The sequence below is a fragment of the Tissierella pigra genome (genome assembly GCF_009695605.1).
GTDB classification, from domain to species: domain Bacteria; phylum Bacillota; class Clostridia; order Tissierellales; family Tissierellaceae; genus Tissierella; species Tissierella pigra.
On the sequence record NZ_VUNQ01000020.1, the window covers coordinates 1 to 57,671 of the forward strand.

General features: G+C 30.6%; 69 protein-coding genes (1 of these 69 running past the window's edge). 68 read left to right on the top strand and 1 reads right to left on the bottom strand.

Annotation, left to right across the window (positions count from 1 at the left end; all coding sequences use genetic code 11):
- From FYJ83_RS10165 to FYJ83_RS10395, 47 genes are all read left to right on the top strand, one after another.
- Positions 1–196: EF-Tu C-terminal domain-related protein (locus FYJ83_RS10165; protein ID WP_459443307.1), on the top strand; the 196-nt coding region annotated here is incomplete at its 5' end.
- 336 nt (positions 197–532) lie between these two features.
- Complete coding sequence (gene rpsJ, locus FYJ83_RS10170) at positions 533–850, top strand: 30S ribosomal protein S10 (protein ID WP_072976851.1); 318 nt, start codon at positions 533–535, stop codon at positions 848–850.
- 53 nt (positions 851–903) lie between these two features.
- Entirely contained in the window at positions 904–1,530 is a 627-nt protein-coding gene (gene rplC / locus FYJ83_RS10175) for a 50S ribosomal protein L3 (protein ID WP_154440249.1), read from the top strand.
- 27 nt (positions 1,531–1,557) lie between these two features.
- A complete protein-coding gene (gene rplD, locus FYJ83_RS10180) occupies positions 1,558–2,181 on the top strand; it encodes a 50S ribosomal protein L4 (protein ID WP_154440251.1) in 624 nt (207 codons plus the stop codon).
- Positions 2,181–2,474 carry a 50S ribosomal protein L23 gene (gene rplW / locus FYJ83_RS10185; protein ID WP_154440253.1) on the top strand — a complete coding sequence of 98 codons (294 nt, stop codon included), beginning with the start codon at positions 2,181–2,183 and terminating at the stop codon, positions 2,472–2,474. The genes rplD and rplW overlap by 1 nt, the downstream gene beginning before the upstream one ends.
- Before the next feature lie 25 nt (positions 2,475–2,499).
- Positions 2,500–3,330, top strand: coding sequence for a 50S ribosomal protein L2 (gene rplB, locus FYJ83_RS10190; protein ID WP_154440255.1), 831 nt, complete (start codon positions 2,500–2,502; stop codon positions 3,328–3,330).
- Positions 3,331–3,356: 26 nt separating this feature from the next.
- On the top strand, positions 3,357–3,641 hold the full coding sequence (rpsS, locus tag FYJ83_RS10195; protein ID WP_154440257.1) for a 30S ribosomal protein S19: 285 nt from the start codon (positions 3,357–3,359) through the stop codon (positions 3,639–3,641).
- Positions 3,642–3,661: 20 nt separating this feature from the next.
- Positions 3,662–3,997: a 50S ribosomal protein L22 gene (rplV, locus tag FYJ83_RS10200; RefSeq protein ID WP_216584924.1), complete on the top strand. Its 336-nt coding sequence runs from the start codon at positions 3,662–3,664 to the stop codon at positions 3,995–3,997.
- A gap of 17 nt (positions 3,998–4,014) precedes the next feature.
- Positions 4,015–4,683, top strand: coding sequence for a 30S ribosomal protein S3 (gene rpsC, locus FYJ83_RS10205; protein WP_154440259.1), 669 nt, complete (start codon positions 4,015–4,017; stop codon positions 4,681–4,683).
- Between the two features lie 30 nt (positions 4,684–4,713).
- On the top strand, positions 4,714–5,157 hold the full coding sequence (gene rplP, locus FYJ83_RS10210) for a 50S ribosomal protein L16 (protein ID WP_154440261.1): 444 nt from the start codon (positions 4,714–4,716) through the stop codon (positions 5,155–5,157).
- Complete coding sequence (rpmC, locus tag FYJ83_RS10215; RefSeq protein ID WP_154440263.1) at positions 5,147–5,353, top strand: 50S ribosomal protein L29; 207 nt, start codon at positions 5,147–5,149, stop codon at positions 5,351–5,353. Before rplP ends, rpmC begins: the two co-directional genes overlap by 11 nt.
- Before the next feature lie 6 nt (positions 5,354–5,359).
- Positions 5,360–5,614: a 30S ribosomal protein S17 gene (gene rpsQ, locus FYJ83_RS10220; protein ID WP_154440265.1), complete on the top strand. Its 255-nt coding sequence runs from the start codon at positions 5,360–5,362 to the stop codon at positions 5,612–5,614.
- A gap of 29 nt (positions 5,615–5,643) precedes the next feature.
- Positions 5,644–6,012 carry a 50S ribosomal protein L14 gene (rplN, locus tag FYJ83_RS10225; RefSeq protein ID WP_154440267.1) on the top strand — a complete coding sequence of 123 codons (369 nt, stop codon included), beginning with the start codon at positions 5,644–5,646 and terminating at the stop codon, positions 6,010–6,012.
- 15 nt (positions 6,013–6,027) lie between these two features.
- A complete protein-coding gene (gene rplX / locus FYJ83_RS10230) occupies positions 6,028–6,342 on the top strand; it encodes a 50S ribosomal protein L24 (protein WP_154440269.1) in 315 nt (104 codons plus the stop codon).
- A gap of 26 nt (positions 6,343–6,368) precedes the next feature.
- Positions 6,369–6,911 (top strand): 50S ribosomal protein L5, encoded by a 543-nt coding sequence (gene rplE / locus FYJ83_RS10235; protein ID WP_154440270.1) that lies wholly within the window; start codon positions 6,369–6,371, stop codon positions 6,909–6,911.
- 17 nt (positions 6,912–6,928) lie between these two features.
- Positions 6,929–7,114 (top strand): type Z 30S ribosomal protein S14, encoded by a 186-nt coding sequence (locus FYJ83_RS10240; protein WP_154440272.1) that lies wholly within the window; start codon positions 6,929–6,931, stop codon positions 7,112–7,114.
- A gap of 31 nt (positions 7,115–7,145) precedes the next feature.
- Positions 7,146–7,541 (top strand): 30S ribosomal protein S8, encoded by a 396-nt coding sequence (gene rpsH / locus FYJ83_RS10245; RefSeq protein ID WP_154440274.1) that lies wholly within the window; start codon positions 7,146–7,148, stop codon positions 7,539–7,541.
- A gap of 33 nt (positions 7,542–7,574) precedes the next feature.
- A complete protein-coding gene (gene rplF / locus FYJ83_RS10250) occupies positions 7,575–8,114 on the top strand; it encodes a 50S ribosomal protein L6 (protein ID WP_154440276.1) in 540 nt (179 codons plus the stop codon).
- A 16-nt stretch (positions 8,115–8,130) separates the two neighbouring features.
- Positions 8,131–8,493, top strand: a complete 363-nt coding sequence (gene rplR / locus FYJ83_RS10255; protein WP_216584925.1) for a 50S ribosomal protein L18 — start codon at positions 8,131–8,133, stop codon at positions 8,491–8,493.
- Positions 8,494–8,510: 17 nt separating this feature from the next.
- Positions 8,511–9,017, top strand: a complete 507-nt coding sequence (rpsE, locus tag FYJ83_RS10260) for a 30S ribosomal protein S5 (protein ID WP_154440278.1) — start codon at positions 8,511–8,513, stop codon at positions 9,015–9,017.
- A 12-nt stretch (positions 9,018–9,029) separates the two neighbouring features.
- On the top strand, positions 9,030–9,206 hold the full coding sequence (rpmD, locus tag FYJ83_RS10265) for a 50S ribosomal protein L30 (protein ID WP_216584926.1): 177 nt from the start codon (positions 9,030–9,032) through the stop codon (positions 9,204–9,206).
- Between the two features lie 20 nt (positions 9,207–9,226).
- Positions 9,227–9,676, top strand: a complete 450-nt coding sequence (rplO, locus tag FYJ83_RS10270; protein WP_154440280.1) for a 50S ribosomal protein L15 — start codon at positions 9,227–9,229, stop codon at positions 9,674–9,676.
- Positions 9,677–10,951, top strand: coding sequence for a preprotein translocase subunit SecY (secY, locus tag FYJ83_RS10275; protein WP_154440282.1), 1,275 nt, complete (start codon positions 9,677–9,679; stop codon positions 10,949–10,951). It abuts the gene before it with no gap.
- A gap of 19 nt (positions 10,952–10,970) precedes the next feature.
- Entirely contained in the window at positions 10,971–11,618 is a 648-nt protein-coding gene (locus tag FYJ83_RS10280) for an adenylate kinase (protein ID WP_216584927.1), read from the top strand.
- A 69-nt stretch (positions 11,619–11,687) separates the two neighbouring features.
- On the top strand, positions 11,688–11,969 hold the full coding sequence (locus FYJ83_RS10285) for a KOW domain-containing RNA-binding protein (protein WP_154440284.1): 282 nt from the start codon (positions 11,688–11,690) through the stop codon (positions 11,967–11,969).
- A gap of 30 nt (positions 11,970–11,999) precedes the next feature.
- Positions 12,000–12,218 (top strand): translation initiation factor IF-1, encoded by a 219-nt coding sequence (gene infA, locus FYJ83_RS10290; RefSeq protein WP_154440286.1) that lies wholly within the window; start codon positions 12,000–12,002, stop codon positions 12,216–12,218.
- A gap of 16 nt (positions 12,219–12,234) precedes the next feature.
- Entirely contained in the window at positions 12,235–12,348 is a 114-nt protein-coding gene (gene rpmJ / locus FYJ83_RS10295) for a 50S ribosomal protein L36 (RefSeq protein ID WP_072976919.1), read from the top strand.
- Between the two features lie 51 nt (positions 12,349–12,399).
- Positions 12,400–12,762: a 30S ribosomal protein S13 gene (gene rpsM / locus FYJ83_RS10300; protein WP_154440288.1), complete on the top strand. Its 363-nt coding sequence runs from the start codon at positions 12,400–12,402 to the stop codon at positions 12,760–12,762.
- 19 nt (positions 12,763–12,781) lie between these two features.
- Entirely contained in the window at positions 12,782–13,180 is a 399-nt protein-coding gene (rpsK, locus tag FYJ83_RS10305; RefSeq protein ID WP_216584928.1) for a 30S ribosomal protein S11, read from the top strand.
- A 17-nt stretch (positions 13,181–13,197) separates the two neighbouring features.
- Positions 13,198–13,821 (top strand): 30S ribosomal protein S4, encoded by a 624-nt coding sequence (gene rpsD / locus FYJ83_RS10310; protein ID WP_154440290.1) that lies wholly within the window; start codon positions 13,198–13,200, stop codon positions 13,819–13,821.
- A gap of 68 nt (positions 13,822–13,889) precedes the next feature.
- Positions 13,890–14,837 carry a DNA-directed RNA polymerase subunit alpha gene (locus FYJ83_RS10315; protein ID WP_154440291.1) on the top strand — a complete coding sequence of 316 codons (948 nt, stop codon included), beginning with the start codon at positions 13,890–13,892 and terminating at the stop codon, positions 14,835–14,837.
- Between the two features lie 23 nt (positions 14,838–14,860).
- Positions 14,861–15,202, top strand: a complete 342-nt coding sequence (rplQ, locus tag FYJ83_RS10320; RefSeq protein ID WP_216584929.1) for a 50S ribosomal protein L17 — start codon at positions 14,861–14,863, stop codon at positions 15,200–15,202.
- Between the two features lie 422 nt (positions 15,203–15,624).
- The gene (locus tag FYJ83_RS10325) at positions 15,625–16,446 is read left to right on the top strand and encodes an energy-coupling factor transporter ATPase (protein WP_216585917.1); all 822 of its coding nucleotides are present in this window, start codon (positions 15,625–15,627) and stop codon (positions 16,444–16,446) included.
- Positions 16,443–17,306: an energy-coupling factor transporter ATPase gene (locus tag FYJ83_RS10330; protein ID WP_154440295.1), complete on the top strand. Its 864-nt coding sequence runs from the start codon at positions 16,443–16,445 to the stop codon at positions 17,304–17,306. Before FYJ83_RS10325 ends, FYJ83_RS10330 begins: the two co-directional genes overlap by 4 nt.
- A complete protein-coding gene (locus tag FYJ83_RS10335; RefSeq protein ID WP_154440297.1) occupies positions 17,299–18,096 on the top strand; it encodes an energy-coupling factor transporter transmembrane component T family protein in 798 nt (265 codons plus the stop codon). Before FYJ83_RS10330 ends, FYJ83_RS10335 begins: the two co-directional genes overlap by 8 nt.
- 8 nt (positions 18,097–18,104) lie before the next feature.
- Entirely contained in the window at positions 18,105–18,845 is a 741-nt protein-coding gene (gene truA, locus FYJ83_RS10340) for a tRNA pseudouridine(38-40) synthase TruA (protein WP_154440299.1), read from the top strand.
- 117 nt (positions 18,846–18,962) lie between these two features.
- Positions 18,963–19,391 (top strand): 50S ribosomal protein L13, encoded by a 429-nt coding sequence (rplM, locus tag FYJ83_RS10345; protein ID WP_154440301.1) that lies wholly within the window; start codon positions 18,963–18,965, stop codon positions 19,389–19,391.
- A 25-nt stretch (positions 19,392–19,416) separates the two neighbouring features.
- Positions 19,417–19,809, top strand: coding sequence for a 30S ribosomal protein S9 (rpsI, locus tag FYJ83_RS10350; protein WP_216584930.1), 393 nt, complete (start codon positions 19,417–19,419; stop codon positions 19,807–19,809).
- Positions 19,810–20,435: 626 nt separating this feature from the next.
- The gene (locus FYJ83_RS10355) at positions 20,436–21,278 is read left to right on the top strand and encodes a TnsA endonuclease C-terminal domain-containing protein (protein ID WP_154440303.1); all 843 of its coding nucleotides are present in this window, start codon (positions 20,436–20,438) and stop codon (positions 21,276–21,278) included.
- On the top strand, positions 21,262–23,325 hold the full coding sequence (locus tag FYJ83_RS10360) for a Mu transposase C-terminal domain-containing protein (protein ID WP_154440305.1): 2,064 nt from the start codon (positions 21,262–21,264) through the stop codon (positions 23,323–23,325). Before FYJ83_RS10355 ends, FYJ83_RS10360 begins: the two co-directional genes overlap by 17 nt.
- Entirely contained in the window at positions 23,306–24,691 is a 1,386-nt protein-coding gene (locus FYJ83_RS10365) for an ATP-binding protein (RefSeq protein WP_216584932.1), read from the top strand. Before FYJ83_RS10360 ends, FYJ83_RS10365 begins: the two co-directional genes overlap by 20 nt.
- Positions 24,688–25,953: a TnsD family Tn7-like transposition protein gene (locus FYJ83_RS10370; protein WP_154440307.1), complete on the top strand. Its 1,266-nt coding sequence runs from the start codon at positions 24,688–24,690 to the stop codon at positions 25,951–25,953. The genes FYJ83_RS10365 and FYJ83_RS10370 overlap by 4 nt, the downstream gene beginning before the upstream one ends.
- A gap of 399 nt (positions 25,954–26,352) precedes the next feature.
- The gene (locus tag FYJ83_RS10375; protein WP_078025161.1) at positions 26,353–26,655 is read left to right on the top strand and encodes a hypothetical protein; all 303 of its coding nucleotides are present in this window, start codon (positions 26,353–26,355) and stop codon (positions 26,653–26,655) included.
- Between the two features lie 18 nt (positions 26,656–26,673).
- Complete coding sequence (locus FYJ83_RS10380) at positions 26,674–27,096, top strand: hypothetical protein (protein WP_078025160.1); 423 nt, start codon at positions 26,674–26,676, stop codon at positions 27,094–27,096.
- A 13-nt stretch (positions 27,097–27,109) separates the two neighbouring features.
- Complete coding sequence (locus FYJ83_RS10385; RefSeq protein ID WP_154440309.1) at positions 27,110–27,271, top strand: hypothetical protein; 162 nt, start codon at positions 27,110–27,112, stop codon at positions 27,269–27,271.
- Between the two features lie 55 nt (positions 27,272–27,326).
- Complete coding sequence (locus tag FYJ83_RS10390; protein ID WP_078025159.1) at positions 27,327–27,638, top strand: hypothetical protein; 312 nt, start codon at positions 27,327–27,329, stop codon at positions 27,636–27,638.
- Positions 27,639–27,812: 174 nt separating this feature from the next.
- Positions 27,813–29,246, top strand: a complete 1,434-nt coding sequence (locus FYJ83_RS10395; protein WP_154440311.1) for a DNA primase family protein — start codon at positions 27,813–27,815, stop codon at positions 29,244–29,246.
- A gap of 296 nt (positions 29,247–29,542) precedes the next feature.
- On the opposite strand, the gene FYJ83_RS10400 is transcribed toward FYJ83_RS10395, so the two are convergent.
- Complete coding sequence (locus FYJ83_RS10400; RefSeq protein WP_154440312.1) at positions 29,543–30,205, bottom strand: hypothetical protein; 663 nt, start codon at positions 30,203–30,205, stop codon at positions 29,543–29,545.
- 136 nt (positions 30,206–30,341) lie between these two features.
- On the opposite strand from FYJ83_RS10400, the gene FYJ83_RS10405 reads away from it, so the two are divergent.
- The 21 genes from FYJ83_RS10405 to FYJ83_RS10505 form a co-directional block, all read left to right on the top strand.
- Entirely contained in the window at positions 30,342–30,527 is a 186-nt protein-coding gene (locus FYJ83_RS10405) for a hypothetical protein (RefSeq protein WP_154440314.1), read from the top strand.
- A 1,478-nt stretch (positions 30,528–32,005) separates the two neighbouring features.
- Complete coding sequence (locus tag FYJ83_RS10410) at positions 32,006–32,938, top strand: ParM/StbA family protein (RefSeq protein ID WP_154440316.1); 933 nt, start codon at positions 32,006–32,008, stop codon at positions 32,936–32,938.
- A gap of 4 nt (positions 32,939–32,942) precedes the next feature.
- A complete protein-coding gene (locus FYJ83_RS10415; RefSeq protein ID WP_154440317.1) occupies positions 32,943–33,221 on the top strand; it encodes a hypothetical protein in 279 nt (92 codons plus the stop codon).
- Between the two features lie 161 nt (positions 33,222–33,382).
- Positions 33,383–33,985, top strand: coding sequence for a hypothetical protein (locus FYJ83_RS10420; protein ID WP_154440319.1), 603 nt, complete (start codon positions 33,383–33,385; stop codon positions 33,983–33,985).
- A gap of 11 nt (positions 33,986–33,996) precedes the next feature.
- A complete protein-coding gene (locus tag FYJ83_RS10425) occupies positions 33,997–37,290 on the top strand; it encodes an Eco57I restriction-modification methylase domain-containing protein (RefSeq protein ID WP_154440321.1) in 3,294 nt (1,097 codons plus the stop codon).
- A gap of 11 nt (positions 37,291–37,301) precedes the next feature.
- Entirely contained in the window at positions 37,302–38,078 is a 777-nt protein-coding gene (locus FYJ83_RS10430) for a hypothetical protein (RefSeq protein WP_154440323.1), read from the top strand.
- Complete coding sequence (locus tag FYJ83_RS10435; protein ID WP_154440325.1) at positions 38,071–38,520, top strand: hypothetical protein; 450 nt, start codon at positions 38,071–38,073, stop codon at positions 38,518–38,520. Before FYJ83_RS10430 ends, FYJ83_RS10435 begins: the two co-directional genes overlap by 8 nt.
- Positions 38,521–38,536: 16 nt before the next feature.
- Complete coding sequence (locus FYJ83_RS10440; RefSeq protein WP_154440327.1) at positions 38,537–42,679, top strand: hypothetical protein; 4,143 nt, start codon at positions 38,537–38,539, stop codon at positions 42,677–42,679.
- A 9-nt stretch (positions 42,680–42,688) separates the two neighbouring features.
- Entirely contained in the window at positions 42,689–45,166 is a 2,478-nt protein-coding gene (locus FYJ83_RS10445) for a PglZ domain-containing protein (RefSeq protein WP_154440329.1), read from the top strand.
- Positions 45,163–46,446 carry a BREX system ATP-binding protein BrxD gene (gene brxD / locus FYJ83_RS10450; RefSeq protein WP_154440330.1) on the top strand — a complete coding sequence of 428 codons (1,284 nt, stop codon included), beginning with the start codon at positions 45,163–45,165 and terminating at the stop codon, positions 46,444–46,446. Before FYJ83_RS10445 ends, brxD begins: the two co-directional genes overlap by 4 nt.
- Positions 46,447–46,455: 9 nt before the next feature.
- Complete coding sequence (locus tag FYJ83_RS10455) at positions 46,456–48,594, top strand: DEAD/DEAH box helicase (protein ID WP_154440332.1); 2,139 nt, start codon at positions 46,456–46,458, stop codon at positions 48,592–48,594.
- A 21-nt stretch (positions 48,595–48,615) separates the two neighbouring features.
- A complete protein-coding gene (locus FYJ83_RS10460) occupies positions 48,616–48,819 on the top strand; it encodes a hypothetical protein (RefSeq protein WP_078025145.1) in 204 nt (67 codons plus the stop codon).
- A 35-nt stretch (positions 48,820–48,854) separates the two neighbouring features.
- Positions 48,855–49,121, top strand: coding sequence for a DUF1653 domain-containing protein (locus tag FYJ83_RS10465; RefSeq protein ID WP_229768563.1), 267 nt, complete (start codon positions 48,855–48,857; stop codon positions 49,119–49,121).
- A gap of 15 nt (positions 49,122–49,136) precedes the next feature.
- On the top strand, positions 49,137–49,742 hold the full coding sequence (locus FYJ83_RS10470) for a hypothetical protein (protein WP_154440334.1): 606 nt from the start codon (positions 49,137–49,139) through the stop codon (positions 49,740–49,742).
- Positions 49,743–49,782: 40 nt separating this feature from the next.
- Positions 49,783–50,487 carry a hypothetical protein gene (locus tag FYJ83_RS10475; protein ID WP_154440335.1) on the top strand — a complete coding sequence of 235 codons (705 nt, stop codon included), beginning with the start codon at positions 49,783–49,785 and terminating at the stop codon, positions 50,485–50,487.
- A gap of 611 nt (positions 50,488–51,098) precedes the next feature.
- Positions 51,099–51,602 (top strand): hypothetical protein, encoded by a 504-nt coding sequence (locus FYJ83_RS10480; protein WP_154440337.1) that lies wholly within the window; start codon positions 51,099–51,101, stop codon positions 51,600–51,602.
- Between the two features lie 348 nt (positions 51,603–51,950).
- The gene (locus tag FYJ83_RS10485; protein WP_059031719.1) at positions 51,951–52,364 is read left to right on the top strand and encodes a hypothetical protein; all 414 of its coding nucleotides are present in this window, start codon (positions 51,951–51,953) and stop codon (positions 52,362–52,364) included.
- A 250-nt stretch (positions 52,365–52,614) separates the two neighbouring features.
- The gene (locus FYJ83_RS10490; RefSeq protein ID WP_216584934.1) at positions 52,615–53,181 is read left to right on the top strand and encodes a site-specific integrase; all 567 of its coding nucleotides are present in this window, start codon (positions 52,615–52,617) and stop codon (positions 53,179–53,181) included.
- Positions 53,182–53,241: 60 nt separating this feature from the next.
- Complete coding sequence (locus FYJ83_RS10495; RefSeq protein WP_195837977.1) at positions 53,242–53,718, top strand: DUF4365 domain-containing protein; 477 nt, start codon at positions 53,242–53,244, stop codon at positions 53,716–53,718.
- A gap of 334 nt (positions 53,719–54,052) precedes the next feature.
- The gene (locus tag FYJ83_RS10500; protein WP_195837978.1) at positions 54,053–57,349 is read left to right on the top strand and encodes a serine/threonine-protein kinase; all 3,297 of its coding nucleotides are present in this window, start codon (positions 54,053–54,055) and stop codon (positions 57,347–57,349) included.
- Between the two features lie 2 nt (positions 57,350–57,351).
- Positions 57,352–57,671 carry the start of a hypothetical protein gene (locus FYJ83_RS10505; RefSeq protein WP_154440341.1) on the top strand. It continues 1,015 nt past the right edge of the window, so the window shows 320 of its 1,335 coding nt (coding positions 1–320); it begins with the start codon at positions 57,352–57,354; its stop codon lies off the right edge, out of view.

Consider the following 57,671-nt stretch of genomic DNA (forward strand, 5'->3'; position numbering starts at 1 on the left):
ATTCTATTTCAGAACAACAGACGTAACAGGCGATATCAAATTAGAAGAAGGCGTAGAAATGGTAATGCCAGGAGATAATGCAAAATTCACAATAGAATTAATTACTCCAATAGCAATAGAAGAAGGACTAAGATTCTCAATTCGTGAAGGCGGAAGAACAGTAGGTTCAGGAGTTGTAACTAAAGTTCTTGCATAATTTTTAGATTTAGCAGGGGTTATAAAATTTTAAGCCCCTGCTAAATATATAAATATGTAAAAAAACAAAAAAACTAAGATATTTTGAAAAAAAGGCTTGAGTTTTTATTAATCATGTTATAAAATGTATTAGTGTTCAAATTAAGACATTGCGATGATGCAAAAGGTGGCTGTTAAAAGCAGGGAATTTTTGCTGAGAATGTCCGGTTAAAAATCGGGCGACTGGAGTTGTCATGGGTGAAAAAGTTAAAAAAAAATAACAACACACCCGGAAGTGTGTATCGGCAACCCCACGTCGCATGTAAAAAAACAGCATGCGATAAAAGGAGGGAATTAAATGTCAAACAATGGTAAACAAAAAATAAGAATTAGATTAAAAGCTTATGATCATGAACTTTTAGATGCATCAGCTCAAAGAATAGTTGAAACTGCTAAAAGAACAGGTGCTACTGTATCAGGTCCAGTACCGCTACCAACTGAAAAAGAAATAATAACAATATTAAGAGCTGTTCATAAGTACAAGGATTCTAGAGAGCAATTCGAGCAAAGAACTCATAAGAGATTGATCGATATCTTAAATCCAAATCAAAAAACTGTAGACTCACTTATGAAATTAAATTTACCTGCAGGGGTAGATATTGAAATAAGATCATAATTGTTTATATGATTACGTAAGTAATCCGCTGTAAGATAATAGGAGGTGCAAGTATGAAAAATATGATAGGAAAGAAGATTGGTATGACTCAAATCTTCAAAGAAGATGGATCTATTGTTCCAGTAACTGTAATTGAAGCTGGTCCATTGGTTGTTGTGCAGAAAAAAACTGTTGAAAATGATGGATATAACGCAATCCAAGTTGGATTCCAAAATATAAAAGAACAAAGAATGAATAAGCCAGCAAAAGGTCATTTTGACAAAGGGAACCTTGAATACAAAAAATACTTAAGAGAATTTAGAGTGGAAAATCCAGATGAATTTGAAATAGGTCAAGAAATAAAAGCGGATGTATTTGAAGCGGGAGACTTAATCGATATTACTGGTACTTCTAAAGGTAAAGGAACTCAAGGTGTTATAAAAAGACATGGATTTGGTAGAGGAAGGGAATCACATGGTTCTAAATTCCATAGAGCGCCAGGTGGTATGTCAGCAGGTACTTATCCAGGAAGAGTATTTAAAGGTCATAGAATGGCTGGAAGAATGGGTAATGAAAGAGTAACTGTTCAAAATCTTGAAATAGTTAGAGTGGATGCTGAAAAAAATCTAATACTTATAAAAGGTGCAGTGCCAGGACCTAAAAAAGGTTTAGTAACTATAAAAGAAACGGTTAAAAAGTAATAATTAAGGCGGAAAGGAGGATGCAAAATGCCTAAGGTAAAAGTTTACAACATGTTAGGAGAACAAGTAGAAGAAATCGAATTAAATGAAAATATATTTGGTATTGAAGTAAACCAACATGTAGTTTATGAAGTAGTAAAGAATCAACTTGCTAATAAGAGACAAGGAACTCAGTCTGCTAAAACTAGAGCAGAAGTAAGAGGCGGTGGAAGAAAGCCTTGGAGACAAAAAGGTACAGGTAGAGCTCGTCAAGGAAGTATTAGAGCCCCTCATTTCTCAGGTGGTGGAGTTACATTTGCACCGAAACCAAGAGATTATAGCTATAAAGTACCTAAAAAGGTTAAAAGACTTGCAATGAAGTCAGCTTTAACTTCAAAAGTTTTAAATAATGAGATAATAGTAATTGATGATATAAAATTTGATGCACCGAAAACTAAAGATATGGCTAATTTCTTAACTAAAATCAATGCAGATAAGAAAGCGCTAATAGTTATGGGTGAGAAAAATGATAACGTTATAAAATCAGCGAATAATATTCCAAATGTACAAACTGCTCTTGTTAATACTTTAAATGTTTATGATATATTAAAATACAATTCATTTATTATAACTAAAGATGCAGTAAGAAAAGTGGAGGAGGTGTATGCATAATGCGTAATCCACACGATATTATAATTAGACCAGTAATAACTGAAAGAAGTATGGATGATATGGCATACGGTAAGTATACTTTTGTTGTTGATAAAAGAACAAACAAAGCTGAGGTTAAAAAAGCTATAGAGACTATATTCGGTGTTAAAGTTGAAAAGGTTAGTACAATGAATATGCTTGGTAAAGTAAAGAGACAAGGTGTTCATTCAGGTAAAAGACCAGATTGGAAAAAAGCTATAGTAAAACTAACTGAAGATTCTAAGAGAATAGAGTTCTTCGAAGGAATGGAATAAAAGTTTTATAGAAGGAGGGAAAACGATGAGCGTTAGAAAATTTAAGGCAACTTCCCCTGCACTTAGACAAATGACAGTATCTTCTTTTGAAGAAATAACAAAAAAAGAGCCTGAAAAATCACTATTAGTGGATTTAAATAAAAGCGGTGGAAGAAACTCTCAAGGTAGAATTACTATTCGCCACAGAGGTGGTGGAGCTAAGAGAAAATATAGAATAATAGATTTTAAAAGAGATAAAGACGGAATACCAGGTCGTGTAGCAGCTATTGAATATGATCCAAATAGAACGGCTAATATAGCTTTGATAAATTATGTTGATGGTGAAAAAAGATATATTCTTGCACCTCATAACTTAAAAGTTGGAGATATGATAGAATCTGGAGAAAATGCAGATATTAAAATAGGTAATGCGATGAAATTAAAAGATATGCCAGTTGGTACAAATGTTCATAATATTGAGTTGAAACCAGGAAAAGGTGGTCAACTTGTTAGATCAGCTGGAACATCGGCTCAATTAATGGCAAAAGAAGGTGAATTTGCACAACTTAAACTTCCATCAGGAGAATTTAGATTAATTAGAATGGAATGTCGTGCAACAATCGGTCAAGTAGGAAACATATCTCATGAGCTTATTACAATTGGTAAGGCTGGAAGATCTAGACATATGGGAATTAGACCTACTGTTAGAGGTAGTGCCATGAACCCAGTAGACCATCCACATGGTGGTGGAGAAGGTAGAGCGCCAATAGGTATGCCTGCGCCATTAACTCCATGGGGTAAACCTGCATTAGGATTAAAAACTAGAAAGAAAAATAAAAAATCAGACAAATATATCGTGAGAAGAAGAACTAAATAGTTAAATATCTGAAAGGAGGAGTAATCATGGGTAGATCTCTAAAAAAAGGACCATTTTGTGATGATCATCTTCTTAAAAAAATAGAAGAATTAAATAAAAGTAATGATAAAAAAGTTGTAAAAACATGGTCACGTCGTTCAACTATATTCCCGGAAATGATTGGTCACACCATAGCAGTACATGATGGAAGAAAACATGTTCCTATATATATAACTGAAGATATGGTAGGTCACAAACTGGGTGAGTTTGTTCCAACGAGAACATTTAGATCTCATGTTGATAAAAACGAAAGGTCATCTGGTGTAAGATAAGAGAGAAGGAGGGAAATATAGTGGAAGCTAGAGCTATAGCCAAATATGTACGAATTTCACCACTAAAGGTAAATTTCATATGTAAAGAAATTAGAGGCAAACAAGTAGATGAAGCTTTATCAATTTTAAGATTTACACCTAAAAAAGGTGCTAGAGTTCTTGAAAAAGTACTAACATCTGCAATTGCCAATGCTGAAAATAACTTCAATATGGATAGAGAAAATCTTTATGTGGATAATGCCTATGCAAACGATGGTCCACATATGAAAAGATTTAGACCAAAAGCAAGAGGAATGGCTTATCCAATAATAAAGAGAAGTAGTCATATAGGAGTAGTTGTAAAAGAAAGAGACTAGAAAAGGAGGGATAGTTAATGGGTCAAAAGGTTAACCCACATGGATTAAGGGTCGGAATAATAAAAGATTGGGATTCAAAATGGTATGCGGATAAGAAAACTTTTAATGAATACCTAGTTGAAGATAATAAAATACGTGAATATGTAAAGAAAAAATTATTTATTTCTGGTGTTTCTAAGATTGAAATCGAAAGAGCTGCTAATAGAGTTAAAGTTACAGTTCATACTGCTAAACCTGGTATGGTTATAGGTAAAGGTGGTTCAGGAGTAGAAGAACTAAGATTAAATCTTGAGAAATTAACAAAGAAATCTGTAGTTATAAATGTTGAAGAAATAAAGGTTCCTGAGTTAGATGCTCAACTAGTGGCTGAAAACATAGCTTCTCAACTTGAAAGAAGGGTTTCATTTAGAAGAGCAATGAAACAAGCGATTCAAAGAACAATGAGAGCTGGAGGAAAGGGAATCAAAACTGCAGTGTCAGGAAGACTTGGCGGTGCAGATATGGCTAGAACTGAAGGATATAGTGAAGGAACAATACCTCTACAAACATTAAGAGCGGACATAGATTATGGTTTTGCAGAAGCGAACACTACTTATGGTAAGCTTGGAGTAAAAGTATGGTTATATAGAGGTGAAGTTCTTCCTACTAAAAAAGAAGAAAAAGTAGAGAAATCTGTGGAAGAATAATATAAATTCCGTAGGAAGGAGGAAATAAAAATGTTAATGCCTAAAAGAGTAAAATATCGTAGAGTTCATAGAGGAAGAATGAAAGGTAAGGCTACTCGTGGTAATACAATTACTTATGGAGAGTTTGGATTACAAGCTTTAGAACCAACTTGGATTACTTCCAATCAAATAGAGGCTGCTAGACGTGCTATGACAAGATACGTTAAAAGGGGCGGAAATATTTGGATTAAGGTATTTCCAGATAAGCCAATTACTGAGAAACCTGCTGAAACACGTATGGGTTCAGGAAAAGGTTCACCAGAATATTGGGTAGCAGTTGTTAAACCGGGTAGAATTTTATTTGAAATGAGTGGAGTATCAGAAGAAGATGCTAGAGAAGCAATGAGACTAGCTGCGAATAAATTGCCAATAAAGACAAAATTCGTTACTCGTGAGGATGCAGGAGAAAAGGGTGGTGAAGCTAATGAAGATTAAAGAAGTACGCCAATTATCAGAAGCGGAATTAAATAATAAATTATCAGAACTTAAAACTGAATTATTTAACTTAAGATTTCAATTGGCTACTGGTCAATTAGACAATCCATTAAGAATAAAAGCAGTAAGAAAAGATATAGCTCGTGTAAAAACAATAGTTAGAGAACGAGAATTAGGTATAGGAAAGGAGGTTTAATCTTAGATGGAAAGAGGAAATCGTAAGGTTAGAATAGGCAATGTTGTAAGCGACAAGATGGATAAAACTGTAGTTGTTGCTGTTGAAACTTTCGTAACACATCCTTTATATAAAAAGCAAATAAGACAAACCACTAAGTTTAAAGCTCATGATGAAAATAATGAGTGTGGAATCGGTGATGTTGTTAAAATAATGGAAACCAGACCACTTAGTAAAGATAAAAGATGGAGAGTAGTAAATATAGTAGAAAAGGCTAAATAGGCTATTCAACTCAGAAGGGAGGTATTCGCATGATTCAAACGGAAAGCCGTATGAGAGTAGCTGATAACTCTGGAGCAAAAGAGGTATTGGTTATTAGAGTATTAGGTGGAACAAATAAAAAGTACGCAAGAGTTGGAGATATAGTAATTTGTACTGTAAAAACAGCAACACCTGGTGGAGTTGTTAAAAAAGGTGATGTAGTTAAAGCAGTTGTTGTAAGAACAAAACATGGTGTTAGAAGAAATGATGGCTCTTATATTAAATTCGATGATAATGCAGCTGTTATTATAAAAGACGATAAAAACCCAGTGGGTACTCGTATATTTGGACCTGTTACAAGAGAACTTAGAAGAGGAAACTTTATGAAAATAATTTCCTTAGCACCGGAAGTACTATAGGAGGAGGTGTAGACTATGCACGTAAAAAGTGGAGATACAGTAGTTGTTATCGCTGGAAAAGATAAAGGAAAAAAAGGAAAAGTATTAAGAGTATTTCCTAAAGATAGTAAGGTAATAGTTGAAGGCGTAAACATGCTGACAAAACATAAAAAGCCACAAGGACCTACAGCTCCAGGCGGAATAGTTAAAATGGAAGGTCCAATAGACTCATCAAATGTAATGTATTTTTGTGATAAAGACAAAAAAGCAGTAAGAGTAGGCCATAAAATATTGTCAGATGGCAAAAAGGTAAGAGTTTGTAAAAAATGTGGAGAAGCTTTAGATAAATAATTTAATGCAGAGAGGAGGTAATAGGAATGGCTTCCAGATTAATAGAAAAGTATAATAACGAAGTAGTAAATGCACTGATGGAAAAATTCCAATATAGCAATATAATGGAAGTGCCAAAGCTTGAAAAAGTAGTAATTAACATGGGTATCGGAGAGGCAAGAGACAACCCTAAAATACTTGAATCAGCAGTGAAAGAGTTAGAAATGATAGCGGGACAAAAACCTGTTATAACTAAGGCTAAAAAATCAATAGCAAACTTCAAACTACGTGAAGGTATGAGTGTTGGTACGAAAGTTACTCTAAGAGGAGATAGAATGTACCACTTTTTAGATAAACTTATGAATATTGCATTACCAAGAGTTAGAGACTTTAGAGGTGTAAATGCAACTTCCTTTGATGGTAGAGGCAATTATGCATTAGGAATTAAAGAACAGTTAATATTCCCTGAGATCGAATATGATAAAGTTGAGGCTATTAGAGGTTTAGACATCATAATCGTAACTACAGCAAACACTGACGAAGAAGCGAAAGAGTTCTTAGCACTAATGGGAATGCCCTTTAAAAAGTAAAGAAGGAGGGAAAGTTTTTGGCAAAGAAATCTATGGTTGTTAAACAACAAAGAAAACAAAAGTTCAGCAGTAGAGAATATAATAGATGTAAAATATGTGGAAGACCTCATGCTTATTTAAGAAAATATGGAGTTTGCCGTATTTGTTTTAGAGAATTAGCGTATAAAGGTCAAATACCTGGAGTTAAAAAGGCGAGCTGGTAGTAAGAAGTATATGAAAGGAGGTAGCTAAATTATGATGACAGACCCAATAGCGGATATGTTAACGAGAATAAGAAATGGAAATAATGCAAAGCATGATTCTGTTGATATTCCTGCTTCAAATATAAAGAAAGAATTAGCTCAAATCTTGTTAAGTGAAGGATTTATAAAGGGCTTTGACGTTATAGATGATGGGAAACAAGGTATTATAAGAGTAGATTTAAAATATGGAAAACATAATGAAAAAGTTATATCTGGAATTAAAAGAATTTCTAAGCCAGGACTTAGAGTTTATGTAAAATCTGATGAAATTCCAAGAGTGTTAGGTGGTCTTGGAATAGCAATACTTTCTACTTCTAGTGGTATAATGACTGATAAAGTTGCTAGAAAAGAAGGCGTGGGCGGAGAAGTTATTTGTTACGTATGGTAATAAATAACTAAATTACGTGAAGGAGGTGCACTCATGTCAAGAATAGGTTTAAAACCGATTAATATTCCAGCTGGTGTGGAAATTAAAATAAATGATAATAATATAGTTGAAGTAAAAGGTCCAAAAGGACAATTAGCTGAAAAAATAAGTTCAGATATGGAAATCAAAATAGAAGATGGTGTGCTAACAGTTGCTAGACCAACTGATAACAAAAAACATAGATCTCTACATGGTTTATCAAGAACTTTAATTTCAAACATGATAGTAGGAGTTACAGAAGGCTATTCAAAATCTTTAGAAATCGAAGGTACTGGATATAGAGCTGCAAAACAAGGGAAGAAACTAGTACTTACTTTAGGATATTCTCATCCAATAGAACTAGAAGATCCAGCAGGAATAGAAGTAGAAGTACCTGCTACTAACAAGATTATAGTTAAAGGTATAAATAAACAGCAGGTAGGAAACTATGCAGCTAACATAAGAGAATTTAGAAAACCTGAACCTTATAAAGGAAAAGGTATTAGATACTCTAACGAAGTGGTTAGACGTAAGGTTGGTAAGACTGGTAAGTAGAAGGGAGTGAAAATACGTGCTTAAAAAGATAAATAGAAATGAAAATAGAAAAGCAAGACATGAAAGAGTAAGAAAAAAAATCAATGGCACTCCTGAAAGACCAAGACTTACTGTTTATAGGAGTGGAAACCATATTTATGCTCAAATAATTGATGACTCAATAGGAAATACACTAGTTTCAGCTTCCACATTAGACAAATCTTTAAATCTTACTTCTACAAAAAACAAAGAAGCTGCAAAAAATGTTGGAGAAGCTATTGCCAAAAAAGCACTAGAAAAAGGAGTTTCTGAAGTAGTATTTGATAGAAGTGGATATATTTATCATGGAAGAGTAAAAGAACTTGCAGAAGCTGCAAGAGAAGCTGGACTTAAGTTCTAATAGAAGGAGGGGAATCAATGGAACGTTCATATAAAGACGGAAGTGAATTAGAATTAAAAGAGAGAGTTGTTAGTATCAACCGTGTTACTAAAGTTGTAAAGGGTGGTAGAAACTTTAGATTTAGCGCTTTAGTAGTTGTTGGAGACGAAAATGGCAACGTTGGAGTAGGAATGGCTAAGGCATTAGAAGTACCTGAAGCTATTAGAAAAGCTATACAAGATGCTAAAAAACACATAATATCAGTTCCGCTTGTTGGAACTACAATACCACATGAAATAATTGGAGAATTTGGTGCAGGAAGAGTATTACTTAAGCCATCTAAAGAAGGTACAGGAGTAATTGCTGGAGGAGCAGTACGTGCTGTATGTGAGTTAGCTGGTATTAGAGATATAAGAACAAAATGTTTGGGAACTAATAACCCAAGAAACGTAGTTAATGCTACAATGGCAGCGCTACAAGGATTAAAAAGAGCAGAAGATGTTGCGCGTCTAAGAGGAAAGACTGTAGAAGAAATATTAGGATAGGGGGGATTTAAAGTGACTATGATCAAAATTAAATTGGTTAAAAGCCCTATCGGCAAACCTGAAACTCACAGAAGAACCATAGAGGCTCTTGGATTAAGAAAAATTGGTCAGGTAGTGGAAAAGAATGATACCCCTCAAATAAGAGGTATGATACATCAAGTAGACTACATGGTTGAAATAGTAGATTAAGCAAAGAAGGAGGTGTACCTATGAAACTAAATGATTTAAGACCAAATGCTGGTGGAGGAAGTAAACCTAAGAAGAGACTTGGTAGAGGTATCGGTTCTGGTCTTGGTAAAACTTCTGGTAAAGGACATAAAGGTCAAAATGCAAGATCAGGCGGTGGAGTTAGACCAGGCTTTGAAGGTGGTCAAATGCCACTATTTAGAAGAATTCCAAAGCGTGGATTTACTAATATATTTGCAAAAGAATATGCTATAGTAAATATTGAAGAACTAAATAGATTTGAAGAAAACACAGTTGTTACTCCTGAGCTTTTATTTAGTGAAGGAATAGTTAAAAAAGGTAAAGCAAAAGATGGAGTTAAGATACTTGGAGACGGAGAAATTAGCATCAAACTTACTGTACAGGCACAAAAATTTAGTAAAACTGCCGCTGAGAAGATTGAAGCTGCAGGAGGAAAGGTAGAGGTGATATAAATGCTTTCAACCTTAAGGAATGCCTGGAGGATACCTGAGATTAGAAAGAAAATTATATTCACATTATTGATGTTATTGGTTTTTAGATTAGGATCTAGTATACCAGTACCATATATGAATAAGGTCATCATAGCAGATTTATTTGAAAAGTCTAGAGGTGGAATTTTAGAATTCCTTGATTTAATGGGCGGTGGAACCTTTAGTAACTTTAGTATATTTGCAACGAATATTTATCCATATATTACTGCATCCATAGTAATTCAACTTCTTACTATAGCTATTCCTAGATTAGAAGAATTAGCTAAAGAAGGGGAAGCAGGAAAAAAGAAAATAACAAAATATACTAGATATACTGCTATTGGCTTGGCATTAATTCAAGCTGTAGGATTTACATTTGGATTATTTAGTACTGCATTAGAAACTACTAATGCTTTACAAAATGTAATAGTAATAATCACCATGATAGCTGGTACTGCGTTTTTAATGTGGTTAGGAGATATGATAACTGAGAAGGGAATAGGAAATGGTATATCCCTTATTATCTTTATAGGTATAATATCTAAACTACCTACAGACCTAATAAATACATTTAGATTAGTAAGAATAGGTCAATTAAATGTGATAAAAGTAGCTATCTTTGGTATAGTTTTCTTATTTATCATAGCTTTTGTAGTTGCATTACAAGAAGGAGAAAGAAGAATTACTGTCCAATATGCTAAGAGAGTTGTTGGAAGAAAAATGTATGGTGGTCAATCCACACATATACCTGTAAAGGTATCAATGGCTGGTGTAATGCCAGTAATATTTGCATCATCTTTACTAGCATTTCCACAAACAATAGCATTATTTACAAAAGGAGCTCCTTCAGAATGGATAACTAAATATCTAACACCACAAGGAAGCGTTGGAGTGTGGATATATTCTATATTAAATATAGCATTAATAATGTTCTTTACGTATTTCTACACAGCTATTCAATTTAATACTGTAGAATATGCGAAGAATTTACAACAAAATGGTGGATTTATTCCAGGGATTAGACCAGGAAGACCAACATCAGAACATCTAGGTAAAGTTGTAAATAGAATTACTTTTGTTGGTGGATTAGCTTTAGCAGTTTTAGCATCTTTACCAATTATTTTATCTAAAATATTTGGAATGAATGTTAATTTCGGTGGAACAGCTATAATAATCGTTGTAGGTGTTGCATTAGAAACAGTTAAACAAATGGAAGCTCAGATGTTAATGAGACACTATAAAGGATTTTTAAATTAAACTATAGGAGACGATTGTTGTGAGATTGATTTTATTAGGACCACCTGGAGTGGGTAAAGGAACTCAAGCATCAGCTATAGTTAAAAAATATGATATACCACATATTTCAACAGGAGATATATTTAGAGCCAATATAAAGGAAGGTACTGAGTTAGGTACAAAGGCAAAAGAATATATGGATAAAGGACTTTTAGTTCCAGATGAACTTGTGGTTTCAATTGTCAAAGATAGATTAACTAAAGAAGATTGTGAAAAAGGTTTTCTTCTAGATGGATTTCCAAGAACTATTAACCAAGCAGAAACTTTAGACAAGGAACTTACAAAAATGGGTATAAAACTTGATAAAGTTGTTAATATTCAAGCAAGTAAGGAAATTTTAATTGAAAGAGCTGTTGGTAGAAGAATATGTAAAAAATGTGGTGCTTCCTACCATATTACATTTAATCCACCTAAAGTTGAAAACATATGTGATATAGATGGTGGAGAACTATTCCAAAGAGATGATGATACTCATGAAACAGTTTCTACAAGAATAGAGGTATATGAAAATCAAACACAACCTTTAATTGATTATTATGAGAAAAAAGACATAATACTTAATGTAGATGGGACTAAGCCCATAGACAAAGTATATGAAACTATAGTAGAAGCTTTAACTAATAGGTAATGAGAAAGGCATAGCCTTTCTCTAAAGGAACCAGCGGTAAATAGGCTATTATAAAGAGGTGAATTTATAATGGATTTAAGTGACGACATAGCCATTGGTCAAGTGGTTAAGTCGAGAGCTGGAAGGGATAAAGGCAAAGTTTTCTTAGTATTAGAAGTCATAGATAATCAAAATGTATTGATTGTAGATGGAAATTTAAGAAAGCTTGACAACCCAAAACAGAAGAAGTTGAAACACTTAATTGTTTATAATACAGTTTTACCCGAATTAGGGTATAAATTAGAAAACAAAGTAAAGATAAATAATGCGTACATTCGAAAATTGTTAGAACCCTTTAACAAGGATTTCTAAATTTGCTTGAACAGGAGGTTAAAAAACCTAATGTCTAAATCTGATATTATTGAAGTTGAAGGTACAGTAGTAGATGCTTTACCTAATGCTATTTTTAAAGTAAAACTGGAAAATGGTCACGAAATATTAGCCCATATTTCTGGAAAACTAAGGATGAATTATATAAGGATACTTCCTGGAGATAAGGTAACAGTAGAACTGTCACCCTACGATTTAACTAGAGGTAGAATAACCTGGCGAAACAAGTAGCATAGGAGGGAATTAAATGAAAGTAAGACCATCAGTTAAAAAGATATGTGAAAAATGTAAAATAATCAAAAGACATGGAAAAGTTATGGTTATTTGTGAGAATCCAAGACACAAGCAAAAACAAGGCTAGTAAATAACTGGTTGATTTTGCGATGAATTATATTAGGAGGTGTAAACATTAATGGCTAGAATAGCAGGTGTTGACTTACCAAGAGACAAAAGAATTGAAGTTGGTTTAACATATATATATGGTATTGGTAGACCAAGATCAAATGAAATATTAACAAAAGCTGGTGTTAACCCAGATACTAGAGTAAAAGACTTAACAGAATCCGAAGTAGCAAGTTTAAGAGCTGTTATAGACGGTTACCATGTAGAAGGCGATCTTCGAAGAGAAATAGCTCTAAATATTAAAAGACTTAGAGAAATCAATTGTTATAGAGGAGTTAGACATAGAAGAGGACTTCCAGTAAGAGGTCAAAGAACTAAGACTAACGCAAGAACTAGAAAAGGTCCAAAGAGACTTGTATCTAAGAAGAAGTAGGTAAAGGAGGGGAAACTAAGTGGCAGCTAAAAAAGGCAAAGTGACTCGTGTTAGAAGAAGAGAACGTAAGAATATAGAAAGAGGTCAAGCACATATCTCATCAACATTTAACAATACTATGGTTACCTTAACAGATTTACAAGGTAATGTATTGTCATGGGCTAGTGCAGGACAGTTAGGTTTTAGAGGTTCAAGAAAATCTACTCCTTACGCAGCACAACAGGCAGCTGAAGAAGCAGCTAAAAAAGCTATGGAACACGGATTAAAGAGTGTAGAAGTATTCGTTAAAGGACCAGGTTCAGGAAGAGAAGCGGCTATTAGGTCCTTACAAGCAACAGGATTAGAAGTAAATATGATTAAAGATGTTACTCCTATTCCTCATAATGGTTGTAGACCACCAAAACGTAGAAGAGTTTAATAGGAGGTGTAAAATACATGGCAAGATATACAGGTCCAGTTTGTAGATTATGTCGTAGAGAAGGTATGAAACTTTTTCTTAAGGGAGATAAATGTTATACTGAACAATGTGCAATAACTAGAAGAAACTATGCTCCAGGACAACACGGACAATCAAGAAAAAAGGTTACAGAATATGGAATGCAGCTTAGAGAAAAACAGAAAGTTCGTAGATTCTATGGAATTTCTGAATCTCAAATGGTTAAATATTTCCTAATGGCAGATAAAGCTAAAGGAATCACAGGTGAAAACTTACTTAGATTACTTGAACTAAGATTAGACAATGTAGTATATAGAATGGGTTTTGCATCATCAAGAGCAGAAGCAAGACAATTAGTTACACATGGTCATTTTTTAGTTAATGGTTCTAAAGTAGACATACCATCTGTAATCCTTTCAGCAGGAGATACAATTCAAGTAAAAGAGAAATCAAGAAGTAGTGAAAAAATAAAATCACTAATTGAAAATCATAATGGCAACACTGTTAAATGGATAAGTGTGGATCTTGATCAATTTAAGGGTAGCATAGTAACTGAGCCAACTAGGGAAGATATAGATATACCAGTAGAAGAACACTTAATCGTTGAGTTATATTCTAAATAATAGTATTCATAATAAAATCAGTTGCCCTCGTACTTTAACAAACCAAATTTTAAGGAGGGTTAATGTTAATGATAGAAATTGAAAAACCAAGAATCGAAATTCTAGAGTTGAGTGATGATGAGAGTTATGGAAAGTTTATGGTAGAGCCTCTAGAGAGAGGCTATGGTACAACTTTGGGAAATTCCTTAAGAAGAGTGCTATTATCTTCACTACCAGGTGCAGCTGTATCATCAATAAAAATTCAAGGAGTACTTCATGAATTTTCAACTATACCAGGGGTATTAGAAGATGTACCAGAGATAATTTTAAACATAAAAGGTCTTGCTGCAAAAATATATGTTGATGAACCAGTGACTCTAAAAATAGAGGCACAAGGTTCTCAAACTATAACAGCAGGAGATATTATTACAGGTCCAGATGTTGAAATAATCAACAAGGACCATCATATTGCTACCATAAATGAAGACGGTAATCTATATATGGAGCTTGAATTAGTAAAGGGTAGAGGGTATGTAGTAGCTGATAGGAATAAAAAAGAGGGGCAGCAAGTAGGTGTTATACCTGTTGATTCCTCATTTACTCCAGTTACAAAAGTGAACTTTACTGTGGAAAATACGAGAGTAGGTCAAATCACTGATTATGATAGATTGATTCTAGAAGTATGGACCAATGGAACCATGAATCCAGATGAAGCTACATCTTTAGGAGCAAAAATACTTACAGAGCACTTAAATCTTTTTATTGGGCTAACTGAACATGTTAGTGAAGTGGAAATAATGGTAGAAAAAGAAGAGGACAAGAAAGAAAAAGTCCTTGAAATGACTGTGGAGGAGTTAGATCTTTCAGTTCGTAGCTATAACTGTCTGAAGAGAGCAGCTATAAACACAGTGGAAGAGTTAACACAAAAGACAGAAGAAGATATGATGAAAGTAAGAAATCTTGGTAAAAAATCCCTTGAGGAAGTACAAAGAAAACTTGCTGAATTAGGATTAGGTCTCAAAAAATCTGATGAGTAACAAGGCATGAAGGAGGGATAAATGTGACAACATTAAGAAAACTTGGTCGCCCTACAGATCAAAGAAGAGCAATGCTTAGAAATTTAGTAACATCTTTATTGAGAACCGGAAAAATAGAAACAACAGTTACTAGAGCTAAGGAAACAAAAAGAATGGCAGATAAAATGATTACCTTAGCAAAAAGAGGGGATTTACACGCTAGACGTCAAGTACTAGCTTATGTATATGACGAAGATGTAGTGAAGAAATTATTTGATGAAATAGGACCAAAGTATCAAGAGAGAAATGGTGGATATACAAGAGTATTAAAAGTTGGACCACGTCGTGGAGATGGGGCAGAAATGGCTATAATAGAACTAGTATAAATGTAGGGGATTAAGTTTAAACTTAGTCCCTTTTATTTTATGACCTAACACAGCGAACGACAGTGAGCTGATGTAGGTCAAACGCAATGAGCACCAAATCTATACGAGCATAGCGAGTAAATAGATTTGAGTTGCGAAACTGTGGCAAATGACCTAACTTAGCGAACGATAGTGAGCTTTAGTAGGTCAAACGCAACGAGAACCAAATCTATACGAGCATAGCGAGTAAATGAATTTGAGCTTCGAGACTGTGGAAAATGACCTAACACAGCGAGCAAACCAATTTTAGTTTTAAAATATATTGGTAAACTTATGCCGTAAATCTATAAGATTATGAATTGTAGATTGAATTAAGGGTATCCTTATGTTATATTATAGTATGAAAATAATATAAAAATAGAGGTATAACAATGAGTGATATAATGATAAAAGCAGATAATGTAACCTATGAATATAAATCCTTAATAGATGATAATATACATCAGGCAGTAAAAGAAATAAGTTTAGAAGTAAAAAAGGGTGAATTTTTAGTTATACTTGGACATAATGGTTCAGGTAAATCTACATTGGCCAAGCTTATGAACGGTCTTATTATGCCTACAAATGGTAATGTATATGTGGCAGGTATGGATACTCAAGATGAAAAAAACATATGGAATATACGAGAAAAAGCAGGTATGGTGTTTCAAAACCCTGATAATCAAATAGTTGCTACAATAGTAGAAGAAGATGTGGCATTTGGTCCAGAAAACTTAGGTATTGATCCTAAAGAAATAAGGGCTAGAGTAGATAAAGCACTAGAAGTTGTAGAAATGACTGAATACAAAAAACATGCACCTCATCTATTATCAGGTGGTCAAAAACAAAGAGTAGGAATTGCAGGGATTTTGGCAATGAATCCAGATTGTATTATTTTAGATGAACCTACAGCCATGTTAGATCCCATAGGCAGAATAGAAGTAATGAATACAATAAAAAAGTTAAATAAAAATGAAAATAAAACCATAATATTGATTACTCATTATATGGATGAAGCTGTAGAAGCTGATAGGATTCTTGTTATGGAACAAGGACAAATAGTTATGGAAGGATGTCCAAGAAATATATTTAAACAAGTCGATAAAATTAAAGAATTAGGGTTAGACGTACCACAGGTAACAGAATTAGTATATGAATTACGAAAAGCAGGGATCAACTTAAAAGATGATATAATATCTATAGAAGAATTGGTGGAATTACTATGATTATGAAAATAAATAACTTAAATTATATATATAATCCCAATACTCCCTTTGAAAAAAAGGCATTAGACAATATAAATTTGGAAATAAATGAAGGAGAATTCATAGGGCTAATAGGTCACACAGGATCAGGAAAATCTACATTAGTTCAGCATTTAAATGGACTAATAAAGCCAAGTTCTGGAGCTATAATAATAGATGGAGTAAATATTACAGATAAAGATGTTAATTTGAAGGAAATAAGACAAAAAGTTGGTCTAGTATTTCAATATCCAGAACATCAATTATTTGAAGAGACCATATATAAAGATATTGCCTTTGGACCAAAGAATTTGGGGCTTAGTGACGATGAAGTAGATAAAAGGGTAAAGGAATCCATGGAGCTAGTAGGATTAGATTTTGAAGCATTAAAGGATAGGTCTCCTTTTGAACTAAGTGGTGGTCAAAAAAGGAGAGTTGCCATAGCAGGTGTAATAGCTATGAAGCCTAAGATACTGGTTTTAGATGAACCTACAGCAGGATTAGACCCTCATGGTAGAGATGAAATTCTAGGTGAAATTCAAAAACTTTATGATAAGGAAGGGATTACTATAATACTTGTATCCCATAGTATGGAAGATATAGCAAAGCTTGTGCAGAGAATTTTAGTAATGCACAGGGGAAAGCTAGAAATGGATGGAAAGCCTAGAGAGATATTTAAAAAAGTTGATGAATTGGAAAACTTGGGATTAGGAGTTCCACAAATAACTAAATTTATGAAGATATTTAAAGAAAAAGGAAACCATGTTAATGATGACATATTAACAGTTCATGAAGCTAAAGAAGAAATATTAAAGTTTTTAAGGAGAAAAAAAGATGCTTAAAGATATAACCATAGGGCAATATTTTCCTGGAGACACTATAATTCATAGACTGGATCCAAGAATAAAGATAATTATAATTTCATTATTTATAGCATCATTATTTTTTGTAAATAGTTTTATACCCTATATATTCATAGTAGCATTTATCCTCCTAACAGTTAAAATATCAGGAGTGCCATTAAAATTCATTTTAAAAGGTATAAAACCTCTTTTATTCATTATATTAATAACCTTTTCGATAAATATATTTATGACTAAAGGAGAAGTACTATATGAGTTAGGGCCATTGACAGTTACAAAAGAAGGAATATACTTGGCTACCTTTATGGCTCTTAGATTAATTTTTTTGATTACAGGAACTTCACTTCTTACTCTTACTACATCTCCCATAGCCTTAACAGATGGAATAGAGAAGCTATTATCTCCATTTAAAAGAATTGGATTACCTGCACATGAGCTGGCTATGATGATGACCATAGCTTTAAGATTTATCCCTACTCTATTAGAAGAAACAGATAAGATAATGAAGGCACAAATGGCAAGAGGAGCTGACTTTGAATCTGGAAATATCCTTAGTCGAGCAAAAAATCTAGTGCCTCTTTTAGTTCCTTTATTTATAAATGCCTTTAGAAGAGCAGATGAACTTGCTACAGCCATGGAAGCAAGATGCTATAGAGGTGGAGATAATAGGACTAGATTAAATGAGTTAAAGCTCAAGAAACTAGATATAGTGTCATTAATATCTATGACTATATTCTTTGGTCTTATTATAAGTACAAGGTATATATAGGAGATAAAATGAAAAACATCAAGCTTACTATTGAATATGAAGGAACTAATTATGCAGGATGGCAGAGACAAGATAATGTAATTACAATTCAAGAAAAACTTGAAGGAGCTTTAGAAATATTAACAAATGAAAAAATAAAACTAATAGGGTCTGGACGAACTGATGGAGGAGTACATGCCTTGGCACAAGTTGCTAATTTCATAACAAATGCGACGATTCCGGGAGAAAGATATAAATATGCACTAAAATTTTTATTACCAGATGATATAACCATAATGGATTCAGAAGAAGTGGATATAGGATTTAATTCTAGATTTAGTGCCACTAAGAAAACATATAAATATATAGTATACAATGGAGAACTTCCAAAGGCATTATATAGAAATTTTTCTTATTATGTGCCTTATGATATAGATATTGATAAAATGATTGATGCTTCAAAATATTTAATAGGTACTCATGATTTTGCTTCATTTATGGCAGCTAAATCAAGTGTGAAAAGTACCATAAGAACAATTTATAGTATATCAATAGAAAAAGAAAAGGAAAATGAATTAATAATTTTTAAAATAGAAGGGAATAGCTTTCTTAGAAATATGGTAAGAATAATAGTAGGTACTTTATTAGAGATAGGATTTGGAAAACTTAATGTGGAGGATTTATGTAAGATAATTTCAGAGAAAAATAGGGAATTAGCAGGACATACGGCACCACCACAAGGATTATTTTTAGAAAAGGTTTTTTATTGACAAAAAACGTCTTGACATAGGTAATTACTTGTATTAGAATATATTAGAGTGTTTTAAAAAAGCCCCGGAACTTTTTTAATTTTTTATTGCTCAACGCTGTGATAAGGAGGGAAAATGATGAAAAGCTTTATGGCTAAAACAAACGAAGTTGATAGAAAATGGTATGTAATAGACGCAGAAGACAAAGTCTTAGGAAGATTAGCTACAGAAGTAGCTACAATATTGAGTGGTAAAAATAAGCCAATATATACTCCTCATGTAGATACAGGTGACTTTGTTATAATAATAAATGCAGAAAAAATCAAATTAACTGGAAAAAAATTAGAACAGAAAACTCATTTCTACCATACTGGGTACCCAGGAGGAGGAAGAGAAATATCATACAAAAGAATGATGGAAGAAAAACCAGAAATGGTTATTGAATTAGCAGTAAAAGGAATGCTTCCTAAAAATAGTTTAGGAAGAAATATGATTAAGAAATTAAAAGTATATAGTGGAGCAGAACATAATCACGAAGCTCAACAACCTGAAATATACGAATTTTAATGCTCACGAGAAAGGAGGACTGTAAGTGGCTAATATACAATTTTTGGGAACAGGAAGAAGAAAGACTTCTGTAGCAAGAGTTAGATTAGTGCCAGGTAATGGTAATATTGTTATAAATAAGAAAGATATAGAAACTTATTTTGATTATGAAACTTTAAGAGTAATTGTAAAAGAACCACTAGTTATTACTGAAACTTTAGATAAATATGATGTTTTTGTTAATGTTCATGGTGGAGGATTTACAGGTCAAGCTGGAGCAGTTAGACATGGTATAGCTAGAGCTCTTATTGAGTCAGATGAAGAATTAAGACCAATACTTAAAAAAGCAGGACATTTAACTAGAGATTCAAGAATGAAAGAAAGAAAGAAATATGGTCTTAAAAAAGCAAGAAGATCACCACAATTTAGTAAGAGATAGTATAATTGTCGACTTACAAAAGAGTCGGTTCAAAATTACAAAGTTTGTTCACGAAAGATACAGAGCGTCAGACTGGGAAACCAATCTGGCGCCTTTTATTTGTGCAGAAGTAGATCCCCCCGCCACAAACATTCCCGAAATCCAACAACCAATAATCCCCCGTAGCCCAGTGAAATCAATATATATAAAAATATAAGTAAATACCTCCCCTATGCATATCGCACTTACATCTCATATAATTGTTCCTATTTTTCCACGAGCAAACTTTGTCATTCTTCACTGCTCACGAGCAAACTCGCTTGTCATTTTCTCATTTTTTATCTCTTTTTTTCTATTTTTTAAGTAAATGCAACCCACGAACAAACTTTGTCACTCAAAGTAAGTTATGGGCGATAGACCTTGCAACCACTCGCTTACCATCCGAGCAAACTTTGTCACTACGTGAGCAAACTCGTGTGTAATTGGACATAGTAGAAAAAATAATAAATATAAAAATAGAGTGAAATTCTGAAAAAATTTCTAATATTCATCCCTTTGTTTTTAGCCAAATAATTGAATAAGTAAGAATTTAATAGATACTATATTGAAAACTTTTATGTTCTGCGTTAACATCACATCCAAGAAGTATGAAAGAAAGGAAGATTTATATGGCGAAAAGAGATACTACTTGGACAGTGGCTAAGTATAAAAGGTTTTTATCTAAAAATCGTGGTAGTGGTGAGTTAGCCTCTTACAAGCCTTGGCTTTCAATACAAGACTTTCCGTCAAAAGGCAGGGTATCACGTGTGAAAGGCTGGAAAACTAATAGAATACATCATTTCTTTTCAGATATACAAACGAGATGTTTCTATATGTTCGAATGGGACAATGAGGTAGTAGATATTAGAGAACATTATCCTCTTTTAGATTTAGTAGAGGTAGTGAAAGAGAATAAAGACCTTAAACAAGATTTCTTTACTAATGAAGAGCCTCCATATATTCTTACTACTACATTCTTGCTTACTTTGAAGAATCATAAATATGTTGCAAGAACTGTAAAATCATCAAGTGAGTTAGAGAAAAAGTCTGTATTAGAAAGGTTGGAAATAGAAAGGCGATACTGGGCAGCAAAAGAAATTGACTTTGGAATAATTACTCAAAAAGAAATCCCTATTAAAATGGTAAAAAATATAGAGTGGATACATCAAAGTTTATATACCTATGAAGAAAGAGGTTTAACAAAAAGTTTACTGGAGAATTATTGTACCATTCTAATTGATAAATTTAGAGACAGTAATTATTCAATAAGAAAGATAACTTCAGATTTTGATAAAGAAAATAATGTATCAGATGGTACAGGCCTATACATATTTAAATACCTTCTAGCATCTAAATTAATAACCATTGAAATGAATGAATCTATAGATATAACAAAAAGTAATCCAAAATTAATCATTGATTGGGGTGCAAGATATGCTTCCAACCAATAGTGTGATTTTATTTGAAACAATTCAGGGTAAAAGATATGAACGAATTCTATACCGTTACAAGGATATTATCTACCTAATTGATATTTACGGTAATTCAATGCCTACTACAGTCTCGGAATCCTTTATTCAGAATGGGTTAAATGATGGCACAATATTTGTTTTAGAAAATGAACCATATATGATAATTAAAGAAGAAGAGGATATTCTACCAAAACACAAAGCCATAAGAGACAAGGCTTATAATGCCATTAAAGACATTGTTACATTTGAGCCTGATATATACATCCCTGATAAGAGAGTTAAACTTGTCAGAGAATATATTGATAATATTCACGAAGCAACAGTTATGAGATATCTGAAGCGATTTTGGCAGAGAGGTATGCATAAAAACTCCTTACTTCCTGACTATTATAAGTGTGGAAAGACACAAGGTGATAAAGTAATCAATAATACTTTTATTATTACCCCCGAGACGGTAAAAATTTTCAATGCTGCTCTTAATAGATTTTATTATAATTCATCACAGAAGACATTGACATTAACCTATGAACTTATGATTAAAGAATACTTTAGTGAAAATGGAATAGTAAATGATGAAATTCCTACCCTAAGACAATTTAGATATTGGTTTAATAAAGAAAGAAATATCAAGAAGGAAGTATCAACTAGAAAAAGTGCAAAGCGATATGAGTTACAACATAGAGGACTTACAGGGTCTGCTACTGAAGAAGCATTTGGTCCGGGAGCAATATTTCAAATAGATGCAACTGTAGGGGATGTGTATTTAGTGTCCCAATATAATCGAAATTGGATTATAGGAAGGCCAGTTATATATACTGTTATGGATGTGTTTTCACGTTGCGTAGTAGGAATTAATATATCTTTGGAAGGACCTAGTTGGATTGGAGCAAGTATTGCCTTAATTAATGCTGCTACTGATAAAGTGTCATTTTGCAGGAAGTACGATATAGAGATTAATAATGATGAGTGGAATTATTGTAGTACCTTACCTGAAGCAATTATAGCAGATCGAGGTGAATTAGAAGGACAGAATATAGAATCTTTAATAACAGCCTTTGGAATAAAAATATTAAATACTAGTCCTTATAGAGGCGATATGAAAGGAATTATCGAAAGGTATTTTGATACACTAAACCAACATACTAAGCCATTTTTACCCGGAGCAATCAAAAGCCAATACCGTGAAAGAGGAGAGCAAGATTATAGGCTTTCAGCGACTCTTGACTTGAAACAGTTTACTCAAATTATAATTAAATGTGTATTGTATCATAACAATCATCACTATTTAAAAAAATATACCAGAAGTGAAGATATGATTGCAGACGGAGTAGAGCCCATACCCAAGTTAATTTGGGAGTGGGGTGTTGCTAATAGAACAGGGCGGTTAAGAACTGTCGATGAAGACTTATTGAAATTAAATCTACTACCAAATGACAAAGCGACTGTAACACAGCACGGGATAAAATTCAAGGGGATGTTCTTTGGTTCTAAAATTTCAGTAAAAGAACGATGGTTTGAGAAGGCTAGAAGCAATGGGGCTTGGAAAGTTGACATATCATATGATCCACGAGATATGAGTTATATTTATATTAAGTATGAAGATGGTAGAAAGTTTGATAAGTGTTTTTTACTAGAACATCAGTCAAGATACAGGGAAAAAGCAATTGAAGAAATAACCTATCTACTAGAATATGAAAAGATGCAGGCTAAAGCCTCAAAGAAGGTAGAACTGCAAAATAAGATTAATTTATTAGAAGACATAGAGAATATTATAGAGCAGGCTAAAGATGATACTAAAAATGAAGTTAAAGAAGGTATAAGTAAAAAGAGGCGTATCCAGAATATCAGAGATAATCGGAATTTCGAGAAGCAGCAGGAGCGGAAGCAAAATATTATCGAAATAAGACCAAAAGAGCCTAAGATAGTAATTGAAGAAAAGTCCTATGGTGATACAGACCAAGATATGATTGAATTACTATTAAAAGCACAGAAAGAGGGGAAAGACCGTGCAGGAATTGATACATAATGCAGAATATAAGGAACAGATTATTTCAGAGTATAAAGATAATCCATTTATAGAAGCATTACCTAAGATTTCATCGCCAAATGAAATAGTATCAAAGTTAGCATATTTTCCTCCCTATGATAAAGAGGAAAGACAGTTAGATAGTCAATATAGAACACATCTTGTTGGACGTCTATATGACGTTTTTCAGCCTCTAAAGATACATTTAGATTTGGAAAGTAGAATTAGTAGAGTTTTAAGGCAAGGATATATAGGAAGAAATATATTGGATAAAGCCTATGTTTCAAACCATTATCGTAGCACTGCAGGCTCTTTCACACTTTTAGGAGTGTCAGGTATGGGGAAAACCACTGTTGTAAATAGGATATTAACAATGTATCCACAAGTTATTGTCCATAGCAAATTTAAAGATAGAGAACTTTCAAGATATCAGGTAGTTTTCTTAAGACTAGAATGCTCTTACGATGGAAGTATTAAAGGCTTATGTTTATCATTCTTTAATAAGGTTGACGAAATATTAGGAACTGACTATTATTCAAGATTTGGTAGTGGAAAACTTTCAGTTGATAATATGCTTGTCGCTATGACTAATATTGCTAAAAATATTTCATTGGGACTTTTAGTAATTGATGAGATTCAAAACCTTAGTAAGTCCAAGTCTGGTGGAGCCGATAGGATGTTGAACTTCTTCGTTACCCTAGTTAATACTATAGGATTACCAGTTTTGTTAATTGGTACTCCTGAGGCTATGGGGGTATTACAAGGAAAGTTTAGACAGGCAAGGCGCGGCTCAGGACAAGGAGATTTGGTGTTTGAAAGGTTAGATAATGATATTAACTTTAATTTACTTATAAACGCAATATGGGGCTATCAATGGACTAAAAAACCTACTGTATTGACAGACGAACTGATAGATACCCTATTTGACCAATCCCAAGGAATAATTGATATAACGGTAAAACTTTATGTCCTTGCTCAAACAAAAGCAATTTCAAGTGGAAAAGAGACTATAACCCCTGAATTAATCAAACAAGTGGCTGACGAAAGTTTAAGGTTAGTAAAACCAATGTTAAATGCATTAAGAACAGGCAATGTAATGGAAATAGCAAAATATCCTGATATTTATACAGGGAGCATAAATTTAAATTATGAAGAGCCTCCTCAAAATAGGTTTGTAATACCCACTACTCCTAAACCATCTGTAGTAGAGAGTAATGATAATCCAGTAAAAATTAAAACAAAGAAGATACCTCCAAGTGCAGAAAATGATATTAGAGTTATAGTACAAAGTGGTGCAGGAGAAGGATTAACTACCTATGAGATATTAAAAAATTACGGAATAATTAAAGGATTTGAAGTTGTATGATGACATTCTTTCCTACACCATATCAAGATGAAATACTATACAGTGTTTTTGCTAGATATCACGATAAAAGTCCAAATTTCAATGGTAGTGAAACTGCAAGGGATCTATTTAATGTAAATCGTATAGTGTGTAGTCTGGAGTTCCCAACACTATTGGTTAATTTGCTCCAAAATATGCCCTTAAACAGTCCTTTTGATGCAGACAGGCTAATAGTCGAACATACACTATTTCCGTTTTATACAGCCTTTTTAAGCCTTAAGAATAAGAATATAATAAGACAGTATATGTTATATGGAGATGTTGAGATATATAATAAAATTACAAGTATTATAAATCCATTGGCTGAAAATAAATTCTTAAGATTTTGCCCAAAGTGCAATAAAGAGGATTTGGATATATATGGCGAATTATATTGGCATAGGATTCACCAGATAAGAGGTGTTTATATTTGCCCCATTCATAAAACACCTATTTATGATAGTAGTGTATCATTTGAAGAGAATAAATATAAATACGTAGCAGCGACTGAGAAAAACTGCATTGTTGAAAGTGAGATTGTGTATGAACATAAAATCTATGAGAAATTACTGCTCATTGCAGAGGATATGCAATGGATTTTGAATAATCCTCAAATTAAAACAAACATAAAGAACCAATACCTAAATCAGTTGAAGATATTAGAGTATGCTACAGTTAATGGAGGTATACGCCAGAAAAATCTTATTACTGATTTTGAAGCCTTTTGGAGTGATGATATACTTCAAATGACACAAAATACAATCACTAAAACTAATAATTGTAATTGGCTTTTTAAGATGGGATGGGACAAGGCAACTATAGAAGACCCATTAAAGCATATATTATTTATGAGGTTTTTAAGTCTAACTCCAGATGTGCTATTTAACCATAATATAGAGTATCTTCCTTTTGGTAAAGGACCATATCCTTGTTTAAATCCTGTTTGTGTGCAATATGAAAATGAAGTAATTGGGAATGTAGAAATTAGGAATAGTTATAAAACTAAAAGTCCAATTGGATATTTTACTTGTCCAGAATGTGGTTTTTCTTATTTAAGACGTGGTCCAGATAAGAAAATAGAAGATAGATACAGGTATTCTAGGATTGTAGATTATGGGGATTATTGGAGAGAAGAATTAATGCGGTTATTAAAGTATAACAGCGTGCCAAAGGTTGCAAAATTAATGGGGACAACACATACTACAGTTTATGATTATATAAGGCGATTGGGAGTTAGAAAGTAATTGAAGCATTGATTTTACAAATATCTCAAAAAATATTGATATAAATATTTGACAAATGAAAAATGTCGAGTTAATATTTAAGCATAAAAAACTAGAGATTTCATAATTAATGATTTATTTGTCAATAGGTTGATAAATAACTTTATAAGATATGTAACTAAACTGTAATGTTACTTAGCAAGAAATTGTGGTAATATATATAATATACAAAGCAAAATATTTTTTTATCGATTAGGTACAGACAATTAAATAATTAATAATTATAGAATTCTAACAGAGCAAAATGTATTCAGTGTTATTTGACACTGGTATTTTGCTCTGTTTTTGTTTTCTTAAAAGGAGGTGCAACCTAATATGAAAATATAAATGTTGTGACTGTTTGGAAAGGAGGTTGAATAAATGGCAATTATCTATGCTAATGAAAAAACAGGGGTCATAGCAAGAGCATCAGATTTAACTGGTATTAAAGAATTAGCAGAAGATCTTGGTTTTAAGATACTGATTAATAATTATAGGTCTTTCTTCTATGGGATCTATAGAAGATTCAACTCTGAAACTAAGAAATTTGAATTCAGAAAAGTATCTAAAATAAACGAGGAAAAAGAACAAGTGCTCTTAAATGAAGGATTCGAAAAGATAAAAGATGCTTATAGTAATCAAATTCCAAAAGAATTCTTATGGAATACCCATATTAGAAAATAGAATCTAAGGAGGAGTTAAATGTCTAGCAAGGTTTATGAGTATGTAAAAAAGGAAATTAAGATGTTTAATTTTCAAAGTGGACAATCTTGGATGAATGAAGAAAAAATTATTAAAGTATTAGGAAAGAAGTTCACAAACCAAGATTTATATGAAGTATTAATGTGGAGATTTGTAGTTGAGGAAAATAAAATAATTGCATATGATTTGGAAAACAGAAAGAGAATCATTTGTAATATAACAGATTATGACACATTAGAGGGTGTAAGAGAAGACTTTATTTCAATTGCAGGATGCTACTTATGGGGTGTTTTTTATGATGAACAAAATCGTCCAAGGCTAGAACTATATTTAGATGAGATACACAAGGAATCAGGATTACTGGATTTTATATTTGCTTTGCTGCAGACAAGTGTAGAGTCTTGTTTAAGAAGTAGAATTTAAAGGAGGTTAATAAATGGAGGAAAACAGATTCATTTTAAAAGATATTGATTACGATGAAGAGATAGCAAAAATGAATTTACAGAAAATAAGAAATTTAAGTGACTCTCCATATGAATACACTACATCCGAAGATTTTTGCTATGAATATGGCTACTTCTTTGATTTTTATGAATGAAAATATTAATAAATGTATATTAATTTGTGTTGTATTTTTGAAAGGAGTGTTTTTAATGAGAAAAATAATTAATAAGAAAGTGTATGACACTGAAACTGCTGAATTCGTGGCTGAATACCATAATGGTTATTTCAGAAGAGATTTTCGTTATGAATATGAAGGATTATATAAATCAAAAAAGGGGCAATTTTTCATTCACGGTATTGGGGGAGCATTGTCAAAGTACAGTGAGTCATATGGGAATGGTAGAACAGGGATAGAAACAATAGTTTTGTTAACTAAGGAAGAAGCCCTTGAATGGTTATCAGAACATAATAAATTAGAAGAAATCGAGAAATATTTTTCTGATAACATTCAAGAAGGATAAGTACTAATCACAAATATTAAATATAAATAAATCATTATAACAGGGCAAAAAATGAAATATCAATAGTATGTAACATAATACCAAGAAAGCATTCTAATAAAGCATAAAGAAAAAACAAATAATAGTATTCTAACATAGCAAGCCCTTTGTTTAAAAACAAAGGAGGTATTGTTAATGGGTAAAAATGAAGAGTACAAGGATTTAATTAAGGAAATGGGCCTGCCAGATCCTAATGATAGTAGTTATTTTAGAGAATCAAGTATAAAAAATAAACAAAGAATAAATGGGAAGTATAATGTAAGTGGTGATAAAGTACCTGAGTGGGTTCAAGTAAGTGAGAATGGGAAAGTTACAATTAATACTGGATTATTGGCAGATTACTTAATAGATAATATCCCTGCTATTTATGTAGCAAATCAATTTTATATTTATGAAAATGGTGTATATCGTAAAAGTTTAGAAGATGAGGATTTAACAATTGTTAAAGAATTGATCGATAGTAAGTATTCAACGATGTATAGGATTAAAGATGCTGCTGCTCAATGGAAAACTGACAGAAAAGTTAAGATATTTCCTCATCAAATTAATTATAATCCATATATTATCAATTTAAAAAATTGTCTCTATGATTTAAGAGATAATCAATGTTATAAACATACATCTAATTATAAGACTACAATCCAACTAAATGCAAATTACAATCCGAATGCTAAAGGAGAAACCTTTGAGAGATTTATTAAAGAGGCCATTCCAAATGAACTCAATCGAAAAATTGCACAGGAGATTTTAGGATATTGCTTAACATCTTTTACTGAAGCAAAGAAGTTATTTATCTTATTAGGGAAAAAAGATACAGGTAAATCAACTTTTTTAAGAATTATAGAAAACTTAATACCTGAAGAAAATGTTTCACACGTAGAACTTCAAGCAATCAATAAAGATTATAATACAGCGCAATTATTTAATAAATTAGTTAATATTTTTGCTGATCTTCCTGATCAAGGAATTAAAGATGTAGGGTTAATTAAGGCTTTGACTGGTGAAGATACAATATCTGCAAGGCATATATATGGAACACCATTTGATTTTATAAATAAGGCAAAAATGATTTTTTCTACAAATAATATGCCGCCTAATTATGGAGATAAAAGTGATGCATTTTATGAAAGACTCATTATACTTCCTTTTAATCAACAAAAAAAGGATGTAGAAAAAGACCCACAATTAAAATATAAACTAGCAGAAGAAAATGATTATATCTTTATGTGGGCTTTAGAAGGTTTAAAACGTTTGATAAAGCAAAATTTTATATTTACTTACTCACCTGAAGTAAGGGCATTAATTAATGAGTATAAAACAAGTTCTAATAGTGTTCTTCAATTTGTAGATGAAAAGTGCATTATAAATGAAAATATGTGGGTTTATAGGAGTTTACTATATAAGGAATATAGAGAATTTTGTCAAGAAAATGGATTACTACCTTTAAATTCAACAAAGTTTAATAAAGAATTGGAAACGAACCTTAGTCTCAAAAGGAAACAGATGGGACCAAAAAGGTTAAGGGCGTTTATAGGGCTCGGATTAATAAATAATGATAGAGGAGAGTAAACACTCTCCTTTTTTAAAAGGAAAATATGAAAAACGAACAAAATCTGAACGATAATAAATAGCGAATTTTAAACATTTGAACGAGATGAACTATCTATTGTTTTAAATTACATAAGTATTAAAACTACATAAGTGAAATAGCAGTAATTTTAATCAGGTTCAATTTAAAAGTCGTTCAACCCGTTCAAGTTAAGTAATACAATTGTTTTAGTAAGGATGTACTGGTTCATTTATTATCTTTGACGTGAGGGGTTATACAACTATGACTAAAGCAAGATTACGGAATGTGATATTTTTTATGGGGTAAACTCCGGGATAAGTTCTGTTTCTAGAAAATCTAATGCTCTAAACCATATATTAAGCAATTTATTGTGGGTGTCCTCATTTAACTGTGCTTCATTAGTTAATTTTTGCTCAGTAATTTCTTTGTGTAATTGGTCTATTGTCAAGCGTTCTTCTTCTATAATCTTTAAGGCACGGCGATTTTCAATATACGGTTGAACCAAATTGAACCTCTTTTCACAATATGCATCAATAGATTTTATATAATAGTGAAGACTGCAGTAGAACCATCCAGAGATGATTATATTGATATAGTTAACTCTTTTTCCGTCATCATCTAATATAATTTTTAGTAATTCTATAGCCCATTGAATGGAATCGTTTATGAAATCAAGATCATTTTGTTCTATTATTCCATCTTTTAATACCGACTTTAATATATTACGGCTATAGTTTAATTTTTGATAATGTAGTTGTAAAAATTCAACCCAAAGCATACGCTCTTCTGAAAATAACTTCTCATTTCTATCAAACTCTAAGACAATATCTTCCAGTGATGCTAGCAAACAGAAGCACATTTTACGTAAATGATATTCCTTAGATTTGAGCAAATCTAAAGTAAAATTTTCAACATTGATATAATCTTTTATATCTGAAACATCAATTGGAAATCCCATAGGATGAAAACCGCCTCCTTTGTTGTATTATGCGTTACATCATAACATTTTAGAATTAGGATATCAAGTTTTAACATATGGCCCTGAAAATGTAACTAGAAGATGGTATACTAAAGTAAAAAATGGAGGGATTCTATTGAAAATAAAAATATTATTAATATTGCTAATGCTTGTAGCAGGGATAGTAGGTGGAGTAGCGGGAGTAATAGAACTATTTGATATATTAGAAGGGAAGAAGGCATTTCTTACATTAGGGCTAATCTTAGTATTATTCTTATTTCCTACATTAAAATGTTGGATGAACTTAGAAAATCATAATTGAGGGGCTGCGTATTCGTTTTGATCTTGATATAATTAATATAGTAGTTACTGACATTCCTTTCTTTTGTTTAATATAGATTTAGAGAACCACTGTGAACTTTGTAGTGATGCCTTGTGCAGATATATCGAAAGTTCCATAGTGGTTTTTCTATTTAATAACAGATAATAACTGTTATTAATAAATAATAATGGTTGTTAATGATTATTAAAATATACAATCAATAATAACTAGTAATAACAGTTATTAATAGATTATCAAGGAGTTAAATAATAAAGGCTTAACTTCTTTACAAGACATTTATCAGGATTTAATAACTAATAATAACTATTAGGAACAGTTAGCAATAATTAATAATAGATAATAAATATTATTATTGGTTATTAAGATAAAGATATAATTAAAGTGCTATATCGAAAAAAGAGAAAGATTATATTTTTTTCGTAAGTAAAGAATAATCAATGAAAAAAATAGAAATAAAATGAATTAATTAGATATGATAGCGAAAAGAAGCAAATATAGTATTTATTCATTAAAAATAGCATTAATCAGTTTAATTTCACAAATAATCAGTTTCATATTATTATTAAATTTTCGATAAAAAGTAAAAAAGCATTCAGTATTTAATGGGATATGTATAAATTTTTCGTGATAATATAGAAGATTTTACTAAAATCATTTTTTTCATTTATTTCGTCACGAAAAAAATACCTACTAAAGGACTCATAATAGCAAAAAAAATAAAAAAAAAGAATTAAATAGGAAAATATATGGATATGCATAACATTTAATCATAATGAGTGTATATCGCAATATTTGAAGTTATTTCAGGTATTTTGGGATAATCGCATAAAAAATAAATATGATATTAGAATTCTGAAAAAGCAGGAGTTTAAGTTGATTTGTTTAAGAGATAAGTATGGATTATACACTTATGATAGAGGGTTTATGGAGTTATTTAAGGTTATAAATATCCATAATCTCTTTTCCATACAGATAGCATAATCTAGAGACAAATTAACTAGGGGGTGTTACTATAGTATAAATTATAGCATTATTTATTGCAGTGGTTTGAGTGGTGCAAATCATTTGTAGAATTAAGTCTGACGGTAGTTATAATCAAAGTAGTGTCATATGTGAAATTCCTTTAATATTAAGATGTAGCCGGCTCTTTAGCCGGCTACATACTTTTTTAGGGAAATAATCTATAGTAATAGTGTCAATTCAATAACCTAAAATACTGAATGAAGATTATTTTAATATAAACAAGGAGTAGCACTAGTTTTATTGAATAGGTAAATATGAATAAATTACTCAAGAAAGATAGAGGAACATAAAGGATATTAATCCATATTATGATTCCTCTTTTTATTTTCAAATTAGAAAGAAGGGATGATAACTTATTTAGGTTCTAAAATGTTCTATCAAAAATTAATCAGGTTCCATTAGGAACTAAAAACAAATGAAAGGGGATTTTTCAAATGGAAGAAAGCAATAACATTATAATTGGTATTGACCACGGCAATACCAGCATTAAAACAAATACTGGGTTTGAATGCAAGTCAGGTTTTACTATTCTCAACGATGAGCCTATTACTCAGAGGGGATTACTAAATTATCAATCTAAGTACTATTCCATAGGAACTGAGAGGCTACCTGTAAAAATGGATAAAACAAAAGATGAGGACTTTTTTATTATAACCCTTGCTGCAATAGCAGAGTCATTAAGTTACGGATCAGAATATATCTCAACTATAGAAAAAGATATTACACTTTCAGTTGGACTGCCTATAGTAAATTATGGGCATTTAAAGGAGAGATTTAAGTCTTATTTTATTAAAGATAATGTTTTTTATGAATATGAGGAAAAAGAGTATCTGATAAATATTAAAGATTGTTTTGTTTTTCCACAATCATATTCAGCATTACTCACAAGATATTCTGAATATAAAAATGTCCAACTTATCAATGTATGCGATGTAGGTGGTGGAACTACAGATTGTTTTAAGATGGAGAATGGGATAATTGACATTTCATCTTGTTTTTCCTTACCACTTGGAGCAGTTCATTTATTTAACGCTATTGTTCAAGAAGTTCTTGCAAAAGGATACTATTTAACTGAATCTCAAATACAACAAATTATTTTAGGAATGGAGCCAGTTTTCGATGAAGAAGGTATTAGTAAGATTGCAAGAGAAGAGACTCAACAATTTACAAATAAGTTGATCTCAAACATTATTGAACACGGGCTAGAATTAAGGATTAATCCTACAATTTTTGTCGGCGGAGGTTCAATTCTCTTAAAACAGTATATTAATGATATCAAAATTGGTTATGTAGAGATTATTGAAGATACATTTGCTAATGCAAGGGGATTTGAGATGCTTGCTAGACAAATATTATTAAAAAGGTGATCGTATGGATTGTATCAAGAGAATAAATCTTAGTTTTGATTTAAGAAGGGATAGGGATAGGCAGGCATATAATATATTAGTTCAGGTTCAACATAAGACAGCATTTATAGTAGAAACTGTGCTCTATTATGAAAAGGACAATCAAAATAAATTTGACAAAAGTACTATTAAACAAGCACTAAAAGAAGTTCTTAGTGAAATTAACTTTACAATAGATAAGAATAATGAAGATGGAGAAGATGAAATTCCAGATGAAATATTTGATCTATTTGAGCAATTATAATCAAAAATATGCCATTACAAAGTGGCATATTTTTTGTTGCATAATAAAGTTGACGGCTTGGTAAAACTTGTATTTACTAATGAAAAAAGTGACAACTTATGATATCATAAACTTATATTGTATTACGGAACTATTATCATTTCAATGGGGAGGAATGGGAATTGAATATAAGTGAGAGTAAAACGGAATTTATAAATATTATAGAAGATTTTAAGAGGGAAATTGAAGATACCTTAAATAGAAGCATTTATTCAAGCGACATAGATGAATTAAGGCTTGGCTATGAGGGAAAATTTAGTAAAGAACGCTTTAAAGAGTATCTGGTTAAGAAAAACGCTTTACATATAGTTTTTAAGTATATTTTTATAAGGATGATGTCTGAAGGAGAAAGATTAGTGAATCCTAAACTAAATAAAGAAGGTATTACTAATTGGAAAGAGATGAGCAAAAACTATCGTGGAGATTATTTAATGCTTTTTAAAATAGCCAGTGAAGATTTAAGAAGAATAGAAAAGACAAGAGATTTTTTTGAACCAACTCTTTATGATAAATACTTAGATAAATTAGAATATAGTATTTTTAATAAAAACAATGATAATTTTATAGAAAAATTAAGGGTTTATGATTTTAGAACTTTAGATCCAAATACGGCTGTTAGTTTATTTGATAGTTTATATCCTAGTGAAGACAGAGAAAAATTACAAGGATTTTTAGATGAATCTCATATAACAACATATTTAATGACATCACTAGGATTGATGTAAGGGGTGAAAGGATGATTATTGAAAACACATTTGATAAATTAAAACTTATTTCTGAGTTGAAAGAAATACATATTGAACTTGTGGAAGTCTATAAAAAGATATTTGATTATAAATATAGGACAAATGCAGATTTTGAAGCGTTTATAGACAAAGAATATAAGGAAAATAAAATAAGTGACGGAGAACAACAGGTGTGGAATGATAATTTTTGCCATAGAGCCTCTTATACTCTTTTAAATAAAATATTATTTATAAGAATATGCGAAGATAAAGGGTTTATGTTGAATCCTGAGGACTATGTGGCAGGTGAACCTAAGGATCCACATATAGGCAAAAAATTATCTAGAATAGGTCTTCAGAAATGGGCTAATCTTGTAACAAATTATACACTAGGAGAACTAGTTAAATTAGCCTTCTTAGATATGAAAAAATCTTATGGTAACATTGCGCTCTATAAAGATGATAAATATGAGATGCTAACCCCTACAACTGAAGAATTAAGCCTCAAATACTTAGATGGTGATGAAGAAGCACAGAAATTAGTATTGCAATTTGAAAACGCACTAGGCAATATTGTCGAAAAGTTGGATACAAACAACTATAATTTTAATAGTACAGATGGCAATATATTGGGTGATGTTTATGAAAAGTTTATGGATAGAGAAACCCGTAAGGCTATTGGACAGTTCTATACCCCAGAATTTGTTATTGAGTATATATTAAATAATACAGTTGCGAAGGCGGATGTAGTAGAAAATCCTTTTGTAAGCGTTGCAGATATTTCTTGTGGTTCAGGGCATTTTTTAATTATGGCTTATGACATATTAAGAGAAAAGTTTATTAATAATTTAGAATTATTAAGGGACAAGTATGCTGATGAAGTATACACTCTTAAAAAGAACGGGAAAGTAGTAGAACTAACTGGAAAGGGCTATTGGAAAGAGGAACATATTCATTATCATTTATTAAAACATTGTATTTATGGGGCTGATATTGATAGTTTTGCAGTTCAGTTGACTACTATTAACCTATTATTAAAGGATTTAGATAACTTTACAGATGAACTAAACATTGTAGAATGTGATAGTTTAATAAAATGGGAAAAAGACTATGATTGGAAAGAACTGAAGCAACAATTGGGAGAAGAGTTTGAAACGATTGAATATACGCAAACTAATTTAATTGGAGAAGAAGAGAAAATTGTAGTTACTAGTAAGAAAGAATTATTTGAATTAAGATATAAGGATATTATTGGAGTTGAAAGAGTTGAAATGGTTGATAGAGAAAGAGCGCAGGAATTAATCAACTTATGTGAATTTTGGGATTGTAAGTTTGATTATGCAATTGGGAATCCACCCTATGGCTCTAGAAAGAGGATCGATGAAAGCAAGAAAATTTACTATGGTAATAAGTATTTTGAAGAAGGTGACTATGACACCTATATGTTTTTTATATGGCGTTCTATTGAACTGTGTAATCTTAAAATTGGGTTTATTACACCTAACGGTTACTTTACAAATATTTACAATAATAAATTAAGGACATTCATACTTAATAATACTCATCTTGAGGAGATAGTTAATTTAAAAAGTAATGTTTTTGAAGATGCAAATGTGGATACCGTTATAACCATATTTAATAATAAAGAAATAGATAAAGAACAGATTTTGATAAAAGCAATTGAAAAATTTAATACAAGTATTTATGATTCTCAGTTTAATAATTTTTCTATCTATTATAGTGAGATACTAAAAGATCCTAATAAGATGATATATATCAATAGCAAAGAAGGATTAGAGTTAGAAAAAATTTTGTTTAGAAATTCTAAAAAATTAAGAGATATTGCGTATTGTGGACAAGGAGTTATTGTTTATGGAACAAAGGAAGAAAGTAGAAGAGGAGGGTACTTAGAAGTTACATCGGAGACAGGTTTATGGAAAAAAACTCTAAAAGGCAGGGATATTGGAGACTTTTATATTGAATGGAAAGGCTTAAAGGTTAAATATGGAAATTGGCTAAGAAGGTCAAGAAATGAAGAACACTTAAAATCAAATAAAATTTTGATTCAAAGATTAAGAAATCAGAAATTAAGTAGGAGATTAGTTTGTGCATTAGACGAAGAAGGGTATTATGTATTAAATAATCTTAATTATGTCATCTCAGAAAATAAAGATTATGATTTAATATATTTATTAGGCATACTTAACTCAAATTTATTAAACTATTATTATGCAACAAAATATACTGATGTTAATATTAAAGAAGAATATATAAGAAACCTTCCTATAAAAAAAGTTAACAGTAAAAGCGAAGAAATAATTCAAGTAGTAGATAAAATTAATAGATTAAGAAAATACAACTTTAAAAAAAATATAGTTGATTCCTTGATAACTAAAACTTTTACTGAAGAAAAATTAAGTAATATTATTAAAAATAGTTTGGAAATAAACGCACTTTTAAATGAAAATCTAGTTTTGCTAAACATGTTAATATATAACTTATATGAAGTTGATATAGATATAATTCAAGATGCTGAAGTACATGTTTTAGGATACTTATCATTAGAAAGAAAAGAATTATTCCTAGACTTTCTAGAACTATCATTTGAAGATGCAAATTCAGCACTAAATAAAATCAAGATAGATTCATACAAAGAATTAGTTAAGTATTTAAGTAAAGATGAATTATATGAAAGACATGTAATTAACAATGAACCTTTGGAGCAAATTGCTACAAGTTATAATTGTGAGTTATTTACATTAATATATTATATGGAACAAGTCATACAATCAAATCCTAGCCAAATATGGGATATTATTAACTTTAGTGAAATTTATCAAGCAATAAATGAGTATATTAGTATAAAGTGTACTACTTTATTAAGAGATAATATTGAAGTAACAGATATAAGTCAAATAAAAGATTGGTTTGTTAATAATGATTGTAATTACAAAATCATCTTAAAAATTTTTAGGAAAGATAACCACACTAAACAAGTAATAGATTTATTTAAAGATGCTTTAAAGGGAGATATGTATACTTGGAATACATACAGAAAAGCAAAGACTGAAGGGAAAAATGATAAAGTATTTATCAAGTATGATGCGAATAATTATGGTCTAGCAGAATGGTCAGACGAAATCCATAAAAATTACTTTTTAGATGCTATTGAAGAATACACGGTAAATAACCCAAATGAAAAGAAAGCAAAAGACATACTTAAACTATTCGAGGACTTAGACATAGAAGACAAGCAGGACTATATTGAAGTTATTGAAGAAAAAATTAGAAAAACCTTTAAGTAAGGGGTGAGAAATTGAATATACAATCAATATCAGAAAAAATACCTATAGAGGAAACAATAAAAGGAATTGAATTTATTAAATACGAAAGAAGTATAGAAAAACTAAAATCTTATATGGACGATATAATGCCATTTGGTGAGAAAACTACTGTTAAATATAGAAATAAATTTTTTCAAAGATTTGTAGAAACTGAGGGAGAGGAAATTGCTTATACTCCACTTTTGAAATTCATTAATAGTGCTGATAGTTTTCAAACTAAAAAAGAAGTAATTTATTTCATAGTTTGTGAAACATCAGATGCAGTAGGTGAGATTGTCAAAGGTTTTTATGAAGGTTCTATACCAGAACAAATAGAGTCAGATCAATTTATTGAAGTTTTTAAAGCAGCAATGCCCGATGCAAAAGAAAGTTCTATTAAAAAAACTTATAGTGTAGTTACTACAATCCTTGAGGATTTTGGGATATTGAATTCAAAAAAGGATGAGGTTACAAAGAAAAAGGTATTTCTTTTAAATAATAATATCAGATCTTCCAATGAAGGAATCCTATTTAATTTGTATTATGAGTTCATAAAGATAAAAGGAAATAAAATGCCAGAGGAAGAATTGGTTTTAAATTGTGATACCTTCAAGTATTTCATAATGAGCGATTTAATGAAAAAGAGGCATTTAAAATGGATGTTAGATCAAGGATATCTTGAACATTATGTAATGGGTGGGAATTCTAAATATCAGTTTTCTTATGATTCACTAGATCTTCTTGTAGAAAAGGTGATTAAAAATGATTGAACGTATTGAGAGTACACTAGACAGTATGGGGCAGAGAAGGATGTTATTTATAATCGGAGACCATTTAAGTGGGAAAACGAAATTGGTTAAGGATTGTTTAGTTAGTTGGTTTGGACAAGATTCAGAGAGCCATTATGTAGATGTAGGCTTGTATATTAAAAACAAAGTTGCTGATGAATATTTAGATATTTATAAAATTTATCCAGAAGAATTTAGAGAAGATGCTGAAGGTTTTTTTAACCAACTTATAGAAGAAAAGTATAAGGATAACAGACTGGTTGTATTTGATCATATGGAATATTTGCTTTCTGAAAAGTATACTGGATGGATTAGGCTTCTTGATAAAGTAACTTTAAAAGATAATACTGCCATCATAGTTGTACCAACTGAATATGAAAAGAGTTTGCCACTTTTGGCGTACAAGTATTTAAGAGTTGAATGAGAATGGGGGGAAGGAAATGAAGATTAGAGAGATTATTGAAGTACCTAAGATTGATAAAATTGTTAGGCTTACAGATAATATGTCTGATCAAGCGGATAAAAAGAAACTAGAGGACTTACTTAAAGGCTATGTCATTACTGAAAGTGTTGAAAAGAATCTAAGCAATTTTTTCTACAAAATAACTAATTTTAAGGATAAAGGTCACGGATTTCTCATATCGGGGCTTCCCGGATGTGGTAAGTCTCATTTTATGTCTGTTTTAGGATTGCTTGTTAAATACAATGAAACATTTAATATAATGAGAGGAAAAAGCGAATCTATCGATAGTGCAAAAACCTTTTTTGAAAAAAGAAAAGTTTTTGTTGTACCAATTATGGCAGAAGAGGGTGGACCTGAGATTTCACTAGAAGAAATGTTTTTCAATGCTGCAGAAGATATAACAGGTTTTCCTTTTACTGATGATAGTTACTATATAAAACAGTTTGAAGAGGCTATTGTAGCAAATTCTAATTATGAAAAAAAGGTAGACGATTTTGTAAGAATAGATTCAGAGGGAATGTTCTTAACGTGGGCTGATTTCAAATCAAAGATTAAGAGTAGCAGAACTATAACAAAATTGATCAAAGCCTTTATTGATAAATATGAAATTACATTTTTCAATCCTAATAGAGGTAGAAAGGATAGATTAGATTATCTTTATAAGTGGTTAGATGAAGAAAACTATGATGGTGTACTTGTATTAATTGATGAATTATCAGAATACTTGAACGACAGAGGGGTTAGGGCAAGAAATGATGCACTATTTCTTAAAGTATTCCTAGAAAATGCTGAGAAGGAGAGAAATGGGAAGGTTATTCCTGCTTGGATTGTAGGAGCATTTTTATCTTCATTAAATGATATAACAGTACCTGATGTTTATGACTTGATGAAGGACAGGTTTCCAACAGAAAATCAATTTACATTAAAAGTAGATGATGTTGAGGAAATAATAGATCAAAGGCTAATCATTAAGAAAAAGTCAGATAAAATTGAAGAAGCCTATGTATTATTAAAAAATAAATATAATGCTTTTGATAAAGTGGATAAAAAGACATTTCAACAAGTATATCCTCTTCACCCAGAAACTCTTAATATTCTTTCAAAATCTGTTCGGTTCTTATCAAGACAAAGATCAATTGTTGATTTTGTATTAAGTGAAGTAAAAGGTAATTTAGATGAGGGCGGCAAGACAAAAGGGATAATGGATGAGGATTTTTTAAGACTTGTGACTCCAGATAGAATACTTAATCATTTTCAAGAGAGAATCAGAGAATTAAGCGATAAGAGAGAATACTTTGAAAGCATTTATTCTTATTATATGGGCCCTGAAGGTTTAGGAAATGGGAAAATCAAAGAGTTATTTAAAGACGGAGATACTGATAGGGAAACCGCTTGCAAGTTAATCGATGTTATGACACTTTTGAAAATATTAGATTTAGAGAAGGAGTACAATGTCAGAGATTTAACATATATGATTCAATATCCTAAGATGCAGGGAGATTTTGCTGAAGAAAAAGTAAATAAAATTCTTCTAAGGATGTATGACAAAGGAAGATTCATTGAAATTGACCCAAGTAACAGCGATAGTAATGTAGGAGACAATAAATACTATATAAATAAAGATGTAAGTCTTTCCACTAAAATTAATCAAGATTTAAAGAAAAAACTAGGATTACTTGAAGGAGAAAGTGTAGTTTCTATTGTTCCTGAAATTGCAAAAACATTAACCCAGGAACCTTTAAATATAAGTAGTTATTTTAATGAACCTACTCCATATAGAATAAATTGGAACAACACAGCAAGAGAAGGAGTAATTATATTCAATCAAATAGAAAAGATTGGATCAAAAGAATACTTATCAAAGTCACTAAATGACTTAAAAAATTCAGAGAATGATTTTTACCTATACATTGGTACAATTTTTGAGTATGAGCAGCAAAAGAATTTCATAGATAAATCCCTAAAAGAGGTAAGTAGTAATACTAAACAACAATCTTTATTATCTATGTGGTCAAATTATGAAGATGAATCTTCAAAAGAGATTGAAAAAAGGCTATCTAGGGCTATAGTATATTGGCTTCCTTCAGATGAACTAGAAAAAGAAGAAGGAAAGGACAAGTTACAAAGATTAAAGGAGTATTATGCTTATTTAGAACTTCGTAAGGAATATAAGAAGAATAATGAGGATACAAATTCAAAAGAGAGTATCCAGTTACTAGGGAAAGTAGACGAGAAGATATTAAACTTAGAGGATGAAGTTTTTCAAGTACTGAAAAGTCTTTACCTAAATGGCAATTTCTTCAACATAGATGGAAAACTAGACATTAACATTTCTTCTTATGGCAATGAGTCATTAACTAAGATTATAAAAGCAGTTATAGGTAATGTACTTCAACAAGTATATAGCAGCAACAAATTTATTTGTCCTGATGAAAGTCTAGGCTTAACAGATAATGTGACTAATAAATTTTTAAACAATTATATATTTGGTGGAAAAACTGATCCAACGGGCATAGATGTCAGTATAATTAAAAATATAGTTAAAAAATTTGGAGAAGCCAATATAAAAATAGATTCCTTTAAATTTACTGTGGATTCAAAAAATAATAGTCTTGTAAAACTAATAATAGAAAGTGTAGAAAATAAGGATGAGGTAATTTTTAAGAATCTATATAATAAAGTTAGAAAATCCTCATTTGGTCCAGATAGAAATATGACTGAGATTCTTTTTGGAATGATGATAAAAAAAGGCTTCCTTATACCTGTTAAGAATGATATGCCAGTTGGAATAGCAAATGTGAAAGCACCTTTAAATACTTCTGTTACAAAGTTTAAAATGGGTGAATTTGTTGATGATAAGTATACTGAAGGATTGATAAGAATAACAAAACTCTTCTTTGATAGGAAATTTGAGAAACAAGATCTTTCATTTCAAGAAGAACTTTGGGAAGATTTAATTGAATTTAAAAACAATACAGTATCTACAATAAATAACATATTATTCGAAGTATCCAATTTTAGAAAACCTTTAGATATAGAAAAGGACTGTTTTACTAAGACATATGATATTGTTGATACAATTAAAAGAATATTAGAAGACATTGTAGAGTCTAATGGTTCTAAAGATGGTTTAGAATATTTTATAGAGGAAAATAAAGATAGTATTACCAAGGGTGATTTAGAAAGTCAGTACAAAGACTTTGGAATGATAGTTGAATGGATTAATTCAGAAGTCCCTATGGGTATTAGAAGAGTCAATGTAATGCTTAAAGGATACAAAGAATTTATTCCTGATAAGGAGGAATATAAAGATTTAATTAAACAGTATGAAGATATATATAATCTTCTAAGTAATGGAGATGAGTTCATATTTGGGTCCGTTACAAGTGAAATGAATAAAAAATTTGATATTTTTAAGAACAGTTTTATATCCCTATATGTAGAGGAACATAATAGAGAAAACAGCAAAGAAGAATTTGAAGAACTGAGAAGTATCTTAGAAGATGATAATTTTAAATTCCTATCCAAATTGAGTCATATTGAAAGAATTAATATGGATTATGATTACATCAATATTAGAAATGATATAGATAAACAATTAGAGGGGCAATGTAAGGAATCACCGTTGAAACATATTAATGGCGGGGAGAGTAGTTGCATTTGTCATTTTAAACTAGGGCAGAAGAAATATGTTGATAGTAGGGATTATTTTGACAGTGCAATTGATAATGCTGTATTGGGTTATATAGATGAACTGAATACAAATGCCAATAAAGAGAAGGTATTTAAGTATATTAATGACCTTAGAGAAATAGGAGAGAAGAAAGATGTAATTACTTTAGTGGAAAAGATGTATGAGATACCTCTTGATGATAATAGGGTATATAAATATAAGCAATTTTTGACAATAAATCCTGAGGTTATACCATTCATTGATAGAGCCTTGAAAGTAAATATTAATTTTATACAAAGAGATATCAACAAGTTAATAGAGGTTTTTAAAGATAAGGCTTACTCTAAAGAAGAAATGATACAGAAGTTTACTCAAGTAGTTGAGGGACAAGACGACATCAAACCAAATCTTTATATTAAGTTTACAGATTTTAGAAATGATGATTAGGTGATTATAATGGGTGAAATGTATAGATATTATCTTCAGAAATATTTAGAAAAGATGACTAACTTAGAAAGCCATCTGTTGGTGCTCCAAGATAAGAACAAACTATTGGATGATATTAAGGATATAGAGTTATATCTATATCCTTATAAAGTCATTTTTGCAAACGAAAATGTTGTATTTAGGGCTCTATATGAAGATATAAAAGAAAACAGAGGAAATTATTATATAATAATCTTAAAAAATGAAGATATACAAAATAAATTATTAGATTTCATCAAACGATCTGAAGGCGGAACAGTAAAAGAAATCACTATGCAGTCACTACTTGAGTGTGTTGAAGAAGATCTTAAATGGAATGAAGAAGTTAACGAGTTTGGTAGTATAGATATTAAGAAAAAGTTCAATGAATTAATTTACTATCGAAAACTTATTAGAAAAAGAAATATAGAGAAACTCGAGACCGATAAAGTGATGTTATCTTCATTACTTGAGTTAGATGCTGTTCATATAAATGATGAGGCAGATTGTTATTTATATTATAGAGATATAAGAGATTTATATGGTGGAATTGGAAACTTAAAATTTAGGACTGATGTAAAAGGCTTGATTCGAAAGATATTTTTAGAATATGGCTCAATTTTATCGAATGTAATAGAAATGAATTTATTTGAAGAATTTGAGCGTTTCCTATGGGTATGCTGCGGATTGGATAGTTTTGATAGACTTTCTGATGAAAATTTAAAAATTGTTCTAGAGGATGAGTACGAAAAACTGAATGCCTTTACTGAACACTTAGATAAATTGGTGGAGTTTGCAAATCTTATAGGTAAAAAAGATAAAAAATATTATATACAAAAGAAGGATTGGGCTGAAAAATTAATACTAAATGCAAAAATAGATATTCTCTCAAGTGAACATAGTTATAAGGAAATACTTAGAGAGGGAACTGGTTCTCTAATTAATGTTCTTGAGAGTATAAAAGCCGTGCTTAAGGACTATAATTTGGAAGGGCTAAAGAAGGTATTTAAGTATAATTTAGATAACCTTTATGAACTAAATGTATTAATTAAAGAAAATGTTAATTATAAGACTGAAAATATTAGTAAATTAACAGATTTATATGATTTAATAATCAATTTCTTTAGTAGAGTGGAATATGCTGAAAAACAAATATATTTTGCCGACAGCATAAGTAGTTATAGTGAATGGGAGTCTTTTTATAAGAATTATCTTTATGATTTGCAATATAAATTATCAGAATTGAGATATTTAGATAAACAAAACTTAATAGATGAGCATAGATACGTTTTGGTCGATAAACGCGTGAGTAATATATTAAATAGGTATAGGGAGAATTTTGCAAGATTTCTAGAAAAAGATTATGATTATTGGATCAATAGTCCTTACGGGGTATCAAGGCCTTTGTTAAATAGCGATATTCCTAATATACTCAATTTAGATTCCCAGAAGACATATATTATTATTTTTGATGGTATGAGATATGATGCTTGGGAATATATTGTTAGACCTTACTTTGAAAAAGTATTTACAGTTAGAAATACAAAATACAGGAGTTCTTTTGCACTTCTACCAACTATTACTTCAATTTCAAGAGAGGCTATATATTCAAGTATTCTAAAGGAAAATAAGAATGATACCACTTTCCTTACTAAGCCAGAAAGTGTAAAAAAAGAGGAACAGTTAAAAGAGATAATATTACAAGATAAAAAGATAAATATATTAATATTTAATATGTTCGATAATGACGGACACAAAGCAACAGAAGATTTCTATATATTCTACGATAAACAGAAAAAGGTTTTTGAAAATAGTATAACAGAACTATTAAAAATGATTACTGAAGATTCAAATATTGTAATTGCTTCGGACCACGGATTAATGCGTGTTGATGAAAATATTAATATGAAGGACCAAGAAGGAATAGTAAGCGTTAAATCAAGATATTTAAAAACCAATGGAGAACCTTATTTAGGTAGATGTATAAATATCAAAGATAGTATTGCATTGTCGTACGATAATAAAGGATATTTTGTAGGTGGTGGTGAAAAGGATTTTTACAGTCACGGTGGTGCAAGCATTGAGGAAGTAATTGTTCCATTTATAATTGCAGAGGCAAAAGTAACAAAGAAGGATTCTATCTTTATTGGGGAAAATTCTTTATCATCTACATATTCAGAGATATTGCAATTAGATCAAGATACCAAATTAAAGTTAAAATTCAAATTAAGTGAAAAGGAAAGAATTATACTTACTTCATTATATGGATTTAAAAATCAAACTATAAGTAATAGGGATATTGAGAAGATATTAAAAAACAAAACAGGATCCGCAGGATTAGTAAGTGCAATAGTAAGAAGACTTATTAAAAAACTACAAAAAGACGGACTAGATATCATTGAAGAATCTGCTATGGGTGATTTAATTATGTATAAGTTTAATCACGATAGATTGGAGGAGATACTATGAAGAATGAACTTCTAAAAGATATTATCGACGCTCTGAGGAATGGTACAGTTCCAGCAGAAGGGACAGAGAATATTGCAGTTGGTATAGATGAGGAATTATTAGAAATTGATATACAACTTGATAATGTACAAAAAGGTAAATCTTCATTTAAATTTGTTATTGGAGATTATGGTTCTGGTAAAACTTTTTTTAGTACAGCAGCGAGAGAGAAGGCATATGATAAAGGGTTTGTGGTTTCTTCAGTAGTTATATCACAAGAAGCCCCACTTCATAAGTTTGAAGAACTTTACCGAAAAATTATGGACGGTATGAGAATACCAGATAATAAAAAGATTCCTGCATTTACTCTTATCCTTGAAGAATGGCTTCTAAACATAGAAGACAAGATAATTGAGATAGAAGGAATAGATCCTGAAGAGGATATGGAAAGATTTTCACAAGAAATGTACAAAAGAATTAATGAGGAACTACAGATAGTTGGTTCTATTGCTGCTTCTTTTGCTAATGCAATTAGGGGGTTTTATAAAGCAAAATATGAAGGAAATCAAATTCTATCTCAAGGGGCAATTGCGTGGCTTAAAGGTGAAAATGTAAGACCAGAGATTAAAAAAGGCTTAAATGTAGCAGGTTCGGTAACTAGAGAAAACTCATTTGAATTTTTCAAGGCATTACTTCATATGATAAAATCTGCGGGATATCAAGGATTAGTAATTTTACTTGATGAGGTAGAAACAGTGCAGAAACTAGTGAGAGCAGATATGCGTAATGCTGCATATGAGAATCTTAGGTTCTTTATCGATGAGGCAGACAAGAATAACTTTCCAAATTGCTTTTTCTTATATACAGGAACCACTGATTTAATGGAGAGTGAAAAGGGATTTAAATCATTAGAACCTTTGTATCAAAGAGTTAAAGTAAAAAGAGATAAAACATTTAAAAACTTAAGGCAGCCTGTAATGTTTTTAGAGGGGCTTAATAAGAAGAAATTAAATGAGGTTGCAAAAAAAGTTAGGAGTATTCACGGTGAGGTATATTCTTGGACTCCAAATGAAAAAGTCAGTGATTCTTTTATAGAAAAACTAATTGATGATATGGCTACGGGTTTTGGTGGAGAAATAAGTATTGGACCAAGAGGTTTTTTAAGAACATTAGTAGATATACTTGATAAGAGCCAAATGTATGACAATTATGTACCAGTAGAGCAGTTCGTATTTAATGATGAAATTAGAACAATGGCAGAAACAGTTGAGAATACTGCTGCACATATTGTTAACTTTTAGGTGGTTAATATGTCAAATTTTCATATGCTTTGTGAACCTATAAAAGAAAAGATTATAAACAAACTTGGTTGGAGAGAGTTAACACCAGTTCAAGAAATGACTATTCCTGAAATAATAAATGGGAAAAATTCAATAATTCTTGCACCTACTGCAGGCGGAAAGACTGAAGCAGCATTTTTTCCTATTCTACATACTATCCATATAGAGGATATAATAGGAACATCAGTGATTTATGTATCTCCAATAAAGGCATTACTTAATAATCAGGAAGAAAGGCTTAAGAATCTTTCTTCTTTTGTATATGGAAGTGTCTTTAAGTGGCACGGAGATGTTGAATCCAGTGAAAAGATTAAGTCATTTAAACAACCACCTAATATACTTATGATTACACCAGAATCATTAGAGGTAATTCTAATGAATAAAAAAATAGATAAGAATAATTTTTTTAAGAATATTAGATTTGTTGTGGTTGATGAAATTCATTCTTTTGCAGATAGTGAAAGAGGAGTTCATCTAATGGCACTTATAGAAAGAATACAGGATTATTCACAATATGATATTCAAAGAATTGGTCTTTCTGCAACTGTAGGTAACCCTAGAACTATTGGTCAATGGATGCAAGGAAGTAGCAATAGAGAGTTGACTATAATAGATCCACCTAGACAAAATAGTCAAAAACTTATTGAGATAAAACTTAACAAGAAAAATGAAGACTTCGGTGCTGAAGTATGTAAAAGAATTTATGGAAAGAAGGCTCTATTTTTTTCTAATAGTAGAAGTGCAGCAGAAGGATTAAAAAAATCTATCGAAGATTATGGCATAGAAACTTTTGTTCACCATTCATCAGTAGATAAAAGATTTAGGGAAAAGGCAGAGGAGAGATTTAAGATTGGCAATAATACTTGTATTATTGCTACTAGTACATTAGAGTTGGGAATTGATATTGGAGATTTAGATATTGTTTTACAACTTGATTCTCCTAATACAGTCTCATCTTTTTTACAACGTATGGGAAGAACAGGTAGAAGAAAAGGTACAATTGCTCATTATGTATTTTTCCCGACGAAATCTAATAAATTTATCTTAGCAATCGCTATATTGAATCTTGCAATTAAAGGGTTTGTTGAAAATGTATACGTTAGTAAGATATCATATGATTTAATGTTTCATCAAATATTAACTATGTCTCTTGCAGAATTTGGTATCAATAAAGATAAAGTTTTTGAAGTGCTAAAAGGAACTTATTCATTTTCAGGAATTAGTAGAGAAGAATATGAAGATCTTCTAGGATATATGATAGATAAGAAATTTATACAAATGGAAAAAAATAATATATATGTAGATACTCAAACCGAAAAAAGTTTCGGAAGACAAAACTTTATGACATTATATTCTGCCTTTGAAACTAATAAGGAATTTACAGTTAAGTATAGAAACAGAAGCATAGGTACATTAGAAAGATGGTTTGTTAATGCATTGGGAGATAACTTTCAATTTATTTTAGCGGGTAAATATTGGCAGACAGATAAGATAGATTATGATAAATCAATAATACACGTAGTAGAAACAAAAACAGCATTGCCTCCAAGGTGGATGAGTGGAGAAGGCTTTTATTCTTATGAGTTATCCCAAGAAATACTCAAAGTATTAAGCACTGATGAAGATTATTCTTTTCTAAATGGTTATGAAAAAAATGTACTAAATGAAATTAGATATGAAGAGAAGGCTTTCGGGCTTAAAATTGGGAAAGTGATTATCGAGGAGATTAAAGATGGATATCACTTTCATACCTACGCAGGAAACCGTGTGAATTATACACTGGCTACTGCTTTAAGTTTAATAAATAAAATGATTGATATAAAAAGTATTACGTGGAGTGGATTTAAGTTAGTTGTGGTAGATAAAGATTTTAGACCAACAGATAAAGAAATCTTAGATGAAATTCACAATATGAAAAATGATGAGGATTATTTTAATTGCATTTATGATGAACTAATCAATCGTGTACCGGACATTTCACTATCTAAATATCAGAGATACTTGCCAGATACATTAAGAAAAAAGATGAGTGCAGATTATGCATATGATGTAGAAAAAACTAAGGAATTCACTAAGAATGTTTCAATAGAAATATTAAAGATATATTAATGTTGGGAAGGGGGAAGAGTTTTGCCTAGTTTTAATAATTTAAAGGATTTAGAAAATTATCTAAAGAAAAATCCTGAAATAGTACTTGAACAAAATATAGGTAAAGTAATCGAATATGAGTGTCCTAAATGTAAAACAGTTGAAAAGATAAAGATTACTTCTAAGAATAAGGGAAGATGTCAAAAGTGCAATAGTGATATTGAAATCACAATGGTTATAGAATAATCTAAGGCTATTTTAATTTTAGGGGAGTTTTTACAATGAAAGATAATAATTCAGTAGTTTTTACAAAAGATAGAAAGATGAATAATCGTAATTTAACAATCGGAAAGAAATATAGGCATTTTAAAGGAAAGGAGTATCTTGTTTTGCATATTGCAAGACATTCAGAAACATTAGAAGAACTTGTTGTTTACCAAGCATTATATGGCGAAAAGGGTATCTGGGTAAGACCACTTGATATGTTTTTAGAACAGGTTGAAGTTAATGGGATGTTAGTAAATAGATTTGAAGAGTGTGAGGAATAACAAGGAGAGATGGGTATGACCTCTGTAAAAAGATCAGAATGTATAGATGATATAACTTTACACGAAGCAATCAAAAGAGTTATAAATGAATACGGTTCTACTACAGTTGAAGAAATAACTTTAAGAGTTAATGAATATGGTCTATATGAAAGAAAAGATAAGAAACCTATACCTAAAAATCAGGTAAGTGCTCGAATTAGAAAATATCCTGATCTGTTTATAATAGAGGATGGGAAAGTGTACCTAAATTGTAAAAACAATATTCTATCCATTGAGGCATTTGTAGGAGGTTATTTTGGAAGTTCTTATCAAGTGTCAATAGACTTAGAAAACAATACTGCAACTTATAAAAAACTTGAAGATGGTTATGAGATTATTAATGATAGAGAAGTTGTGATAGAAAATACTGAAATTGAAAAGTTTCGTTCGGAATTAGAAAGTATCCGTATTTTAAAATGGGAGAAGGAATACTTTGCTTCTGTTTTAGATGGGACAAGTTGGTCAATTATTATTAAAACCGCAGATGGGGAATTTGAAAGTAGTGGTTCCAATTCTTTCCCAAGAAATTGGAATAGGTTTTGTAGTAGCATAGAGAAGATTATTATGAGTGAGTTTAGGTGATTGCAGTATCTAAAAGTAAGGGTAAAAGAAGGTGAATTATATGCTATCTAAACAAGATATTAAGAAAATGTGTGAGGCTCCTGCTGATAATAAGGCATATTATAGGCCAATCATCTGTAAAGGTGAATTATCTAAAGTTGATATTTTCTTTGTAGGCACCAATCCTGCGACTCCGATTTATCCATTAGATATGGATTTGGATACATATGTAGATTTACTTATGAATTATGAAAGATTTATTGAGTTTTATAAGATGTACAGAGTAAAAAAAGGTAAACAAGAAGTTTCTCGAACTCGTACTGGTATGAAATCTTTTCTTAATTGGCTCTCAAGTAATACTTGTGAAGCAATTGCTGAGACAGAAGTTATCCCTTATCCAACAGAAAGCCTAAAATTATTAAAAAAAGAACCTGACTTTATAATTGAGCGAGGTAAAGAAGTGTTCTATGAGTTACTTATGGAAATTAAGCCTCGATTAATTATTCTTCACGGAAAGAGAACTGTTGAATATTTTGATGAAATATTAACTGAAAGAGGTGCTATACCCTCAAAATCTATTTGCTTAGATAAAACTATTGAAGATATAGAAAAGCAACTACCGTTATATAGATTTAAATATCAAAATGGAAAGATTGCGAGTATTATGGCTTGTAGACACTTTATGTATTATGGTATGAAAGGGGAATCATTTAAGTCATTTAGAGAAAATATCTTAAAGGTATTAAAAGATAATATACATCAATAATATTTGTTAAGAGTAATTTAATTTTGAAGGTTTTATAATATAAGTTTAATAGAAATTAAGTGAACAGGTAATTTGGAATTCGTTAGATAATGATTTAATGCATTCCAAACTATCTGTTTTTTTATTTTGAAAATTGTGATTAAATTTATAAAAAATGCTTGACAAATTCAATTTTTGTTTATAAAAAAGTTTCCATAGACAAAAAAGATGAAACTGTAATGTAACTTTTTCATCTTTTTCATCCTTTTTTGCATAAAAGAAGAGATACATAACAGGAAATGAGTTAGAAAATGGTAAATTTGGAATGATTCGAATAAAAAATTTTGCTTTTAAAAAGTGGTCTCAAACTCAGTGATGGTGATGTGTTAGCAATTTTTATCTACGAAATTACGGAAATAAACTTTAATAGTAATAGTTTACAGCCTTTTAAGCCTTTCGATATAATTATATTATAAAGAATAACGGCCTTTATTTCTTTTATAAACTGAAACTTCAATTAAGTTCAAAGATATTTTTTAAAAAATTTATAGTTTATTGTTTTATTAGGTGAAAGTTGCAACTATGTGCGATCTTATAAGTAACACTGCTAAATATAAAAGGGAGGAATAAAAATGCAAATTTTAAAAGAACGTATAAAAAATGCTCAAAATGGTGTGGAAACATTAGAAATGCTTGATAAATATATTAATGATTACCCAATGGGAGAACCTTTAACAGGTTATGAGTTTGACTTTGCAGCAACTCTAATTAAAGAAGAAGAGTTTGTTATAACCGAAAATGGATATAAGGTTGGTTTTGTAAAAGGAAGGTCTTTCGCTTATTTTATCTATTACAAAGAGATACCTTCTTTATATGAAAAAATTAGCGGTATTGATAGGAATTTTTTAATCCATCAGTGCAATACTCTTTTATTTATTATTAATATTCAAGAGTTTTCAAAAAGAATACTTCATTTTTTTGAGAATATTAATGATAGCATAACATCAGAAGGTTTGAATACATTAATTTGTAATTATCTAACTCTTGTTTATGGTAGTGTGGAAAATTATCAAAAGAAAAAACAAGAATTAAGAGAATGGTATGAGGAAAAAATTGGGAAAGAGAGTGGAGAGTAATCTCCATTTCTTTTACTATAGCCTAGGGGTACTAGAAAAATATATTTCATTTAATATCCTCAACATAATATAAATTATGCTGCCGTTGTCCGCTTTTACCCGAGGATCAAGAGATGATTAATACAAAATATCAACATAGTTTAAGAGGAAATTGCAGTATTATTTGAAGACATAATTTATGGAGTGTTATTTAGTAATAAAACATCTGTTAATGATAGAAGTTTCAATGTAGTTAACACAGTTTTATCGCTATTGATTAGCAGCAGTTGTTAGCCATAGAATTGCTAAAACAGATTACACCATAATATGGTATTATAAAGAAAATATCATTTATAAGGGGGAGAAAGGATGTCGATTCCAAATTTGCAAATTGTGCTCAAAACAATCAGAGAAAATTATAATTGCTCGCTAACAACCATTAAAGGTAAACGAATTATGTTTGAAGGAGTGAGCAATAACAAGAAATTAGTTCTTTGTACTCCATCTTCAAAGTTGCATTCTCAAGGTAAAGGCTGGTTTGATCTCACAACTAAACAAGTCGAACTTCTAGATGATTCAGACATTTCGATACTTGCAGTTCGGTTAGAAGGAGGAAAAGTATATTATATTAACTTTAAAGATCTTAGAAGGTTAATGGAACCAGAGATGATACTTGAGAACCCAAGAGAAGGTAAACACTGGAAGTTTTATGTTTGGCCAAGTTATTTAAAAGTTCAAGGTAATGAAAAAGAATTTCATATTCAACCTGAAGTTGTTTACTAAGAAGTAGATACCCTTCCATTTGATAAAATTTATAAGAGTCAGGTGATAATCCTGACTTTTGTATTTAAATAATTTTCTATTCGAGTGTAACACAATTAAAAAAGAGTTAATCTCATAAAATGGCTGAAAGCCTTGAAAAATAAACATCCCTTTAATAATGTCATAATTTATGTCTTATTAGTGTAACATATTGGGCTGCCTTATAACAGTAAGCGTGATATAATGAGACTAGAAAAAATTTCTGGAGGGAGTGTTTACCATAGAATTAGTTCAGCCAATAAAAGATATGGATAAGATTATTGAACTCAAAAGAGAACTGCTGAAGCGCAATTATAAGTATTATATGCTTTGTATTATGGCATTTAACACAGGAATGCGTATTGGAGACATAATTTCTCTAAAAGTTTCAGATGTAAAAAATAAAACTCATATTGTTATTAGAGAAGAAAAGACAAATAAAACAAAGTTGTTCCCAATCAATGAACAGTTAAGGCAGGAAATTAATAGTTACATTGTTGGAATGCAAGAAGAAAATTACTTATTTCCAAGCAGGCAAAAAAATGCGAATGGGGTAAAATCACATATTACTAGAGTACAGGCCTATAGGTATATTAAAAATGTAGCAGAGAAATTAGGAATAGAGAACTTTGGAATGCATTCGTTTAGAAAATCATTTGGCTATTTTTACTATCAACAAACAAAAGATATTGCAAAATTAATGCAGATTTTCAACCATAGTTCTCAGGAGGTAACTAAAAGGTATATTGGATTATCACAAGAGGAAATCGACGAAAGTTTGCAGAATTTCTTTTTATAACAATTATAGATGTAATATTCCTAGGGCTAGAAGTTTAGATTTTATAATGGAGGGAGATATATGCCAAATACTGATTGGTCTTTATTAAACACATTGCAATTAGGGCGATATGCTGAATATTATGCAAAAATGGAATTTGCTTCTTATGGTCTAGAGATATATTCATCTGAGGTAGATGATCACGGAGTAGATTTTATTGTAAAAGATAAAAATGGTCGTTTTTGTGAAATACAAGTAAAATCTTTAAGAAATAAAGGGTATGTTTTTGTTCAAAAGAGCAAGTTTGATATAAGTAATAAAAATTTGTACCTTACATTATTGTTATTTGAAAATGGAAAGAGTCCTGATATGTTTATAATTCCATCAGGGGTATGGGAAAAACCTAATGAAGTATTTGTTGATAGAAACTATGATAAACCCGGGCAAAAAAGTGCTCCAGAGTATGGAATTAATATATCACTGAAAAACTATGATATCTTGGATATATTTAGGTTTCAAGAAGTCATTAGAGAATTTACTGAGAAAAAATTATGTTAAGAGAAATTAGAGAGTAAAATTAATGAAACAAAGCGTCAGACTTGGAAATAATCTAGTGCATTTTATTTTTGTAAATGAACACTCATCCGCTAGAAAGAAATCCAATATTATTTTAGATCAAATAGAAGACGATGATTAATATTAGTCAGTCTTCTATTTTTTGTGGCAAGAATTTACAATATCATATATAATTATAGTAATAGATTTGTCGATACCAAGTATAAAAGTATAACTATGATATCACTATGTTGTATTGGTCGGTATTAATTCTTCATTTTATTAGAACAAGATGTATGAATGAATGCAAAAAAGAAGTAAGGAGGGGTTGGGTAGGATGGTACTAAGCAAATATGAAGTTGTAAGAATATTAAAGCCAGGAAATAACAGTTATTCAGAGGTATCTGAGATTAAAGATATATCCACAGAGAAACATTATGCTATGAAAATAATTAAGGGAATTAATACTCCTTTACATAATGTTATTTTTGAAAGAGAAGTAGGGGCATTAACTAAATTAAGAACGTGTAGTAATATCGTCAGATTAGAACATTATGATATTCATAATGATGATAATTATGGAAAATGCGGACGAGTATTTCTAGAGTATATTGAAGGGGAACAACTGCAAAAAATTGATGTCCTAGAATTAAATACTATTGAAAAAGTCAAAATTATAGAGCAATTGATAAGTGCTATTCAGACAGCACACGAAAATAATATAATACATAGAGATATAAATCCTAAGAACATAATGATTACTCCAGATAAACAAGTTAAATTAATTGATTTTGGAATTAGTAAAATAAAAGATATGGTAAACTCTGATACTTTATTTCAGTTTGCCACCAATAAATATGCTGCCCCAGAAGTTCATACTCATAGTGAGAATGCTACAGAAAAGAGTGATATATATTCATTAGGAGCAGTATTATATTTTATATTTACGGGAGAAGAGCCACCAATAGCAAATGAGTTTGAAACAAAGTTAGAAAAGACTGGTGGAATTGATATTGAATTTAAAGAAATAATCAAAAAAATGGTAAAGTTATCGCCTGAGGATAGATACGATAATATTTTTGAAGTTAGAAAGGAATTAAAAAAGTTATTTAATAGATTTACTAAGCAAAATAGAACTTATATCTTTTCAATTGATTCAGGTAAAATAGTACATATGAGAAATCTTTCTTTAGTTCCTAATAGTGATAATTTTGCTGATATAATAGAAAATTACATTAATGAAGATTTTTTGGAAGCCTATATATTTATTGAAAATGATGATGAAGAAGATAAAATAGAGGAGTTATATACGCTTTATGGTATTCACTATTATTTTGAGTGTTATTATGATGATAAGAACCAGATATTCCGTATTACTAAAGTAGATAAGTTACAACCTTATAAAAGAGAGCAAATTAAGAGAAAAGCAATGTATGTTAATGGGGATGTTAAGTTTATTTTGGGTGGAAAAAGAATACCTTCTAATAATAATTTTGAATTAACAATTAGTACTAAAGATAGCAAAAAGGACTTCTTATCTTCTTCTAATGTCAATAACGAATACACGAAGAAGTTTTTCGCGTGGCATAAATTACTAGATATAATGGAAATAGAATATAAGAAGAATGTTATTAGAGTAAACTATGATTCATTTAAAATAGAAGATAATGTTTGTGTTTTTTCTATTAATGAACAGGATTATTATTTACTTGATGAAAATAAGGATGAAATTACATTTATATATGAAAATACGAAGGGCAAAAGAAATAAGGTTGTTGAGATAGGAAATCTAAAGAGTATTTATATTGATAATGAAAAATTCTATTTAAAACTAAATAATATAAATACGGGGTTGAAGTCAAAGTTACCTAAAATTGGAGTTATATGTGAAGATTATAGAAGAAATCTTTCTTTGATTAATAGAGAAAAAAAGGCCTTAAATTCTTTTAATAATGAAGACTATGTAAGTCCCTCAAATTTAAAAAGCATCTTTTCTGGCATACAATCAGCAAGTTTTTTTAATGCACCTACAGGAAGAGTTTATTTTAACGAATTACTAGATGGAACGCAGAAAAAAGCAGTTACTAAAGCGTTAAATTCTCAAGATATATCACTAATACAAGGGCCACCGGGTACAGGAAAAACTAATGTAATAATTGAGATTTTAAGACAAATACTTGAAATGAACAACCAAGGGCAAATATTTAAACAGAAAATTTTGCTAGTATCTCAAGCACACGCTGCTGTGGACAAGATGCTTGAAGATTTAGATCAAACTTCTAGTGATAATATAAAAGTTATTAGAATAGGAAGAGATGAAAATTTATCAGATACTGTTAGGGAGAAATATGCCGTAGATTATGCACAATCAAGATGGGTTAATAGAATTATTGACGGTAGTAATAATTTTGCAAAAAATTTGTTATCATCTTTAGAAATTGATAAGGAAGAGTTCGATAAGTATTGTGAAGCGATTATGGAAACTAAGTTTTCTAAGGGAGAAGATGAAAAATTATATGAAAGTGCTATGTCTTTTATAACATATTTCGAAGAAAAGTATAAAGAACTATTAGAGACAAAGGACTTTAAATCTCTTCAAATACAAAAAGATTGGGTAAATAGAATTGTTGGTAGAATGGATATTCAGCAGCACTTTATAAAAAATGCTGAGATTGTTTCAGGAACTTGTACAGGTGTTATATCCAATTATGTAATAAATGATATGGTATTTGACTATGTAATAATCGATGAAGCAGCAAAAGCAACATTTCCAGAATTATTAATATCCATCATTAGAGCAAAAAAAATTATAATGGTTGGCGATCATAGGCAACTTCCACCAGTATTGGACGAAGAACTAATAAAGAATAGTAAGCAAACATTTATTGAGAGCAACTTAGATTTTAATACATTATATAATAGTATATTTATGAAACTATTTGAACATCTTCCTAGTGAAAATAAGCAAGTGTTAAATACACAATATAGAATGCACCCCACTATTGGAACAATGATAAGTCAACTTTTTTATGATAATCAAATTTTAAATGGAGTTTCAATAAAAGATAGAAAGCATAATATCAAGAAGTATATGGACTTAGCCATTGTTTGGCTAGATACCTCAAAGTCACCAGATAGATTTGAGGAGAATATTTCAACTACGTATAGGAATATGCTAGAGGCAAATATTGTAAAAGAACAATTAAAACTTATAAATAACAGTATAGATAGTTCTGAGTATGATGTAGGGGTTATTACACCATACAGTGGGCAAAAGAATTTAATTCGTAATGAAATACAGCAAAATACCTATGATAACATAAATAGTAATGTAGTAGTGAATTCAGTTGATGCTTTTCAGGGCGGTCAAAAGGATATAATAATTTATTCTACTGTCAGAAGCAGTGATAAACACAAAAATATTGGATTTCTAAAATCCGAAGAAAGATTAAATGTTGCATTTTCAAGAGCGAAAAGACTTTTAATAATAATTGGAGATGCTGAGTTTTTAAGTGATACAAGCATTAATGACAACAAGTTTCCATTAATAATAAAATATATAAAGGAAAATCCGGAACATTGCAGGATCATTGATTATCTTTCTTTAAATGCAGACGGAAATAGGGAGGTTTAAATATGTGGAATATTGCTTATGATTTAAATAGATTAATTCCTCCTATAAAAAGTGGCTATAACTTTATTAAATCGATAAAGTTATATATACCGTATAAAGAAATAGGACTTAAGACATTGGTTAGAAAAGAACAACCATTACCCTTTTTTTATGAAATAATACTGAAGTTAGTTGACTGTAAATATAATGAAATACATAATATTTCAGAATTGACTGGTGTAGAAGAAGAAATTTTAAATGATGTAGTAGGTGAGATGTCAGGGAGCGACTTATTATACATCAAGAGTAACATAATTACTTTAACACCTAAAGGAAAGGAATC

Coding starts and splice junctions, on each gene's coding strand:
- rplF (WP_154440276.1), top strand. CDS start 7,575: ATGTCAAGAATAGGTTTAAAACCGATTAATATTCCAGCTGGTGTGGAA.
- rpsJ (WP_072976851.1), top strand. CDS start 533: ATGTCAAACAATGGTAAACAAAAAATAAGAATTAGATTAAAAGCTTAT.
- FYJ83_RS10470 (WP_154440334.1), top strand. CDS start 49,137: ATGACCTCTGTAAAAAGATCAGAATGTATAGATGATATAACTTTACAC.
- FYJ83_RS10445 (WP_154440329.1), top strand. CDS start 42,689: ATGGGTGAAATGTATAGATATTATCTTCAGAAATATTTAGAAAAGATG.
- FYJ83_RS10465 (WP_229768563.1), top strand. CDS start 48,855: ATGAAAGATAATAATTCAGTAGTTTTTACAAAAGATAGAAAGATGAAT.
- FYJ83_RS10355 (WP_154440303.1), top strand. CDS start 20,436: ATGAAAGAAAGGAAGATTTATATGGCGAAAAGAGATACTACTTGGACA.
- rpsQ (WP_154440265.1), top strand. CDS start 5,360: ATGGAAAGAGGAAATCGTAAGGTTAGAATAGGCAATGTTGTAAGCGAC.
- rpsC (WP_154440259.1), top strand. CDS start 4,015: ATGGGTCAAAAGGTTAACCCACATGGATTAAGGGTCGGAATAATAAAA.
- FYJ83_RS10455 (WP_154440332.1), top strand. CDS start 46,456: ATGTCAAATTTTCATATGCTTTGTGAACCTATAAAAGAAAAGATTATA.
- FYJ83_RS10325 (WP_216585917.1), top strand. CDS start 15,625: ATGATAAAAGCAGATAATGTAACCTATGAATATAAATCCTTAATAGAT.
- FYJ83_RS10330 (WP_154440295.1), top strand. CDS start 16,443: ATGATTATGAAAATAAATAACTTAAATTATATATATAATCCCAATACT.
- infA (WP_154440286.1), top strand. CDS start 12,000: ATGTCTAAATCTGATATTATTGAAGTTGAAGGTACAGTAGTAGATGCT.
- brxD (WP_154440330.1), top strand. CDS start 45,163: ATGAAGAATGAACTTCTAAAAGATATTATCGACGCTCTGAGGAATGGT.
- secY (WP_154440282.1), top strand. CDS start 9,677: ATGCTTTCAACCTTAAGGAATGCCTGGAGGATACCTGAGATTAGAAAG.
- rplC (WP_154440249.1), top strand. CDS start 904: ATGAAAAATATGATAGGAAAGAAGATTGGTATGACTCAAATCTTCAAA.
- rpmC (WP_154440263.1), top strand. CDS start 5,147: ATGAAGATTAAAGAAGTACGCCAATTATCAGAAGCGGAATTAAATAAT.
- rpsM (WP_154440288.1), top strand. CDS start 12,400: ATGGCTAGAATAGCAGGTGTTGACTTACCAAGAGACAAAAGAATTGAA.
- FYJ83_RS10435 (WP_154440325.1), top strand. CDS start 38,071: ATGATTGAACGTATTGAGAGTACACTAGACAGTATGGGGCAGAGAAGG.
- rplO (WP_154440280.1), top strand. CDS start 9,227: ATGAAACTAAATGATTTAAGACCAAATGCTGGTGGAGGAAGTAAACCT.
- FYJ83_RS10410 (WP_154440316.1), top strand. CDS start 32,006: ATGGAAGAAAGCAATAACATTATAATTGGTATTGACCACGGCAATACC.
- FYJ83_RS10390 (WP_078025159.1), top strand. CDS start 27,327: ATGAGAAAAATAATTAATAAGAAAGTGTATGACACTGAAACTGCTGAA.
- FYJ83_RS10500 (WP_195837978.1), top strand. CDS start 54,053: ATGGTACTAAGCAAATATGAAGTTGTAAGAATATTAAAGCCAGGAAAT.
- rplD (WP_154440251.1), top strand. CDS start 1,558: ATGCCTAAGGTAAAAGTTTACAACATGTTAGGAGAACAAGTAGAAGAA.
- rplE (WP_154440270.1), top strand. CDS start 6,369: ATGGCTTCCAGATTAATAGAAAAGTATAATAACGAAGTAGTAAATGCA.
- rpsD (WP_154440290.1), top strand. CDS start 13,198: ATGGCAAGATATACAGGTCCAGTTTGTAGATTATGTCGTAGAGAAGGT.
- FYJ83_RS10285 (WP_154440284.1), top strand. CDS start 11,688: ATGGATTTAAGTGACGACATAGCCATTGGTCAAGTGGTTAAGTCGAGA.
- FYJ83_RS10360 (WP_154440305.1), top strand. CDS start 21,262: ATGCTTCCAACCAATAGTGTGATTTTATTTGAAACAATTCAGGGTAAA.
- FYJ83_RS10475 (WP_154440335.1), top strand. CDS start 49,783: ATGCTATCTAAACAAGATATTAAGAAAATGTGTGAGGCTCCTGCTGAT.
- FYJ83_RS10375 (WP_078025161.1), top strand. CDS start 26,353: ATGGCAATTATCTATGCTAATGAAAAAACAGGGGTCATAGCAAGAGCA.
- FYJ83_RS10380 (WP_078025160.1), top strand. CDS start 26,674: ATGTCTAGCAAGGTTTATGAGTATGTAAAAAAGGAAATTAAGATGTTT.
- FYJ83_RS10480 (WP_154440337.1), top strand. CDS start 51,099: ATGCAAATTTTAAAAGAACGTATAAAAAATGCTCAAAATGGTGTGGAA.
- FYJ83_RS10315 (WP_154440291.1), top strand. CDS start 13,890: ATGATAGAAATTGAAAAACCAAGAATCGAAATTCTAGAGTTGAGTGAT.
- rplP (WP_154440261.1), top strand. CDS start 4,714: ATGTTAATGCCTAAAAGAGTAAAATATCGTAGAGTTCATAGAGGAAGA.
- rplM (WP_154440301.1), top strand. CDS start 18,963: ATGAAAAGCTTTATGGCTAAAACAAACGAAGTTGATAGAAAATGGTAT.
- rplX (WP_154440269.1), top strand. CDS start 6,028: ATGCACGTAAAAAGTGGAGATACAGTAGTTGTTATCGCTGGAAAAGAT.
- truA (WP_154440299.1), top strand. CDS start 18,105: ATGAAAAACATCAAGCTTACTATTGAATATGAAGGAACTAATTATGCA.
- rplW (WP_154440253.1), top strand. CDS start 2,181: ATGCGTAATCCACACGATATTATAATTAGACCAGTAATAACTGAAAGA.
- FYJ83_RS10335 (WP_154440297.1), top strand. CDS start 17,299: ATGCTTAAAGATATAACCATAGGGCAATATTTTCCTGGAGACACTATA.
- rpsS (WP_154440257.1), top strand. CDS start 3,357: ATGGGTAGATCTCTAAAAAAAGGACCATTTTGTGATGATCATCTTCTT.
- rplN (WP_154440267.1), top strand. CDS start 5,644: ATGATTCAAACGGAAAGCCGTATGAGAGTAGCTGATAACTCTGGAGCA.
- FYJ83_RS10395 (WP_154440311.1), top strand. CDS start 27,813: ATGGGTAAAAATGAAGAGTACAAGGATTTAATTAAGGAAATGGGCCTG.
- rplB (WP_154440255.1), top strand. CDS start 2,500: ATGAGCGTTAGAAAATTTAAGGCAACTTCCCCTGCACTTAGACAAATG.
- FYJ83_RS10485 (WP_059031719.1), top strand. CDS start 51,951: ATGTCGATTCCAAATTTGCAAATTGTGCTCAAAACAATCAGAGAAAAT.
- FYJ83_RS10425 (WP_154440321.1), top strand. CDS start 33,997: ATGATTATTGAAAACACATTTGATAAATTAAAACTTATTTCTGAGTTG.
- FYJ83_RS10440 (WP_154440327.1), top strand. CDS start 38,537: ATGAAGATTAGAGAGATTATTGAAGTACCTAAGATTGATAAAATTGTT.
- FYJ83_RS10385 (WP_154440309.1), top strand. CDS start 27,110: ATGGAGGAAAACAGATTCATTTTAAAAGATATTGATTACGATGAAGAG.
- rpmJ (WP_072976919.1), top strand. CDS start 12,235: ATGAAAGTAAGACCATCAGTTAAAAAGATATGTGAAAAATGTAAAATA.
- FYJ83_RS10400 (WP_154440312.1), bottom strand. CDS start 30,205: ATGGGATTTCCAATTGATGTTTCAGATATAAAAGATTATATCAATGTT.
- FYJ83_RS10495 (WP_195837977.1), top strand. CDS start 53,242: ATGCCAAATACTGATTGGTCTTTATTAAACACATTGCAATTAGGGCGA.
- rpsE (WP_154440278.1), top strand. CDS start 8,511: ATGGAACGTTCATATAAAGACGGAAGTGAATTAGAATTAAAAGAGAGA.
- FYJ83_RS10370 (WP_154440307.1), top strand. CDS start 24,688: ATGATGACATTCTTTCCTACACCATATCAAGATGAAATACTATACAGT.
- FYJ83_RS10415 (WP_154440317.1), top strand. CDS start 32,943: ATGGATTGTATCAAGAGAATAAATCTTAGTTTTGATTTAAGAAGGGAT.
- rpsH (WP_154440274.1), top strand. CDS start 7,146: ATGATGACAGACCCAATAGCGGATATGTTAACGAGAATAAGAAATGGA.